The organism is Paenibacillus tepidiphilus, from assembly GCF_008635795.1.
Classification (GTDB): Bacteria; Bacillota; Bacilli; order Paenibacillales; family Paenibacillaceae; genus Paenibacillus_AQ; species Paenibacillus_AQ tepidiphilus.
The window spans coordinates 173,014-230,684 of record NZ_VWRQ01000006.1; the positions used below are offsets into that span (position 1 = coordinate 173,014).

The following is a 57,671-nucleotide window of genomic DNA, read 5'->3' on the forward strand; positions in this document are numbered from 1 at the left end:
TTCCAGCCCATAGATGAAATCATCGGTATCGTTGCCGCTCAGCGTGTCGTTATCCGCACTGCCGGTTACGGTCAGCACAGCATTTCTCACATACTCATAATCCCATACGGTTCCATCCGCAAAGCGGATCTCTTCAATCCGGTACTGGCCGCCCTCTTTAAAATAATCGGTGACCTTAAGCGTATCTCCGGTCTGATTGATTCGAACCTCCAACTGGGTTCCGCTGCGCCGGAGCCGGATATCCTCAGGGGAGATATTGTCCGCAAGCAGAATCGTGTCTTTATTCCCTTCCGTGCCGTCGTAATCGACAACCGTATCCTGGCCGGAACCATGCCCAAAGAGATACGTGTCGTTGCCGTTGGTCCGGTTGTAAGAAGTATCGTTGGTATCACCGCCATACAGCGTATCGGTGCCTGCGCCGCCGTCCAGCACATCATTGCCCGTACCGCCGTAAAGCTTGTCTTCCCCGTCCTCTCCTTTCAGCAGATCAGCGCCTTCATTGCCGTACAGGTTATCGTTGCCGACGCCCCCTTCCAGCAGATCCACCCCTGCGCCGCCGTACAAAATATCGCCGCCGCCTTCTCCTGCCAGGCGGTCGTCGCCGTCATTGCCGTACAGGGTATCGCCGCCGTCGCCGCCGTAAAGACTGTCATTGCCGGCCGCACCGGTCAGGGTATCGTTCCCTTCGTAACCGTACAGGGTATCATCGCCTTCATAACCGGTAAGGCTCTCGCCCGCTTCGCCGCCGCTTATGATACGGACGGCCCCGGACAGATATGCGGCATCCCAGACCGTGCCGTCGGCAAATTGCACCGACTCCACCACGTATTTGCCGCTTGCATCGAAGAAGCTCGATACCGTCAGCTTGTCGGTTGTGCCGTTAATGCTCAGCTCCAGGCTGCTGCCGCTGCGCCGCACCGTCACTTCGTCCGGCAGCACATCCGCCGCGAGCTTGATGGTATCGGCATTGCCTGCCGTACCGTCATAGTCGATGATGATATCCTGGCCGTACCCGCGTCCGAACAAATACGTGTCGTTGCCGTTGGCGCGGGTGTAAGACGTATCGTTCGATTCCCCGCCGTACAGCGTGTCATTCCCCTTTCCGCCGTCGAGCACATCGTCGTCCGCGCCGCCCTGGAGAATATCGCCGCCGGTCCCGCCCGACAGCCGGTCCTTGCCCGCGTTGCCGTACAGCGTATCGGCACCTGCGCCGCCGTCTATCAGATCATCCCCGGCATTGCCGGTAAGCTGATCATCGCCGCCGTAGCCGCGCAGCACATCGTTCAGCTCGTAGCCGGTCAAGGTCTCGCTCGCTTCCGTGCCGTTCACATTCAGTACCGCTGTCCGCAGCGCCGCTGCATCCCAGACCGTGCCATCCGCAAACTGCACGGATTCCACCACATATTTGCCGCTGGTCTCGAAGAAGCTGGATACCGTCAGCTTGTCGCCGGTGCCGTTAATGCTCAGCTCCAGGCTGCTGCCGCTCCGCCGGACCGTAATATCCTCCGGCATTATACCAGCCGCGAACTTGATAAGGTCGGCGTTGCCCTCCGTACCGTCATAATCGACAATGATATCCTGGCCGTAACCCCGGCCGAACAGGTAAGTGTCGTTGCCGTTCGCACGGGTATAAGAGCCGTCATACCGGTCTCCGCCGTATAAGGTATCGTTGCCTGCGCCGCCGTCCAATACATCATTCCCGGCGCTGCCGCTCAAGGTATCGTCGCCGCCGTAGCCGCGCAGCACATCGTTTGTCTCATAGCCGTCCAGCGTATTGGCCGCCTCAGTGCCGTTCACATTCAGCACCGCCGCCCGCAGCGCGGCTTCGTTCCAGACCGTGCCTTCCGCGAACTGCACCGATTCTACCGCATACTTCCCTCCAGCTTCGAAGAAGCTTAACACCGTCAGCTTGTCGCTGGTGCCGTTAATGCCCAGTTCCAGATTGCTGCCGCTCCGCCGCACCGTTACTTCCTCCGGCAACACATCTGCCGCGAACTTGATTGCATCCGCGTTGCCTGCTGTGCCGTCGTAATCGACAATCGTATCCTGGCCGTAGCCCCGCCCGAACAGATAAGTATCGTTGCCGTTCGCCCGGGTGTACGAGGTATCATACTGGTCACCGCCGTACAGCGTATCGTTTCCTGCACTGCCGTCAAGCACGTCATCCTCCGAGCCGCCGTACAGTGTGTCATTGCCGCTGCCGCCAAGCAGCCGGTCGCTGCCCGCATTGCCGTAGAGCGTGTCGCTGCCTGCGCCGCCGTCCAACAGATCATCTCCGGCATTGCCGGTAAGCTGATCGTCGCCGCCGTAGCCGTTCAGTACATCGTTCAGCTCGTAGCCGGTTAATGTGTCGCCCGCTTCCGTGCCGTTCACATTCAAGACCGCCGCCCGCAGCGCTGCCGCGTTCCACACCGTGCCGTCCGCGAACTGGACAGACTCCACCACGTACTTGCCGCTGGTGTCGAAGAAGCTCGACACCGTCAGCTTGTCGCTGGTGCCGTTAATGCCCAGCTCCAGGCTACTGCCGCTGCGCCGGACGGTAATATCACCGGGCTTCACATCCGCCGCGAACTTGATAATGTCGGCGTTCCCCTCCGTGCCGTCATAATCCACAATCGTATCCTGGCCGTAGCCCCGGCCGAACAGGTACGTGTCGTTGCCGTTCGCACGCGTATAGGAGCTGTCATACCGGTCGCCGCCGTACAGCGTGTCGTTCCCTGCTCCACCGTCCAGCACATCGTCCCCTGAGCTGCCGCTCAGCTTGTCGTCACCGGCAAAGCCGCGCAGGAAATCACCCGTTTCATAGCCATCCAGCGTATCGCTTGCGTCGCTGCCGTTCACCTGCAGTGCCGCAGCCCGCAGTGCGGCTTCATTCCAGACTGTACCGTCCGCAAACTGTACCGACTCAACAACGTATTTGCCGCTCGTATCGAAGAAGCTTGACACCGTTAATTTGTCGCTGGTGCCGTTAATGCTGAATTCCAGGCTGCTGCCGCTGCGCCGTACCGTTACTTCACCCGGCAGCACATCCGCTGCGAACCGGATCGTATCGGCATTGCCGGCCGTACCGTCATAATCCACGATGATGTCCTGCCCATAGCCACGCCCGAATATATACGTGTCGCTGCCGTTCGCACGGGTGTATGAGGTATCATTGCTATCTCCGCCGTACAGCGTGTCATTGCCGGCGCCGCCGTCCAGAACGTCGTCGTCCGAGCCGCCATAGAGCGTATCGCCGCCGATTCCGCCGGAGAGCCGGTCGCTGCCTGCATTGCCGTACAGCGTGTCGATGCCTGCACCGCCGTCCAGGTCGTCATCCCCGGCATTACCGGTGAGCTGATCATCTCCGCCATAGCCGCGCAGCACGTCATTTTTCTCATAGCCGGTCAACGTCTCGCTCGCTTCCGTGCCATTCACATTCAGTACTGCTGCCCGCAGCACCTCCGCATCCCAGAGCGTGCCGTCCGCGAACTGCACGGATTCCACCACGTATTTGCCGCTGCTTTCGAAGAAGCTTGACACCGTCAGCTTATCGCTTGTGCCGTTAATGCTCAGCTCCAGGCTGCTGCCGCTCCGCCGGACCTTCACTTCGCTGGGCAGCACATCTGCTGCGAACTTGATGATGTCGGCATTGCCTACCGTACCGTCATAATCAGTAATCGTATCCTGGCCGTAGCCCCGGCCGAACAGGTAGGTATCGTTGCCGTTCGCACGGGTATAAGAGCTGTCGTAACGGTCGCCGCCGTACAATGTATCGTTGCCGGCGCCGCCGTCCAGCACATCGTCCCCGGAGCTGCCGCTGAGGCTATCATCGCCGCCGTAGCCGCGCAGGCTGTCATTCGTCTCATAACCGCTTAATGATTCGCTGAGTTCACTGCCGTTCACGTTCAGTGCAGCTGCCCGCAGGGCTGCCGCATCCCAGAGCGTCCCGTCGGCGAATTGCACGGACTCCACCACGTACTTGCCGCCGGTCTCGAAGAAGCTTGACACCGTCAATATATCGCTGGTGCCCTCAATGCTCAGCTCCAGGCTGCTGCCGTTGCGCCGGACCGTTACCTCGCTTGGCAGCACATCTGCCGCGAACCGGATTGTATCTGTATTGCCTGAGGTGCCGTCGTAATCCACAATGGTGTCTTGCCCATAGCCGCGCCCGAAAATATACGTATCGCTGCCATTGGCACGGGTATACGAGGTATCGTTGCTGTCGCCGCCGTACAGTGTGTCATTGCCCGTACCGCCGTCAAGCACATCATCCTCCGAGCCGCCGTAGAGGATATCGCCGCCGATTCCGCCGGTGAGCCGGTCGCTGCCCGCATTGCCGTAGAGCGTGTCGCTGCCTGCGCCCCCGTCCAGATCATCGTCACCGGCATTGCCGGTCAAAGTATCGTCACCGCCATAACCGCGCAGGACATCGCCTGTCTCATAGCCGGTTAAGCTCTCGCCCGCTTCGCTGCCGTTCACGTTCAGAACCGCCTTCCGCAGCGCTGCCGCATCCCAGACCGTTCCGTCCGCGAACTGCACGGACTCTACCACATACTTGCCGCTGGTCTCGAAGAAGCTCGATACCTTCAGCTTGTCGTTTGTGCCATTAATGCTCAGCTCGAGACTGCTGCCGCTCCGCCGCACCGTAACCTCGCCGGGCAGCACATCCACAGCGAACTTGATCATGTCGGCATTTCCTTCTGTGCCGTCATAATCGATCACCGTATCCTGGCCGTAGCCCCGGCCGAACAGGTACGTATCGTTGCCATTGGCGCGGGTATAGGAGGTGTCGTATTGGTCGCCCCCGTACAGTGTATCGTTCCCTGCCCCGCCGTCCAGCACATCATCCCCGGAGCTGCCGCTGAGCCGGTCATCCCCGCTGTAGCCGCGCAGCACATCATTCGTCTCATAACCGTCCAGCGTATCGCTTGCGTCACTGCCGTTCACGTTCAGTGCCGCTGTCCGCAGCGCCGCCGCATCCCAGACTGTGCCATCGGCGAACTGGACCGACTCCACGACATATTTACCGCTGGTCTCGAAGAAGCTCGATACCGTTAATTTGTCGCTTGTGCCGTTAATGCTCAGCTCCAGGCTGCTGCCGCTGCGCCGCACCGTCACTTCACCTGGCAGCACATCCGCCGCAAACCGGATCGTGTCGGCATTGCCTGCGGTGCCGTCATAGTCCACAATGTTATCCTGGCCGTAGCCCCGGCCGAACAGATAGGTGTCGCTTCCGTTCGCACGTGTGTAAGACGTATCGTTGCTTTCACCGCCATACAATGTATCGTTGCCCGCTCCGCCGTCCAGCACATCATCCTCTGATCCGCCATAGAGCGTATCATTGCCGCTGCCGCCGGCCAGCCGGTCGCTGCCTGCATTGCCGTACAGCGTATCGCTGCCTGCGCCGCCGTCAAGAAGGTCATCCCCGGCATTGCCGCTCAGCGTGTCATCCCCGCCGTAGCCGCGCAGCATATCGTTCATTTCATAGCCGGTCAGGGATTCGCCCGCTTCGCTGCCGTTCACATTCAGAACCGCTGCCCGCAGCGCGGCTATATCCCATACCGTGCCATCTGCGAACTGTACCGTTTCCACGGTGTACTTCCCGCTCGCCTCGAAGAAGCTTGACACCGTCAGCTTGTCGCCCGTGCCGTTAATGCTCAGCTCCAGACTGCTGCCGCTGCGGCGCACCGTCACATCTGCCGGCAGTACATCCGCCGCGAACATGATCGTGTCGCTGTTGCCCTCCGTGCCGTCATAATCAGTAATCGTGTCCTGGCCATAACCCCGGCCGAACAGGTACGTGTCGTTGCCGTTCGCGCGGGTATAGGAGCTGTCATAACGATCGCCGCCATACAGTGTGTCGTTGCCCGCTCCCCCGTCCAGCACATCATCCCCGGCACCGCCGCTGAGGGTATCCTGACCGGCACCGCCCGTCAATTGGTCGTTGTTGGCCGTACCTGTCAGCGTAATGTTGACCGTAGTCGGAGCGGTTGTCAGATGCGACCCGACATAACCGCTATCCCAGCTTGTACCGTCAGCGAACCGGATCTCTTCCACCACATATTTGCCGCTGGCATCAAAATAATTGGCCACCGTCAGCTTGTCGCTTGTACCGTTGATGCTAAGCTCCAGGTTGCTGCCGCTCCGCCGGAGCGTCACTTGGTCCGGCAACAGATCTGCTGCCAGCTTAATGATGTCGGTGTTACCCTCTGTGCCGTCATAATCGATAATCGTATCCTGACCGTAACCCCGGCCGAACAAATAGGTATCGTTGCCGTTGGCGCGCGTATAGGACGTATCATACCGGTCGCCGCCGTATAACGTGTCGTTTCCGGCCCCGCCGTCCAGTACATCGTTCCCGGAGCTGCCGCTGATGGTATCGTCGCCGCCATAGCCGCGCAAGACATCATGGGTCTCGTAGCCGCCCAGGGATTCGCCCGCTTCGCTGCCGTTCACATTCAGCGCCGCCGCCCGCAGCGCGGCCTCGTTCCAGACCGTGCCATCCGCGAATTGCACCGATTCCACCACATATTTGCCGCCCGTTTCGAAGAAGCCCGACACGGTCAGCTTGTCGCCCGTGCCGTTAATGCTCAGCTCCAGATTGCTGCCGCTGCGCCGCACCGTCACTTCGCCTGGCAGCACATCCGCCGCGAACTTAATGATGTCCGCATTGCCCGCTGTGCCGTCATAATCGACAATCGTATCCTGGCCGTAGCCCCGGCCGAACAGGTACGTGTCGTTGCCGTTCGCACGGGTGTACGAGGTATCGTTGCTGTCGCCGCCGTACAGCGTGTCGTTCCCTGCACTGCCGTCCAGTACATCGTCGCCAAGTCCGCCGTAGAGCGCATCTGTGCCGCTGCCCCCGGACAGCCGGTCGCTGCCCGCATTGCCGTACAGGATGTCGCTGCCGGCCCCGCCGTCCAGCACATCCTCCCCGGCATTGCCGCTGAGGGTATCATCGCCGCCATAGCCGCGCAGCACATCGTTCAGCTCGTAGCCGGTCAGTGTCTCGCTCGCTTCCGTGCCGTTCACATTCAGGACCGCTGCCCGCAGCACTGCCGCATCCCAGACCGTGCCGTCCGCGAACTGCACAGACTCCACAACGTATTTGCCGCTGGTCTCGAAGAAGTTCGATACCGTCAGCTTGTCACTTGTACCGTTAATGCTCAGCTCCAGGCTGCTGCTGCTCCGCCGGACGGTGATATCACCCGGCTTTACGTCAGCCGCGAATTGAATAAGGTCGGCGTTGCCCTCCGTACCGTCATAATCGATAATCGTATCCTGGCCGTAACCCCGGCCGAAGAGATAGGTATCGTTACCATTCGCGCGCGTATAGGAGCTGTCGTACCGGTCTCCGCCGTACAGCGTGTCGTTCCCGGCCCCGCCGTCCAGCACATCGTCTCCGGCGCTGCCGCTCAAGGTATCGTCATTGCCATAGCCGCGCAAGAGATCATTCGTCTCATAGCCGTCCAGCGTATTGGCTGCCTCACCGCCGTTTACATTCAGCGCCGCCGCCCGCAACGCGGCCTCGTTCCAGACCGTGCCGTCGGCAAACTGCACCGACTCCACCACATACTTCCCGCTGGTGTCGAAGAAGCTCGATACCGTCAGCTTGTCACTGGTGCCGTTAATGCTCAGCTCCAGGCTGCTGCCGCTCCGCCGCACCGTCACTTCACTTGGCAGCACATCCGCAGCGAACTTAATGCTATCCGCGTTGCCTGCGGTGCCGTCATAATCAATGACCGTATCCTGACCGTAGCCCCGTCCGAACAGGAACGTGTCGTTGCCGTTCGCACGGGTGTAAGAGGTATCGTTGCTGTCGCCTCCGTAGAGCGTGTCGTTGCCTGCGCCGCCGTCCAGCACATCGTCGCCGAGGCCGCCGTAGAGCGTATCCGTGCCGCTGCCCCCGGATAACCGGTCGGTGCCCGAATTGCCGTACAGCGTATCACTGCCTGCTCCGCCGTCCAGGTCGTCAGCTCCGGCATTGCCGCTGAGGGTATCATCGCCGCCGTAGCCGCGCAGCACGTCGTTCATCTCATAGCCGGTCAGTGACTCGTTCGCTTCCGTGCCGTTCACATTCAGGACCGCTGCCCGCAGCGCCGCTGCATCCCAGACCGTGCCATCCGCGAACTGCACGGATTCCACGACATATTTGCCGCTGGCATCGAAGAAGTTCGATACCGTCAGCTTGTCGCTGGTGCCGTTAATGCTCAGCTCCAGGCTGCTGCTGCTCCGGCGGATAGTAATATCACCGGGCGTTATATCAGCCGCGAACTTAATAAGGTCCGCGTTACCCTCCGTACCGTCATAATCGGTGATCGTGTCCTGCCCGTAACCCCGTCCGAACAGATACGTGTCGTTGCCGTTCGTGCGCGTATAGGAGCTGTCGTACCGGTCCCCGCCGTACAGCGTGTCGTTCCCGGCCCCGCCGTCCAGCACATCGTCTCCGGCGCTGCCGCTCAAGGTATCGTCATTGCCGTACCCGCGCAGGACATCATTCGTCTCATAGCCGTCCAGTGTATTGGCCGCCTCGCCGCCGTTCACATTCAGCGCCGCCGCCCGCAGCGCGGCCTCGTTCCATACCGTGCCGTCGGCGAACTGCACCGACTCCACCACATACTTCCCGCTGGTGTCGAAGAAGCTTGATACCGTCAGCTTGTCGCTCGTGCCGTTAATGCTCAGCTCCAGATTGCTGCCGCTCCGCCGCACTGTCACTTCACCTGGCAGCACATCCGCCGCGAACTTAATGCTATCCGCGTTGCCTGCGGTGCCGTCATAATCAATAACCGTATCCTGACCGTAGCCCCGTCCGAACAGGTACGTGTCGTTGCCGTTCGCGCGGGTGTACGAGGTATCGTTGCTGTCGCCGCCGTAGAGCGTGTCGTTGCCTGCGCCGCCGTCCAGCACATCGTCGCCGAGGCCGCCGTAGAGCGTATCCGTGCCGCTGCCCCCGGATAACCGGTCAGTGCCCGAATTGCCGTACAGCGTATCGCTGCCCGCTCCGCCGTCCAGATCGTCAGCACCGGCGTTGCCGCTCATGATATCGTCGCCCCCGTAGCCCCGCAGCGCGTCGTTCATCTCATAGCCGGTCAAGGTCTCGCTCGCTTCCGTACCGTTCACATTCAGGACCGCTGTCCGCAGCGCCGCTGCATCCCAGACCGTGCCATCCGCGAACTGCACGGCTTCCACGACATATTTGCCGCTGGTCTCGAAGAAGCTAGATACCGTCAGCTTGTCGCTGGTACCATTAATGCTCAGCTCCAGGCTGCTGCCGCTCCGCCGGACGCTAATATCACCGGGCGTTATATCGGCCGCGAATTTAATCAGGTCGGCATTGCCCTCCGTACCGTCATAATCCGTGATGGTATCCTGGCCGTAACCCCGGCCAAACAGATAAGTGTCGTTACCGTTCGCGCGCGTATAAGAGCTGTCGTACCGGTCCCCGCCGTACAGCGTGTCATTGCCTGCGCCGCCGTTCAGCACATCGTCTCCGGCGCTGCCGCTCAAGGTATCGTCGCCGCCGTAGCCGCGCAAGAGATCATTCGTCTCATAGCCGTCCAGCGTATTGGCCGCCTCACCGCCGTTCACATTCAGCGCCGCCGCCCGCAGCGCGGCTTCGTTCCAGACCGTGCCGTCGGCGAACTGCACCGACTCCACCACATACTTCCCGCTGGTGTCGAAGAAGCTCGATACCGTCAGCTTGTCACTGGTACCGTTAATGCTCAGCTCCAGGCTGCTGCCGCTCCGCCGCACCGTCACTTCACTTGGCAGCACATCCGCCGCGAACTTAATGCTATCCGCGTTGCCTGCGGTGCCGTCATAATCAATAACCGTATCCTGACCGTAGCCCCGGCCGAACAGGTACGTGTCGTTGCCGTTCGCGCGGGTGTACGAGGTATCGTTGCTGTCGCCGCCGTAGAGCGTGTCGTTGCCTGCGCCGCCGTCCAGCACATCGCCGCCGAGGCCGCCGTAGATCGTGTCGCTGCCGCCATAGCCCCGCAGCACATCGTTCGTTTCATATCCGGCCACGGTTTCGCCGGACTCAGTGCCGTGAATATCTAGCGCCGCCGTCCGCAGCGCGGCTGCATCCCATACCGTACCGTCGGCGAACTGTACCGACTCCACGACATACTTGCCGCTGGTGTCGAAGAAGCTCGACACCGTCAGCTTGTCGCTGGTGCCGTTTATGCTCAGCTCCAGACTGCTGCCGCTCCGCCGGACGGTGATATCACCGGGCAACACATCCGCAGTGAGCTTAATGATGTCGGCATTTCCTTCCGTGCCGTCATAGTCCACAATCGTATCCTGGCCGTAGCCGCGGCCGAACAGATACGTGTCGTTGCCGTTCGCACGGGTGTATGAAGTGTCGCTGCTGTCGCCGCCGTACAGCGTATCGTTGCCTTCCCCGCCATCCAGCACATCATTCCCGGCACCGCCGTAGAGCTTATCGCCGCCGCTCTCGCCGACCAGACGGTCCTCCCCGTCATTGCCGTACAGACGGTCGTCGCCATAGCCGCCGGCCAGATAGTCATTGCCCGCAGCGGCCGTCAATGTGTCGTCTCCGCCATACCCGTACATTTGGTCGTCGCCTTCATAACCGCTCAGGCTTTCGCTCGCTTCGCCCCCGTTGATCCGGAGAACCGTCTGCCGGACCACTTCGGGGCCCCAGACCGTACCGTCGGCGAACTGGATAGCTTCAATGACATACTTGCCGCTTGCTTCAAAATAATTCGTTACCACCAGCTTGTCACCTGATCCGCTGATGGCCAGCTCCAGATTGTTGCCGCTTCGCCGCAGGCTTACCTCGCCGGGCAGCACATGTTCGCCCAGCTTAATCCGGTCCGCATTGCCTTCCGTACCGTCGTAATCTATGATGATATCCTGGCCGGAGCCGCGGCCGAACATATAAATATCATCGCCGTTGCCGCGCTGGTATGAAGTGTCGCTGCTGTCGCCGCCGTACAGCGTGTCGTTGCCTGCGCCGCCGTCCAGCACATCGCTGCCGGAGCCGCCGTACAAGCGGTCGTCGCCTGTACCCCCGACCAGCTTGTCCCCGAGTTCTCCGCCGTAAAGGGTATCGTTGCCGCCATCTCCGAACAGAATGTCCGCCCCGCCGTTGCCGCTAATTGTGTCGTCTCCAGCCATTCCCCAGAAGACTTCGGCGGCGTTGCTGCCGCTAAACGAATCATTCTCGCGTGTACCCAGCACCTCCGATTTACCCGCCGTATCAATGATCAGCGCATATTCTTCTCCCTTGGCGGCAAACGTCTTCCGGAAGGTTTCGATATTGACCAGATTTGTCAGCTCCAGCTGATGCAGATTGGCCGAAACCTCGCTCAGCCGTTCCCTGCCGGCAACCTCATCGGTTGATAACAGGCTCATGATATCAGAGGCCAGGCCGGAGAGGTCGAACCTCACACTTCCCGTCGTGGGATCCCAGGCCAAAGTAAGCGTACTGTAAATGGCCTTGAGCTGGGTCTGTGCGGTTAATTGGGAATACACCGTCCCTGCCAGCTGGTCAAAGGCGTTCTTCAGCAAAGCCGAAGCGTTCGAGCCCGGGCTGGTATCCTGGCCGCTCCAGGATTCCGTATATTTCTCGCCGAACAATTTCTCAAGAGCGCATAATTGCCGGGCATCAATGATGCCTCCCCGCGCATCCGGACTAATGCCCTCCACTCCCGTCCAGGCAAAAATAATGTCGATTGTTAGTTGTTTGCGGACGTTTACATCCGTTTCAGCGGCAAACTTTACCACCAGCGCCTTGAGATAGCCTGTGCTGTCTCTAAGCATAGCCTGGTGCAGGCTGTTGACGGTGCCGAAGCCCTTAAGATCGGGCAGTGCAGCAATTTCCGCTGTTTCTTTCAGCGGATCGGTGGAGGTGGAGTTCACCTTGTCCGCCTTGAACCACACATCATTGACTGCGGCTGTCGTCCCGTCGCTTTTGGTATAGGTACCAACCTGTTTGTGTTCGTTGCCGTTAACATCGACCAGGGTGCTGGAGCTGTAACCGGTAGAGATGGAGGCGACCCCGGCTTCCTCAAGCGAGAGCAGCTCACCGCTGTCGGTGATGCCGTCGCCGTCAAGATCCTTCCATATTTGCAGCTCGGCAAACGCGGTATCATTCGCATCGACCTTGCCGTCATGATTGCCGTCAAGCTCGGCCAGAGCGGCGAACCCGTTGGCCGCCTTGGAGCCGTCAGCCAGCAGCGTGTTATTGCCGAACAACTCTGCTCCGCCGTCGATCCGGCCGTTGCCGTTCAGATCGCGCACCAGCAGACCGTCATCCGCTCCGGCCCAGGCCGATTTCTCGGCAAAGCTGTTGTTGTCGTGGTCAAAGGCAATGCCGTCCTTGATCGAGGTTGTCTCGACCCCGTCGCCGTCCAAATCAAGCACCAGCGGGGAAATCGTCTCTTCGGCCGTATTGAACAGATCGAAGAGGCCATCCACCAGATCGCTTAAGCCTTTTCCCAGCTCACTGCCGATCGTCCAGCCGATGATACCCGCGCCAACCTCCAGCAGCAGACCTGCGGCAATGCCGAGCGGCCCGCCCGCGGTGCCCAGCGCCAGGGCGAACGGTGCAACGGCCTCCATGAACAGTTGGGACGTGGCCAGCCCGCCCGCCGTCTCAAAGGTCCAGTCGCGGATAATATCATTGCAGAGATCCGTATCACCAGCGGCGTAAGCGGCGCTGGCCTGGGAGATCATGTTGACGGCATCGACGGCCATCATCACGCCTCCTACTACCCCCAGCCCCTTCAAGACTCCCGTCCGTACACGTGAATACCGGGAAGCTTCGGAGAGGACCGGATAAGCCTCCTGCAGACCCTTCCCCGGGGTCTGGGTCAGCGTCTTGTCCATCGTCTGCACAAGCGCCGTCGTCTCTCGGACGAGAGAGGAGCCGGAGCCTCCGACCTTGTCGAGCGCTTCGGTAAGCGTCGGGAATTTGCTCCTGAATTCCGCTTTCGACAGGTCTCCCCCGACTTCGCCCAATGACTGCACACTGGCGGTTCCTTCCGGGATCCGGCGGTTGCCGCCGGTTAAATCGGAGACATCGACACCCAGAATTTGACCCGGTTTGACCGTAGCCACACCTTCCGGGGTCACTTCAATGATCTGGGGCCCCCGATATACCACAATCTCCGCCATATTTGCCTTGGATTTATAGGCGATAAGCTCACGCACGCCATCGAGTGCCTTGGCTTCGGAGAAGCCATACTCACGCATGAACTGGTTCTTGGCCCTTAACAGATCCTCTCTCGGGATGCCGTCAATGCTGAGCACCTCGGGCATCTCCAGCAAAGTAGGCAATTCTGTCTGCGACCATACTTTAAAGGGCAGCGATCCCCCCGTTAAGGTAATGACGTTTCCGTGGGCATTCGTCAGCATTACGTTCTTGGACACATAATCGTTGAGCGCCAGTACCTCGCCCGTGCCATAGGGGGTACGGACATCGTTAACATACTTTCCGTTCATCAAGGCGTCAGAGACTGCCGAATCTCCGGCTGCCAATTCGAGGGCATCCATGAAGCCACGGTTGTTCAGCAGAGCGCCCGCCTGAGTGTCATTAATGAAATACAGCTTACCGTCGCTGCCTTTTGCCGCCCATTCGGCGATTTTATAGGCAGGGATATCGCCAATTGTGCCGCTGTAGGGGATGATGTTGCCGCCTTCTGTCGGCACCTTGAATGAGAGCTTGCCCACCTCACCCTGAACATCCATAGCCAGTTTACGCGTCTGATCGGCTGTCAGTACGGCATTCTCGGGAATGCCGTTGCGGGAGCGCCAGGTTTCGACAAAATCAATAATATCCGAGAAATCCCATGAATTCATGGGTTACACCTCCCCGATAATGAAGACGGGCTCGGCGATGTATTCAAAGTTGACCTTGGTGACGCAATCCCTTCTGCCCGCGTATCCTTCCGCGTCCAGTGCTTCCCGGATGACGTCCACCAGTTCCTCATGATTCCGGTGCAGTTCCCCCGGCGCTTCAATCTTCGTAACCTTCCAGAACATCTCGATTCCCGTACTTAAGTTGCCTTCCCCCGCTTTGAAGGTATCCAGATAAATAAAATGATGATTCCAGACGAGCACATAGAGGAGCGGAGTTTCACCGCCATAGATTCCCTGGCCGCCCAGTCCGACGAGAATTGCGTTGCGCTCCCGGTCAATCGTCCATCTGCGCGGCTGCAAGGGCTGGTTCGTAAAGGGGTCTTTAAGCTGTAAAGAATGGAGTTGTTCGCGGTCCGCCTCCGCTATTCTTTCACTTATAAATGCCACTGCTCATCTCTCCTTAGAATTGGTATTTGGACAAGCGGCACCGCCATCCCTTAAGGGGATACCGGCAACGACGCGGCTTGTGTGCCGATCAGTCTAAGTTCGCCTTTGTAGCTCAAGTATACCTTGACTTGAACATAGGAGCTGGTAAGATTCGTTGAAATCCCGTCCAGTTGGACTTTCCGTTCAATCAGAGTGAAGCTGTTCGTATCATCCGTATTGAGACCGTACTCTCTCTGCGTAATCACCTCCCCGCCGTTCTCCAGACGGATTACAATCTTATGCTCCTCGTCAAAATGATCAAAAGCGATGCTCCGCTTCAGCACGGCGTTGAACGAGAGAGATCCGCTGTAAGTTGAGGTGAAATACGCCGAAAGATTGGTGATGGTCAAGGTGTAAGGGCCGGCGTTCATTCCGTAAAGCGAGCCGCTTGCCGGCTTAGCCTCCTCCATAAGGGTAAACAAAGCCGGCTTCACATAGGCTTCGGCGCTCCCTGCGGAATCGGCAACTCCGTTGCCGTTCACGGCGAGACCCAGCAGCAGCTTCAAGCTTTCCGGCTTTGTACCCTTGGGCACCTTGCCCGACAAGCTCTGAACAGACACTCCGCCGTATTTCGCGGCTGTTCCGGAACTGCTACCGTACTCCAGCGGATAATATACACCGTCCGGAGTCTGCAAATATCCCGTAAAGGGATTGCTGGCAGTACTCCGGGAATTGCTGCCCCGCTGGATCAGCTCAATCTCCAGGAGATCCTCGGTGGCCCCCGGATATACCAGCACCTGGTACAGTTGAAGCTGTGATTCCCTGCCGGCAATATTCAGGGAGTAGGTCTCTGCGGCAGCGTAAGCTCCCACGCTGTCAAAGCGGGGAACGGCGAACACGGCTATGCTTTGGGCGGTATTGTCTTCGCTCTGCTGCAGAAGCAGGGTGGCTTCGCCGCCGTTCATGGTATACGGCACCTTGCCCACAACCTGCAAGGAGACCGGACGGTCAGGAGACACACTGATGACTTTGTCCAGAATGAACGCCTCGGCTTCCACTTGCGTCCGGTTCACGGAATAACTCGCCTTGAACTTCGGTACCGGTGCGCTCTCATAGCCGCTGCTGTACAGCTCGAATTCGGTAACCAGCGCATCCTCGCCGTTGACGGGCAGCCGCCACGTCGACTTTCTCCTCAGCTTGTAATCCCCGGAGCCGGTGGAGAAATACGCCCAATCCGTACCGGACAACCGGCTTCCCGACACATCCGGCAACGTAAATGTGGCCACGGGACGGTACAGCTTGTCATTGTCCTGTACCGGCTCTTCCACCAGTACCTTGAATGACGTCAGCGGGGCTGTCTTTGGCAGTTCGATTCTAAACACCTGGTTCAGCCGGGTCTTGGGGGCAAGGTCCAGCGTTCCTGCAGCCTCTGTCAGCTCCCCTTCATATTTATAGCTCTGGGCTGTGATCCCGCTGATCTTGAACGCCGGAAGCTCAATACGCTGGTTCCCCGTATTGGTAAGGATGAGCGTTCCCTGGACCACCTGCTTGTTGCCCTCAGCATAGCCGAGAACATTGCCCAGATCCAGGGTGTAAGGCGTCCCGTCCTTGACTGCGCTCTTCGTAATCTCATCGGCCTTCGCCTGACCCTGTTCATAAGGCTTGGATAACGGGAGCTTCAGAAGCGGTTTGTACGCCGGTTCATCCGCCGTTCCCAGCACCTTGGCTATAATCAGATTCATGCCATAGCCTTTAAGGGAGCTGGGGATGTCTGCAGAGGCCAATACTGTGGATTGCTCCAGAGCGCCCAGTGTTTCCGCCTCACCCGTTCCTGCGGCATTCAGCAGATATGTCATCCGGTTCGCTTCCAGAAAATAAGCCAGCTTGGGCTTGTCCACAGTATGCTTGCCTATGTTCTTCAGGGTAATTTCCGTACCCGCTGCCATTTGCGGGAGGTTCGTATCCGCCAGGAATACGGGATCGGCGGATACCGACAGCTGATCCTCATCTGGGCGGATATAGTAGGCCTTCTGCCGGGAAACCGCCAGCTTGTCCCAGGATTTCGCCGTTTGCAGCCCAAATGACTCAAAGACCAGATTCACTTCCTCTTCCTCGCTGCCGACAAGCAGCTTGAAGCTTGTGGAGCGGGAGCTCTTGGGTACGGCAGCACTCAGGTCATATACCGATTTGCCTTTGGGGTTCAATTGCGGCTTCTCCTGGCCGCCGTCTTCAAGCGGGTATAGCTCTCCGGTGTCCGACTGGAGCCAAAAGCTGTACTCCGGCAGCTTTACGGGCTGGGTACCCCAGCTTTCTGCCGTATACGTCAGGGTAAATATCTTCATATCGGCGGTGTCGTAGGAATAGAACTCGCCGGCCGACAAGCGGATTTGGTTGTTTTGCAGCAGGCTGATTTTGGCGGCGCCTGCAGGAATCGTGTCCGTATAGCCGGCAGAAATTTCGACAGAGCCGACAGCTCTGCTGAAATCCGCGTAGTCTATATTCCACTCTTTAACTCCAAGCTTGATGCCGGCAAGCTTGGTCTTGCCGGGAACGGCGGCATAGAAAGCGTAATCCTTGCTCATCTGCGGAAGCACCTTCGTTGTAGCCGCGTCGTTCTTCTGCCGCAGCGCATTGCTGAGCCCGCCCGGACCGGCTGTGACAGTGATGCCATAGCGCAGCAAATCCATCGCCGAAGAGCTGCCGTTATGCAGCCGGACTTTGAAGGACAGCACATTGCTCTGCCCCCAGCCCACCAGATGGGGGTCCAGAAACTCCACATAGCTGTTCTTGCCCACATAGACTTTACCGACGGATTTGGCCGTTATATTTGGCGATGAAGCCAAGGAATGCCGCGTGCCGCCCACCAGCACAGAGAGACTAAATAGAATCAGGCTCACAACCCATAACGTTCTTCTCATGACGTTTCCCCTTTTGTTGTCATCTCAGCGTGAAGCTTTCATCCGCCGCTTTCTTCAGCGGGGACAGGAAGAAATCAATAATCCGCCGTCGGCCGGTCTTGGCTTCGACCGTCACAGACATGCCGGGCGTCATCCGTATGGTGCTGCCGCTTGAGGTCTCGGCTGAGAGCACCTTGAGCTTGGCTTTGAAGACAAGCCCCAGCTTCTCATCCTCGAAGGCATCGGGACTGACATAGGTGATCTCTCCCTGCAAATATCCGTATTTCTGAAAGGGGAAGGTATCGACCTTGACGTTCGCCAGCTGCCCTTGCTTGATGAAGCCGATGTCCTGATTGGAAATTGTCGCCTCGACAATGAGCGGTGTATCATCCGGTACAATGGATATCACATCCTGCGCACTGGTCACCACGCCGCCGATGGTATAGGAGGACAGGCCGTGCACGGTCCCGTCCACCGGGGAAGCCAGCTGCTGCAGCTGGTATCTCTTCTGCGCCTTGGTCAGCTCGGACTCCAGGCTGTACAGCGTCTTCTCCGTTTCAACCAGCTCATCCAGTATAGTGCGCTCATGCTGCTCCTCCAGGGAGACCACCTGCTCCTTGGCTTCCGCCAATGCGTCCTCCGCCTTCTTCACGTTCTTCTCCCCGGAAGCTACCTCCAGCTTCGCTTTATTGAGGTCGTTGTCGGCCTGCAGAAGGCTTGCGCTGTCGGAGAAGCCCTCTTCGAGACTGCCCTCCGCTTTCATCGCCGCCAGGTCATAATCCTTCTCTGCAAGCTCCAGGCTTGATTTCTCCAGCTCCAGCTCCTGCTTGGTCTGGGATACCTGCAGCCTCGCGGCACGCATGCCGCTGTCGAATTCCTGATCACGGGCTTCCCGCAGCTGCATCTGCACCTGGAGGATTTCGGCGCTGTCGACGGCAGGGTCCTGCGGCTTCTCCGCCAGCCCAGTGAACGGCAGTCCCTTCAGCTCGGCTTCAAGCATCGCCTTCTGCAGCTCCGCTACATAGATCTGCTTGTCCAGCTCCTCGATGTCCGCCGTCGAAGTGGTCGAGTCGAGTTCGACCAGCAGCTGGCCTTCTTGAACCCGCTCCCCTTCCGTGACCAGCACGGCTTTGACTGTGCCGCCCTCCAGCGGCTGCAGCACCTTGGTTCTTCCATCGGGAATCACCTTGCCCCGCGCCACGGCGACTTCATCCACTTTACCCAGATAGGACCAAGTAATGATAATTATAAAGAGAACCACTATCAGCCAGATCAGCCAGCGCCCCAGCGGCGAGGGCGGTGTCTCCTCAATTTCCAGTGCGGCGGGCAGAAACTCATACTCCAAACGGTCTGATTTTAATCTGAACATGTTATTCCCTCTCCTGCTGATGATAGAGATAATGATACAGTCCTTTTTGGGCGAGCAGGGCCTGGTGGCTTCCCGCTTCGACCAGATTGCCTTTGTCCATAACCATAATCCGGCTTGCGGTGCGCAAGGTTGAGAGCCGGTGGGCAATGATAATGACGGTGCGCCCCTCGCATATTTGGCGCAAATTATTCTGGATGATGCGTTCCGACTCGTAATCCAAAGCGGAGGTAGCCTCGTCAAAGATCAGGATGCGCGGATTGCCAAGCAGCGCCCGGGCGATGGCGATCCGCTGCCGCTGGCCGCCCGACAGGCCTTCCCCGCGTTCGCCGAGCAGGGTGTCGTAACCTTCGGCCAGCTCGATAATGAAATCATGCGCCCCTGCCAGGCGGGCGACATGAACGATCTCCTGAATGCTGGCCGAAGGATTGTTCAGTGCAATATTTTCGCGGATCGTGCCGCTGAACAGATAATTTTCCTGCAGCACAACGCCGATCTGCCGCCGCAGCCAGGAAGGCTCGGCCAGGGAGATATCGACGCCGTCGATCAGAATTTTGCCCGATTCGGGAACGTACAGCCGCTGAATCAGCTTGGAGACGGTACTCTTACCGGAGCCGCTGCGTCCTACCACACCCACTACTGTTCCCGGCGGAATAGCGAAGCTGAGGCTGCGCACGATTTCCGGCCCGTCCACTTTGTAACGGAAGGTGACTGATTCGAACTTGATCTGCCCGCGGATCTGCGGCATCCGGGTCTTGGAAGCCGAGATCGCAGGTTCTGGCGTGACGGAGAAAATATCCTTCAGCTTGTCTATCGAAATTCCGGTCTGCTGGAAGTCCTGCCACATCTGCACCAGGCGCAGCACCGGATCACTGACCCGTCCGGCCAGCATTTGAAAGGCGATCAGCTGTCCCACGGTGATCGTGCCCTTCAGCACCAGATGCGTGCCGTAGAACAGAATAGCGAGATTGGAAACCTTTTGAATGAATTGTGCGAGCGAACCTGCCGTGCCCGACAGGAGAAGAAGCTTAAAGCTTGAGCGTGTGTAGTTGGCGAGGAGTCCTTCCCACTTCTTCTGGGAAATAGGCTCCAGCGCGAAGGATTTGATGGTCTGAATTCCCGACACGGCTTCAACCAGATAGGATTGGGATTCCGATCCGCGCTGGAATTTCTCTTCCAGCCTGTTGCGCAGCAGCGGGGTGAAGATAATGGAAAGGAGGGCAAAGCAGGGCAGCGTGCCCAATACAATAAAAGTCAGATGATTGCTATAGGCAAACATTACAGCTATATAGACCACAATGAACAGAATATCCAGCACCGCTGTGAACGGCGAGCCGGTCAGAAATTGGCGGATGTTCTCAAGCTCCCTGACTCTGGCAATGGTTGCGCCCGTCCGGCGGTTCTCGAAATAAGCGAGCGGGAGTCGGAACAGGTGGCTGAACAGCTTCGTGCTGAGTGTGATGTCCACGCGGCTCGTCGTATGGGTAAATACGTACGTCCGGCTGATGCTTAGAATCAGCTCGAACACAAGGATGATCAGCAGTCCTACGGTCAGCACATTGAGCGTCGTAAGCCCGTGATGGGCCAGCACCTTATCGATAATGACCTGGGTAATGAGGGGTGAGACCAGACCGAAGAGCTGGAGAAATAGTGATGCGATAAGAACCTCGGCCAGAATTTTCTTGTGGTTCCAGAGCACAGGCAGGAACCACTTGATCCCGAATTCCTCGCGATGCTCCGATTTGAACTGGGGCGAGAACAGAATAATCTCCCGGTTCCAAATGGCGTCCAGTTCTTCCCCGGATAGCGTAGATGGCTTGCCGATTAAAGGGTCAAGGATGAGAAATCGTTCTTCCACAACCTTGGCCAGGACGAAGAATCCTCCCTCCTGCTTGGCCAGCACAGCCGGCAAGGGCAGCTTGCGCAGACGTTCAGGCGTGACCGCCGCCTTCTTCGCCTTCATTCCCAGCTCCTTGGCCGCCTTCAGCATTTGAAGAGTATCCATCCCCTTGTCGTCGATGGCCAGGGAATGCCGGATCTGCTCGTAGTCCGCCGAGATATTATGGAAATTGGCCACAAGAATCAAGGACTGCAGTCCGGTGTCTATGCTTTGCTTGCTTCCCCTTCCTTCCTCTTGCTTGTTGTCCTCCGTGTGAAGCTCTGCCGTTGTCCCCATCATTTAACATCCCTTATCTTTTGGTGTAATTTATAAAATATGGATTTCTCAAGTTCAGACAAATAGTACCATATTGAATTTGCAATAAGCTGTCGAATTGTGTCTCCCGAACTCGTTTTTGTAAAACTATTTCTTTTTAATCATAAATAAGATTTTGTTTATAGAAATTCTTTTTAAAGAGGAATTTTTCCAGATTAGAACAGTATGCGAACAAAAGCCAAATAAAGCCCGGATGATGGTAATGTATTTTAATAAAATTATTTATGACGTACTATATATTGCAATAAGCATATTTATTGCGTATTATATAATCAAGTTAGGTGCATTATTCCAATAAAAAGATAACAGAGAGGGGGATTCTGGCCTTGCGCCGCTCCTGCTTCTGGAGGGCAACCTGCAAGTATTCGTGAAAGTGGAGGAATTCCGTGATTGAACTGACATCGCGTCAACTGCTAATTATCGACATCGTCAAGAAGCACGCCCCTATCACCGGGGAGCAAATTGCCGAACAGCTGAATCTGACACGCCCCACAATCCGCTCCGACCTGTCGGTGCTGGTCATGCTGGAGTATATCGACGCCAAGCCGAAGGTCGGCTATTTTCCCGGTAAGAAGGCCTCGCAGCGGCTGGGAAGCGGGTATCTGCTGCAGGAGACGAAGGTCGGGTCCATTCAGAGCACACCGATTATCGTCCGTGAGACGGCGACGATTCAGGATGCAGTCGTTACCCTGTTTCTGCAGGATGTCGGGACGCTGATTATTTGCGATGAGACCGGCCGGCTGGCCGGCGTCGCGTCCCGCAAGGACTTTCTGAAGGTGACGCTCGGCAACCCCGCTGCGGTCACGATGCCGGTAAGCATGGTGATGACCCGCAGATCCAAGGTGGTCACGGTATCGCCTGAGGACACGGTGCTGGATGCCGCGCACAAAATGATTTTTCATGAGGTCGACAGCCTGCCCGTCATTGCTCCGGATGCCGAAGAAGAGAACGGCTTCCGGCAGGAAGTGACCGGGCGGCTGACCAAGACCGCGATTATCAAGCTGCTGCTTGAACTCGAAGCCAAAGGCTAACAGGGAGGAACCTGAAGAGCATGGAGCCATCTTCTCACTTCATAACAATCTGCTCGGATTCCATCGGAGATACGGCCGAGGCCGTCGTACAGGCCGTCATCCATCAATTCCAGAACCGTCCCGTAACCATCCGCAGGTATGGAAATGTCAGGCAGGAGGACGAACTGCGCAGGCTGATGGAGGAAACCGCCAAGCTGCACGGCTTCGTAGCCTACACGCTGGTGCAGCCGGAGCTGCGGGAAGTCATCCGCGAGGAGGCCGTGCGGCTGGATCTGCGGATCGTCGATCTGATGGGCCCGATGATGCAGGCCTTCATCGATACCTTTGACGGGGCGCCGACAGCGCGGCCCGGTCTCCTGCATCAGCTCGACGAGAGTTATTTCCGCCGCATCGAGGCGATTGAATTCACCGTCGCCTGCGACGACGGCCGCGATCTTGGGGCGCTGCCCAAGGCGGATATCGTGCTGCTCGGCATGTCGCGCACGTCCAAGACACCGCTCGGCATCTTCCTCGCCCACCGCGGCAAGAAGGTGGTCAACGTGCCGGTCGTCCCGGAGATGGCTCCGCCCGCGCAGCTGTTCAGCCTGCCGACAAGCCGGCTGATCGGCCTGACAATGAAGCCGGAGACCATGCTGAAGATCCGCTCCGAACGGCTGCGGATGCTGGGGCTGCCGGAAGGCTCCCAATACGCCTCGCTGGAGCGGATTCGCGAGGAGATCGACTATGCCTCCGCGCTTTACAGCAAGCTGGGCTGTCCGGTGATAGACATTACGAACAAAGCCATTGAGGAAACCGCCGGAATCATTATGGGCTATATTGCGGATTCGCAGGAAAGCTAGATCACGAATATTCATTCAAATTACAGACACATGGAGGGAAAACATATGGAACGTGAGTTGGCACTGGAAATCGTACGGGTAACGGAACTGGGCGCATTGTCTGCGGCACGCTGGATCGGCCGCGGCGACAAGATGGCGGCGGATGATGCGGCGACAACGGCCATCCGTTCCATGTTTGATTCCGTCTCCATCGACGGAACTGTCGTCATCGGCGAAGGCGAGATGGATGAGGCGCCGATGCTCTATATCGGCGAGCGGGTCGGCAACAAGAACGGCCCCGCCGTGGATGTGGCCGTCGACCCGCTGGAAGGCACGGAGGTGGTCGCACTCGGGCTGCATAACGCCCAGTCCGTCATCGCCATCGCTGACCGCGGCAGCCTGCTGCATGCGCCGGATATCTATATGGAGAAGCTGGCCTGCGGGCCGGAGCTGGCCGGCAAGCTGCGTCTCGAGGATGATCCCGAGACGACAGTGCGCAAGGCGGCCATGATCACCGGCAAGGCGCTCTCCGAGCTGACCGTCCTCGTGCTGGACCGCAGCCGCCACGAGAAGCTGATCGCCACCCTGCGGCGGCTCGGCGTGCGCATCCGGCTGCTCGGCCACGGCGATGTGGCCGGCGCCATCGCCGCTGCCCTGCCGGACAGCGACGTCGATCTGTACATGGGCTCCGGCGGTGCGCCGGAGGGCGTGCTGGCCGCCGCCGCCCTGCGCTGCCTCGGCGGCGAGCTGCAGGGCCGGCTGCTGCCGGAGGGTCCGTTCGAGATGCAGCGCTGCCTGATGATGGGACTTGACCATCCGATGCGCATCCTCTCGATGGACGACATGGTCGGCACCGGCGACGTCATCTTCGCCGCCACCGGCGTCACGTCCGGCGAATTCCTGAGCGGCGTACGCAAGCTCTCCAAGGACCGCGCCGAGACCCAATCCGTCATCATGCGGGCCAGCAGCCGCACGATCCGCTATATCCGCAGCATCCACTACCTGCCCGGCAAGGAGATCCCGGAAGGCACAGCGCAGCGGATGAATGCGGCGTCGCAGTAAGCTCCGCCCGCTCTGGAGCTGCCGCATTTGCCAAGGACCGGTCCGGCTAAGCCGGACCGGTCCTTTCGTCTTGTATTACAGCAATTCGAATGACTCTCCCGGTTCTGCAGCCTGGTCCAATCTCCGTTATAATCGCAAACTTTCATCCTTGTAATCTCCCGGTTCTTGTATATCCGAGACTGCCGAAGTTTGATTTTTCAGCCGCTGCCCGCCTGCAAGCTCTGATATGACTCAGCTTCTCTCACTCCTCCATCACCCTCAATCTCGCTCTCACTCCAGCACAAAAAACCGTTCCCGCACAGCTTCAATCTGCGCAGAAACGGTTCACAGCCGCCTTAGTGGCAACTCACACGATCTTCAATTACCTGCTGAGGATAGGCTTAACACTGTCTGGATACCGGAGTATGGACACCCGGCATTAACTTTTGGCAGCCAATCCGAAATAACGCTCCGCGTTATGATGGCAAATATCCTGCACGATCCCGCCGAGCAGCGGGAGATCGCGCGGCGCTTCGCCATCCTCCACCCAGCCGCCGATCAGATTGCACAGAATCCGCCGGAAATACTCATGCCGCGTGTAGGACAGGAACGACCGCGAATCGGTCAGCATGCCGACGAAGCAGCTCAGGAGTCCGAGATTGGACAGCGAGGTCAGCTGCTTCAGCATGCCGTCCTTCTGGTCGTTGTACCACCAGCCGGAGCCGAACTGCACCTTGCCCTTGATGCCGCCTTCCTGGAAGGAGCCGGCCATAGCGGCCAGCACATCATTGTGCACGGCGTTGAGGTTGTACAGGATCGTCTTCGGCAGCTCGCCGCTCCGCTCCAGGCCGTCCAGCAGCCGGGACAGCGGCTCGGCAAAATTGCCGTCGCCGATAATGTCGTAACCGGTATCCGGACCAAGCTGACGGAACCGCCGCGAATTCGGGTTGCGCAGCGCCCCGATATGCAGCTGCATCGCCCAACCGAGGGACGCATACTTGCGGCCCAGCGCCAGGAACAGCGCGGTGGTGTACTGGTCGGCTTCGTGCCGGGTCAGGCTGCCGCCGCCCAGCCGCTTGGCGAAGATCGCCTCCAGCTCAGCCCCGTTCGCTTCAGCATAAGGCACATGGGTAAAGGCATGGTCGGAGATCATGCAGCCATGGGAGGCGAAATAGTCAACCCGCATCAGCAGCGCGCGTTCCATCGCCGCATACGAATCAATGCGGCTGCCCGCCGCCTGCTCCAGCACGGCGACATAGTCCGTGAAGGCTGGCGCTTCAATCTGCAGCGCCTTGTCCGGCCGGAAGGTCGGTGTCACTCCGGTGCCGAAATCCTCCAGCGCGGCAATCTGCTGATGGTAGCGCAGATCGTCCGCCGGATCGTCCGTGGTGCAGATCCACTGGACGTTCGAGCGCCTGATCAGGCCGCGCACCGTGTAGCCGTCACCGGCAAGCAGCCGGTTGCAGTGCTCATAAATGTCGCGCCAGTTGCCCGGATGAAGCGGCTCCTCTACCCCGAAATACGTCTTCAGCTCCAGCGCCGACCAATGATAAAGCGGATTGCCGATGGTATACGGCAGCACCTCGCTCCACTTGGCGAACTTCTCTTCATCCGTCGCGTCGCCGGTGATATACCGCTCTTCCACGCCGAAGGTCCGCATCGCGCGCCATTTATAATGGTCGCCGCCCAGCCAGATTTCAGTAATGCTGCGGAACCGCCGGTCCTCAGCGATGGCCTGCGGGTCGAGGTGACAATGATAGTCGATAATCGGCAGCGCCTTGGCATAGTCGTGATACAAGCTGCGGGCCGTCTCCGACTGCAGCAGGAAATTATCGTGAATCAAAGGCTTCATTTCGGTTGTCCCCTTCTAATTCAGGTACTTCGTAAGCGTCCGGCGCACCGCGCCCGGGCCGGCCAGCATCTCATGGAACATACCCTCGATCTTCCCGCCGAGGCCGATGTCGTAGAGCTTCACGCCGAACAACTGCTCGTCGCTTAGAATAGCCCTTACATCGGACGAGGTGTCGCCCAGAGCTACGCCCGAGAGACGGCTCTGCAGCGATTCCAGCATGGGGTCCGGGCTGAGCGCGAAGGTCTCTCCTTCATCGTTCACACCCAGCAGATACCGGCACCAGGCGGCAATCGCCAGCGGAATCGCCGTCAGCTGCGCCGGATCAAGGTCCTCGCGGCGGATATAAGATTTAATCGTCTCCCCGAAGCGGATGCCCACCTTCTGCGAGGTGTCGGTTGCGATCCGCTGCGGCGTATCGGGAATGAACGGATTGGCGAAGCGCTCCTGCAGCACCTCGTCCAGGAACTGCTTCGGACTGAGAATGCCCGGGTCCACGACCACCGGCAGCCCTTCCTTGTAGCCGATCACCTCCACCATACGGCGCAGTGTGTCGTCCTTCATCTCGTCGGCAATCAGGGTATAGCCGAGCAGACAGCCGGTAACGGCCAGCGCTGTGTGCAGGGGGTTGAGACAGGTGGTCACTTTCATCGTCTCCACCTTGTTGACCGTATCGCGGTCTGTGAAGATAATGCCCGCTTCCTCCAGCGCCGGACGGCCGTTCGTGAACTTGTCTTCGATGACCAGGTATTCGCTGATCTCCGCGTTGACGAACGGCGCGGTGTACGTATTCTTCGAGGTGACGATGACGCCCATCTCGCCGATGCCCTGCTTCAATAATTCCGCCTGCACCGTCTCTGACGGGCGGGGTGTGATTTTGTCGATCATCGACAGCGGGAAGGTAATCTTGCTCTCATCCTCCAGATATTCCACGAAACCCGCTTCCACATGGCCTTGGCCCACCCACTCCTTGGCAATGGTAACGACACCGTTCTTCAGCTTGTCGCCATTGTGGGAGCAATTGTCCATGCTGACAAAGGTCATCGGATACTGCCCCTTGAGATATCTGCGGTAAGCAAGCGAAGCCACCACGCCCATGGCATGCACGGCCTGCTCCGGCCCTCCGGCAATATCCTTCTCGACGATGCCGAGATAGGAGCCGTCCGGTCCGGTCAGCGCGTAGCCTTTTTCCGTAATCGTGAAGCTCGCCATCTGCAGACTCGGATTCTCGAAGACTTCGATCAGCCGCTTGTAATCCTCTTCCCGGCCTTTATCGGCTGTGATGCCCTCCACAATGCTGCTGACGACCGTCTTCTGGAACTCGCCGCGCGCGTTCATCAGCACCAGCAGGGTCAGATTGTCATACGGCTTGTAAACCTTGTCGATCATCTCGAAGTCGAACGTCTCTGCCGCAATAATCCCCGTCTCCGCCTTGCCGCTGTCCAGCAGCTGCTGATGGGCCTTGGCCACGAATCCGCGAAAAATATTCCCCGCCCCAAAGTGAATCCACTCCGGCTTCGCCAGCGTATTCTGTGCCACCCTGGCATGGTCGAACTGCGGAAGCTCTACGCCCGCCGCCTTCCATGCCGCCGCCTCGTTCCCGATACTGCTTCTTGTCAGGCGCAGCATTTATTTCGCCTCCTTGGCATTTTCCAGGCTGTCCCATACACCCAGCAGATACATAATGCCCATGGCGCGGTCATACAGACCGTAGCCCGGACGGCAGTTCTTCTCCTCGCCCCACAGATGACGGCCATGGTCCGGACGGACATAACCGGTGAAGCCGTTCTCATGATAGGCTTTTACAACCTCGGCAACATCGACGCTGCCGTCGCGGCCGCGGTGCGATACCTCAATAAAGTCGCCGTTCTCGAACACCTTCACATTGCGGATATGGGCAAAATGAATCCGGTCATGGAACTCTCGGATCATCGCCGGCAGATCGTTCTCCGGATTCGAGCCGAGTGAGCCAGTACAGAAGGTCAGACCGTTATATGGGCTCGGTACGCTGTCCAGCATGCGGCGGATCGTGTCGCGGCTGCGGATAATGCGCGGCAGGCCGAAGATCGGCCAGGCGGGGTCGTCGGGATGGATCGCCATTTTGATATCCACTTCTTCACAGACCGGAATGATCCGCTCCAGAAAATATTTCAGATTCTCGAACAGCTTATCTTCCGTCACGTCGGCGTATGCCGCGAACAGTTCGTCCAGCTTGGCGAGCCGCTCCGGCTCCCAGCCCGGCATCGTGAATTCCCCGGCCCCCTGCAGAATACGGTCGACCATCTCACGCGGGTTATCGGTAATGGCAGCCTTTTCATAAAAGAGGGCGTTTGACCCGTCCGGCAGCGGATGGTACAGATCGGTCCGTGTCCAGTCGAACACCGGCATGAAGTTGTAGCAGATCACCTTTACGCCAACCTTAGCCAGCTTGCGGATCGTGTCGATATAGATGTCGATATATTTATCACGGGTCGGCAGGCCAATCTTGATATCATCATGAACATTGACGCTCTCCACCACGGCAGTGCTGAAGCCCTTGGCAGTGATTTGATCCGCGACCTCCTGAATCCGTTCCATCTCCCACACTTCGCCGGCCACCTTGTCATGCAGCGACCAGACGATGCCCATTACGCCCGGCACCTGCCGGATATGATCCAGCGTGATGTTGTCGTTCCCTTCGCCATACCATCTCCACGTCATGTTCATTTGATTTAACCCTCCCATGTATTGTCCTCACCAATCTTGTATACAAGATTTCCTTGATCATAATTTAGGTCTGCCTTTCTTGTCAACAACCTTTATATTACGTGAAAATATTCCTTTGATCGCTTATAGTCCGGGCCTCGTAGGATACGGGTTGCTTCCATTCATTATTTCATTCATGTATACTAGGTAGACATACACGACCCGGTTCACCTGTATCCGTTAACGGACCTTACCGTTCTATCCATCCTAACGAATTGGAGCAAGCGTACATGTCGATCAAAGAACAAATTATGACCTCGCTGAAGCATGAAATCCGCAATCTGACGCTGAAGCCCGGCACCATCCTGAGCGAGACGGTCTTGTCCGAACGCTTTCAGCTCTCGCGGACACCGCTGCGCGATGTGCTGAAGCAGCTGGCGCTGGAATCCTATATCGACGTCTATCCCAAGAAGGGCAACCTCGTCTCCTACATCGACCTGGAATCGGTGGAGCAGATTATATACTTGCGCAGTGTGCTGGAGAAGGAAATTATCAAGAGTCTGGCGGGCAAGCTGGCCCTTAAGGGGACACTTGAACTGAAGGAGATTCTGGAGAAGCAACAAGGCGCCATCGGCCGGGAGGATGCGCTGGAGCATTTTCTCACCTGGGATGACGCCTTTCATCAGACGATCTTCAAACTGGCGGGCCGCGAATTCCTGTGGAATCTGATCCAGCAGTCGAACGTGCATTATGAACGCTACCGCCGTCTGCACATGCTGAAGCAGGAGAAGCTGGAGGAGATCGTGCAGGAGCACCGCTATATCCTTGATTATCTGCTGAACCAGGAAAGCGGAAGAATCGAGGAGCTGATCCACCACCATCTGCGTGAGGATATTAACTCGCTGTACCTGCAGGAGAATTTTGCGGAGTATATTAAGGGTTAAGTTACCTCGATGCTAGTCGCTGACCGCATACTAATATGCTAATACATTCTATTTCAGCCCTCATCTTGGACACAGGGTGTGGGCTGATTGGCGTTTACCTATAGGGGGTTAGGAACAGCAATTGCAAGCCCCTGTTCGCACACTGTAGTTGGAAAATCGCCACTTAATTTGTCCATTATAGGGGTGATTGCAGACTTAGTTGGATAATCGCCACTTAATATGGCCGATAATCAATGATTGCACCCATATCGTCCAGATTAAGTGGCGATTATCTAATTAGATTACTGAAATCCGCAAAAAAGGCAGAATTAGTGTGCGAAAATCGAACTATTTTCAAGGAACGGCTGCGTTGGACCGGAAAGTTGGACCGGAGCCTGGGCCCTGACTCTACTTATAAGCACAAGCTGGCCTTCCGGAGCATTGGAGGCCAGCTTGTTTGCTGTGATCATATGAATGGAATCTGCTGCGTATACTCAGAATCCCGTCTTCGGAATCTCAACCGGCTCGCGGCTGTGAGGCTTACGTGTTCCGGTTCTGACTTCATACATAGCGCCGTGCGCCTCGCGCATCGCCTCTGCCAGTTCCGGATAGAGCCGGTTACAGACATCCACGGCTCCGATCTGGTAGTTCTCCCCGTCGAACCGGCCCAGCAGCGGCTGGTCGTTCCACTGGAAGTAATGCGTGCCGATCAGCTCCGGGATCGCTGCCGCCTGCTCTACATAATAGCGGTAAGCGCCTCCCCGTTCGGCGCCCGTGGCCACGGCCTTGATGCCATAGGCCGGCAGGCCGGCGTCGGCCGAGCCAAAGTGGAACTCGCCGATCATCACCGGCCGCCCCAGTCTGGCGGATATTTCGGCAATGTGCCGGCGGTCCGGCTTCCACTGGTAGCTGTTCAGGGAGAATACATCAAACCATTCGCAGCCCTCCAGCACGGCATCGCTTGCCACCCAGGCATACCGCATGCCGAGATTGAGGTGATGCGGGTCGGTCTCCTTGCAGCAGCGGGCGGGAACTTCCACATACCGGCGGATCATCATCCGGTTGAACTGTTCGCAATCCTCTGCCCTCGCGGGAGATGCGCCATCAGCCTGGAACTTCTGCGGCTGATACAGCTCCTCCCAATCGGCGTACCGGCTGTTCCAGGCCGCATTCAGCGCTGCCACCCCGCCGTACTTCTCCTGCAGCCAGGCGACCAGCTGCTCCTTCGAAGCGTAACGCGCAGGCCGCTTCAGCATCTCCTCCGTCAGATTGAGGCTGTCGACGAACGCCCACTGCGGCTCATTGCGCATGAAGTAGCCGACCATCCGCCGGTCTTCGCGCAGCGGCTCCAGCTGCTTCGCGAAGTGCTCCGCCGCTTCTGGATATTCCGGATGGAACACATCCGGGAAGTCGCGGAAGATCGTCTGCGTGGTCTCCGGAAACCCCTGCAGCGGAAGCACGTAGGGAAGACTCGATGCCGCAATAAACTGCGGATCGGACCAGTTGCCGATCGTGTTGATCCCGAGCGACCGCAGCCGCCGCTCGGTTAAGACCTGCCAATCCTCCCGCCAGGAAGCCCCGAAGGCGGTAATCAGATTGGCGGTCGCCGGGCAGAACTCCGCACCGTCCCGCCTCCAGGCATCGCCATACCCATCTTCCGGTGCGGGGAGGGCGGGCAGCAGATGCTTCATGCCCGTGATATGCATCGGCGAGGAGGGGCCGACGCAATCCATCCCGGCGCTAAACAGCGCGTACCCGTCCGGGTCGGCGAACCACCAGCGCCCATCCGCCTGCTCCGTCCGGAAATATCCGGTCGCCGGAAACTGCAGCCCCTTCCAGCCGCCGTAGCGGCCATATTTCCCAGTCCCGGGTCCGGGACCGGTTTCAACATGCGGCGCCCCAGCCGCCGCCCGCTCTTCCCGCGGCATCTCGGCTATAGTCCTGGCCCCGGACTCCGGGCCAGCTGCGGCTTCACCATACGGCTCCACCGTTTCCGCCTGCTCTTGATGCCCCGCGGCCATAGCCCCAGCTTCACTCCCAGCCCCGGCCCCAGCTCCACTCGGCTCCACCGTATCCGCCTGCTCTTGATGCCCCGCGGCCATAATCTCAATCCCGGCTGCGCCTCCACCACACAGTGCCGCCGCCCGCTCCTCCCGCAGCCGCGCAATCATCTCCGCACGGCTGCGCGTCTTCCCTCCCCACTCCCGCCCTGTCCATTGCCCAAGGCTGTCGATGAGCGGCCGATTCGCGCACTTTTCCCACACCGGCTCCTCCGTCCCTAGCATCCACTCCGTCAGCCGGAATTCGCGCTCCGCCGTAGACGGCGGCGTACTGATCAGGACCTCGCCCAGCCGGGTCCGGTCAATCGAGGCATCGCCGCGCATCACCGTCTGGAGGACGCCCGGATAGCGGTCCAGAAACAGCCGCCCGCCTTCCAGCGCCTGCAGCGGCAGGCAGAGCCGGGTCGGAACCTCCGGCAGAATTCCGAAGTGAACGGACACCTCGCGGCCGCGCGCATCGCGGAAGGTAAAGATCAGCACAAGCACATCATGCGAAGTGTGCGAGACCATGGCGGACATATACCGGGCGTTCCCCCAGGCAGAGGAAGCGGCGGCATCCAGCGGCAGAGCGGCACTTCCTCCTTGTGCAGGCGTCTTCATCCACAGGGAGCCTGCGTCTTCTTTTTCTATAGACAACACCACTCCGGGGCCCGCATCCAATTCCCTCAGACTAATCATCATCCGCTTCCTTCCCGCTTATTTCAAGCCCATCTGCGACATGAAATCCACTTTATTGGCGTTCGCATACCATTCATTGACTTCCTTGGTGATCTGCTCGCCGCCTTTGTCATGCCATTGCTTGACGAAATCATCATAGGCCTCCAGCGGCTCGTCGCTGTAGATGATCTTCGTAAAGACTTCTTTCTCCATTGTCGTCAATTGGGCCCAGGAATTCTGCATCGTCTTGGTCGGCGGGCCATTAAAGGCGCTCGGCAGCAGCGCATCGCTGTTCTCATAGGAAATGACATAGCCTTCCTTCATTGTCTGATCGAGAGCGTTAGAGCGCATCAGCACGCCGTTGTCCGGAGAAGCGCCGTTTGCGAGATCATAGTACGATTTGCCCGCACCGTCTACGCTTGGCGTATTCTTGGTAAATGCCATCTTACCGACGCCCTGGACCTCCGTAAGCGGCTTATTGAACTGGGTCGGATCAAAGGTCACTTCTTCGTTCACAATGTCGTAGTCGTAGCCTTGCGCGTAGCCGTATTTGAAATCGCCGGTGCCGAACGCAGCATCATAGAGCTTGTCATAGTAGAGGAAGAAGGCCTCCATGTTGCTGAAATCCTTGTTGAACATGAACACGCCGTCGTTAAGCTGGCCGCTCTGATATGTTTTGTCGCCGCTGACGCCATTGATCGTCGGATACACCTTGATGACCGCGCCGTCCACGTTCTTCTCTACATCCTTGACGCTGCCGTACAGCCATGGCCGGCCGACGATGATGCCCGCTTTGCCCTCAGTGAAGTCCGCCAGCGCATCCCATGCGCCCTGGGTCGCCAGCTCCTTGTTCAGATAGCCCTTCGTATACCAGTCACGCAGCTTCGCCAGCGCCTCCTTGTTGCCCTCGGCCACTGAGCCGTACGACAAGGTGCCGTTCTCTTCAAGCCATGAACCCGGCAGATGCTTGCCCGTGTATGCGCTGAAGATCATGACCGGATCACTGACCCAGCCGGTGTTGTAGGAGTCCTTGCCCGAGAATGTAAAGCCGTATGTGTCCGGCTTACCGTTACCGTCAGGGTCCTGCTCCGTAAAGGCGGCAATAACCTGCTCGAATTCTTCGATCGTGGTCGGCGCCTTCAGGCTCAGCTTGTCGAGCCAGTCCTGGCGGATCAGCATCACTTCGCCCTCTGTCAGGTTGGGGGCAATGGCCATCCCGTATACTTTGCCGTCGTTTACCACCGGATTGAAGGTCGTCGGAAACTGCTTGTAAATCTCCTTCAGGCGCTCAGGCATGTATTTATTGATATCTTCGCCGATTTCCTTCACCTGGCCGGACTGAATCAGGTCGCTCGCCAGCGCAGTATCATAGACCGGCACGACATCGGGCAGCTTCTCGGAGCCGGTCAGTGCCAGACGCAGCTTGGTATTATATTGGCTGGCATCGCCGCCGAGCAGAGTGGTCTGGATATCAATGCCCAAATTCTCCTTGCCCCAGCGGGTCAGCACGTTGTCGTTCAGGCTTTCGCCTTCCATATATTTGCCCGCGTTCTCATCCTGTTGCTTGGCAATAGTGATAGTAATTGGGGGATCATATTTCCCATCCTTCAGGGTAGCCTGCGCTGCGGAGCTTCCCTCCGTCTTTGCGTCATTCCCGCCGCAGCCGGCCAGCAGTCCGGATAACAGGATCATAGCGGATATAGCGATGCTTGCTCTTTTCATGATAGTCTCCCCTTTGCTATTGTGGTTTGAATTTATTCCTTAACGGCACCCAGCACAATCCCCTTCACAAAATACCGCTGCAGAAAAGGATATACGAGAATGATCGGCAGGGTGGAGATAAATATCTGTGCAGCCTTGAGACTTTTTTCGGATAATGCGGCCGCTTCCGAGGCGCTCAGTGCCATACTTTGCGCATTGCTCTGGACGACCACCGTCTGCAGGAATGAAGCCAGCGGATATTGATTGGTATCGGACATGTATAGAATACCATCAAACCAGGAGTTCCAATGACCGACCATAATGAAGAGCCCGACCGTCGCCAGCCCCGGAAGCGAGAGCGGCAGGTAGATTTTACGGAAAATCCCGAAAAAGCTCGCCCCGTCGATAAACGCAGCCTCCTCCAGCGCCTTGGGAATCGTCTTGAAGAAATTCATGATCAGGATCAGGTTATATGCCCCGAAGGCGCCGGGCAGGACGAGCGACCAGAGCGTATCCTTAAGCCCAAGGGTAGTGACCAGGATATAAGAGGGAATCAATCCGCCTGAAAAAAGCATCGTGAACACGAAAATCCACATCAGCGCATTGCGCCCGCGAAAATCCTTCGAAAGCGCATAGCCTGCCGTCGTAATGACAAACATGCTGATGGCTGTTCCGAGTACGGTCCGTGTGACAGAAATCAGCATGGAGCCGGTGAAATTGGAGTTACTGAATGTTTTGCGGTACGAATCGGTGTTGAATTCGACCGGCCAGAAGGTGACCAGATTACCGTTGACCGCCGATTTGCTGCTGAAGGACTGGGCGAGCAGATGGAGCAGGGGCAGAAAGCAGGACAAGGCGACCAGAATCAGAAAGATATAGTTGAATACGGCGAATACTTTGTAGCCTCCGGTTTTGTGGTACATGTTCCTCCCCCTTCTAGAAGATTTTATAATTGGCCAGCTTGTAGGCGATGCGGTAAGAGATCACGATCAGAACCAGGCTGATCCCTGATTTGAACAGGCCGACTGCCGTCCCGAAGCCGTATTGGCCGTTCAGCAGTGAGGAACGGTACACATACGTGTCGATAATATCTCCGGTGCTGTACACCAGCGGGTTATACAGGTTGAAGATTTGATCGAACCCGGCGTCGAGAATACTGCCGAGACTCAGTGTGGCGATGACAATAATCATGGGCAGCATGCTGGGCAATGTCACGTGGCGAATTTGCTGCCGCCGGGTAGCACCGTCGATTTCAGCCGCCTCGTAGTAGGATGGATCGATTCCCGTAATCGTGGCCAGGTAGACGATCATGCTGAAGCCGAAGTTCTTCCACAGATCACTGATAATAACCGTAGGCCTGAACAATTCCGGGTCCCCCAGGAAGAAGATCGGCTTCGTTCCGAACACGCTGCCGAGAAAATGATTGATGCCCCCGTCCAGTCCCAGAATGTCGATCATCATACCGGCCACCGTGACCCAGGACAGGAAGTGCGGCAGATAGACCAGCGTCTGAATACTCTTCTTCACGCCGACGTTACGGATCTCGCTAAGGAGAATCGCCATAAAGATCGGGACAATGATACCGATTACAATTTTACAGACCGCAATGATAAGGGTGTTAATGATGGCCTGCGTCGACTCTTCATACTGGAAGATCCGTGCGAAATTATCCATTCCGATCCACGCTGAACCCGTCATCCCCAGCCACGGCTTATAATCCTGAAAGGCCATGACCAGCCCGGCCATCGGACCGTAAGCAAAGATCAGCACGAAGACAAGCGCGGGCAGACACATCAGGTACAGCGGCCAGCTTTTGCGGATTTCCTTGCCCCATGGATTGCGGAGCGGCTTCTCCAGCTTCTCCGGTTTCTCCTTCTTCTCCGGTTTCTCCCGGGCGGCGGGGTTCCCAAGTAGTTGCGCCATATTTCTTTCCCCCTTTTCTCCAAGAAGCGATTTCCTCTTTCACAAATAATCGTAGCAAAAGCGTTTCCACGCCGAAATGTCAATTTCTCAACATCATGGCCATAACCTTAACCATTTTAGATAACGCTTTCATTTTTCGTTGCGGAGCGCTTTTTCTTTTTACCTTGATGACTTATGATAAGACTACAGGATGGGAGGGAACCGGCAGCATGATTCGAAAAATGAATATGAAGCGCTTTATCTATTTCTTCGTCTTTTTCCTGCTGCTTACGCTCAGCCTCTTCTTCGTCATGAACATGTTAAGCTCGCAAACACTGCAAAAAAGCCTGATCAGCGCCTCGCGCAATCAGATTTCCTATGCTGAAGGCATTCTGCAGGATGCCGTGGCCGAAGCCGCCATGTACGGCATTCAGTTCACCGCCGATGATTCCATCCGGCTCTATCAGAACCGGATTCTCGATATGAACAATTATGACGCGCAAATGAGCAAGAACGCCATCCGCGATAAACTGGGAAGCACGCTGATCTCCAGCCGGACCGTGGACGCTCTCGCGATTTATTGGCTGACCGATGAAACCTTGATCACGACCAACTCCGGTCTTCTGTCCGAGGAGCATTTCCAGGATGTAACCGCGCGGGGCTGGAAGGTGATCGGCAGCAATTTATATTATTTCTCGGTCTACCCCTACATTCATCCGCCTATGAACCCGGCTAATTTCCAGTATGTCGTCGGAGTGCGGCTGAAGCCCGATTATATGGTCAGTCTGCTGCAAAAAGCGGTGAACGGCGACAATTCTGACGCCTTCTTCCTTGTCGGCGGAGAGCAGGTCATCCGCAACCGGGCCGTGGATGGACGAATTGTGGCCAAAGCGCGCGAAACGCTCGTTCGCGATCCCGCTCAAGTGAAGCAGTTCAATTACCGGGCCGGCCGGGATGAGTATTATATCCTGTCCAAGTACATCGAACCTGTCGACACTTATCTGATCACCTACACGCGGATGAATGACTTCCTGACTCCGCTTGAACAGAGCCGTCAGGTGTTCTTCGTCAGCATCCTGGCCGTCCTGTTGATCGGTCTGGTAGTGATCGGGGTGTTCTACCGTAATTTCTACCGGAACGTTCAGCTGCTCGGCAAGAAATTCCGCCAGGTCGAGGAAGGCAATCATAACACCCGGATCAGCGAGAATACCGGTAACGAATTTCAGAGCCTGTTCATCAGCTTCAACCACATGGTCACCAACATTCAGACGCTGTTCACCTCGCTGAAGACGGAGACCGAGCTGCGGCGGGATGCTGAGTTCAAGCAGCTGCAGGCTCAGATTAACCCGCATTTTCTGTACAACAACCTGTTCTTTATTATGACCGTAGCGCAGAGCTCGCCCGACGCCGTCATGCGAATGAGCAAGCATATGGCTGAATACTACCGCTATATCACCCGGCTGGACCGTGCGGAAATTACGCTGTCGTCCGAGCTTGAACTGGCCGACCACTATCTCAATATTATGGCCCTGACCAAGCAGATTACGTACAGCATCGACCTGGCTCCGGAGCTTGCCGCAAGGCCGATCATGCCGCTAATTATCCAGCCGCTGGTCGAGAATGCGATCCAGCACGGGATTGAAGAGCAGCAGGGCGCCCACCGGATCTCTATAGAGGTTAAGGCGCTGGAGACCGGAGCGCTGCTGACTGTAGCCGACGACGGCAAGGGGCTGACTCCCGAAGAGCTGCACCGCCTCAGCGTAAAGATCGAAAGCCCGCAGCCGCCCGGGGGCAGCCGGGGCGTCGGGCTCTGGAATGTGAACCGGCGCCTCAGGAATGCCTATGGCCCGCTCAGCGGTCTCCGGCTGTTCACCAACCATTGGGGCGGCTTGTCCGTCATGGCCTATATCGAATTTGCGGAACCCGAAGGAGGACATCATGAAGCTGCTGATCGTTGACGATGGACATTATATCGTAGAGTATCTGAAGCATCTGCTCGACTGGAGCAAATACGGCGTGACCCATCTGGAGACGATGATCAATTCGGTCCAGGCGAGACAGCGGCTCGCAGCGGGCGATGTCGATCTCCTGATCACGGACATCCGCATGCCCGAGGTGTCGGGCATTGACCTGCTCCGGTATATCAGCGAACAGGAGCTCAAGACGAAGACCATCATCCTCTCCGGCTATTCGCAGTTCGACTACGCGCAGAACGCCATCCGGCTGGGAGCGCTCGATTACCTGCTGAAGCCCGTGGATAAGGATGACATGGAGAAGGCGATGAAGCAGGCTTTTATGTGTATCGGGAAGGAACAGCGGCTGACGGGCGGGGAAGAAGGCTCAGGTTCGGGGGAGGCTGTTGCTGCCGGGCAAGGAGAGCCGGAGCCGCCGGGCAATCAGGCGGACGGGGCAGCTGCAGGCCAGGCCAAAATATGTAATGCGGAGCTCGTCCGCAGCATTCATACCTATATCTCCGAGCATCTGGGCGACACGCTGTCCCTGGACGATCTCGGCAAAGCGGTTCACCTGCATCCCGTCTACCTCTCCAGGCTGTATAAGCAGGAGACAGGCGAGAATCTGTCGGGCTATATTACGCTGAAACGGCTCGAACGGGCCGCCAAACTGCTTACCGACTCGCGGCTGCATGTGCTGGACATCGCCCAGATGGTCGGCTACCGCAAGCCGCAGTATTTCATCAAGCTGTTCAAGGAGCAGTACGGCACCACTCCTTATCAATACCGGCGGCAAAGCGTCCGGTAGCTCTGTTCCGCTGCCGTTCAGGCCGGGCGTGCGCCCGATGGGCCATAGCCCGCCGTGCGGGCTGCTCCAGCGGGCGGTGGACCGCAGCCCTTCCCTAAGCATCTATTGTATTTCATACAACGGATGAACCGAAACCAAAGTGGCACAGGTGATCTGCTGCATCTCGCGCAGCAGAATTCCATGAACAAGACGTAAATTCACTATTCGCCCGAAGTCTGTTGAACATCATACAATCAAGCGCCCGGTTTAAGTCACAATCGCCTCAGCCCTTCCCGGTCCACTTCGCAAAGAGAGCGTCCACCTTGCTTGAAATGGTCCTCTCCGCCACCCGTACCAGGCGCCCGTCCTTCACAGCGGACCTGCCGCCGACTATCACATCCGCGATCGCTCCCGGCTGCATCGCATAGACCATATTGGCAAGCAGCTCGCTCTTCGGCGCGAGCGACAGATCGCCGAGGTCCAGCGCTGCGAAATCGGCATAGGCCCCGGCCTCCAGCATGCCGGCCGGCAGCCGCAGCAGCTCCCCGCCCCGCCGGGTGCCCATCTCGTAGACCTGCGGCGCCGTAATGCAGGTGCCGTCCAGACGGGCTACCTTCTGCAGCAGCGAGCACATCCGCATCTCCTCATACACGCTGATCCGGTTATTGCTGCAGGCTCCGTCTGTCCCGAGCGCAATCTGCACGCCCGCCTGCAGCAGGTCGGGGATACGCGTGATGCCGTCGGCCAGCATCATATTACTGGAGGGGCAATAAGCCAGCTTACAGCCCCGCTGGCCCAGCAGCGCAATTTCGGAGTCGTCCAGCCAGACCAGATGGATCGCGATCACCCGTTCATCCAGCACCCCGAGTGAATCCAGGTAATGCACCGGACGCAGACCGTAATCCCGCAGCGTCTCCTCCACCTCAAACGGCTCCTCCGCGACGTGGATATGGAAAGGGGTATCCAGCTCCTGCGCCAGCCGGTGGCCCGCCTGAATCATGGCCGGCGAGGCGGCATGCGGGCTGTGCGGGGCCGGATGCACGCTGACCAGCGGGTGGCCCTGATATTTGACCGCGAGTCTCCGGGTCCGGTCCACCGCCTCCGGCACGCTCTCGCGGTAAGCCGCCGGAGCACCGGCCCAGTCATACATCGTGCTGGCGAACACCAGACGGATGCCGACCTCACCGGCGGCGCGGATAACTGCTTCATCGTTCTCCGTGCTTCCGTTATGGATATAGAAGAAATCGCAGACCGTCGTTACGCCGTATTTAAGCATTTCGCCAAAAGCCAGCAGCGCACCGGTATAGACGGCTTCGGCATCCATCCGCGCGGTATAGCGGTACAGCGCCTCGCTGCGCCATTCCAGAAACGGCCGGTCAACGGCGATGCCCCGCAGCAGGCTTTGAAAAGAATGGTTGTGGGCGTTCACCGTGCCGGGCACGATGGCTTTGCCGGACCAGTCCACGATTTCCGCTCCCGGGGATTCCCGCAGCAGCTCAGCGCCCAGTCCGGTCCTGACGATCCTGTCTCCCCGCACGAGCACTGCGCCGCCCGGCAGGAAGCGGCCCCCGGTGTACAGCAGGTCCGCCGTATAGATTTGCTCCATTGTCGTCCTCCTCTCAATGCCCCCTTCCGCCAGAGCCTATAGGGGTCAAGCGATATACAATGCACCGTTTCGCAATGCGGAGAAAACCCGGCCCCCGCACACTGCCAGGAAGCAGCGGCCCAGCCTGTCTTCTGTGCGGCAGGCTGGGCCGCAACCTGCTAGCTGCAGGGCGGGCGCTTCCAGTCCCCGCTCACGGCAAGCAGAACCATGACGCCGCCGCTTGCTGTAAGCGGCGGGCCTTAGGAGGGCTATCCGGTGCCCGTTCCCGCCTGCCGGTCCAGCTCACGGTCCAGCGCCAGCACTCCGCGCAGCAGCACATTTGCAGCCTGGACGATATCCCCGTCCCGGCTTTGCTCCTCCGGACAGTGGCTTTTGCCGCCGAGACTCGGCACGAACAGCATGCCCGAGCGGGTTACCGCAGCCATATGGGCCGCATCATGTCCGGCCATACTGCCGAGCAGGAAGGATCGGATGCCCAGCCCATCAGCCGCATCCAGCAGGCAGCCGGTCAGCTCGCGGTCCAGCGGGACCGGGTGCTGGTCCAGCAGCAGCCTGCGTCCCAGCTTGCAATGTCTGCGCTGCACAATATGGGAAGCCTGGTTCTTCCAGTCGTCCAGCACCTCCTGAATCTCCGCCCGCGTCTTGCCTCGGATCTCCAGATGAAAAACAACCCTGCCCGGGACGATATTGGCTGCATTCGGGCTGTTCGCGATCATACCGACCGTTCCCACCGTCTCTGCCGCCGGATGGCTGCGGCAGGCGGTCTCCAGGGCCAGCATCAGTTCCGCAGCGGCAGCCAGTGCATCCCGGCGGTCCTCCATCAGCGTTGTTCCGGCATGATTGGCTTCGCCGTATACGGCAACCTCCTCACGGTAGATCCCCGTCACAGCCGTAACAATGCCCACCGGGATATCCCGCCTCAAGAGGCGCAGCCCCTGCTCGATATGAACCTCCAGGTAAGCGGAAAGGGTCCCCGGGGCGAGAACCGCTTCTGTAAGCCGCGCAAGGTCACCGCCGGAGCGCCGCAGGGCTTCGCCTAGCGTCAGCCCGTTTCCGTCGCTTGCGCCGGCGAGATCCTCCGGCTTCAGCTTCCCGGCCGCAGCCCGGCTGCCGAAGGTGGACAGCCCGAACGGGTTCGGCTCCTCGGCGCTGAAGGAAACAACCTGCAGCGGATGGCGCACCGGCACACCCTGCTCAGCAAGCGTCCGCACCACTTCCAGTGCGGTCAGCACGCCGAGGGCACCGTCGTACCTGCCGCCACTCGGCACCGTGTCGAGATGGGAGCCCATGGCGATGGCCGGCAGCTCCGGCTCCGTGCCGGCCAGGGTGCCCCAAATATTTGCCGCTGCATCCACTCTGATATCCAGGCCAATGGCCCGCAGGCGTTCCTTTAGCCATTCCCGGGCCGCAAGCTCGGCGGGCGTAAAGGCCGTCCGGTCCAGCCCTCCGCCGGGTCCGCGGCCGATCTTGCCCAGCTCCTCCAGCTCCAGCAGCAGCCGCTCCGGCTTGATGCGGTAATCCTTCATTCTGAACCCTCCATTTCATATAGGTTCCTGCCGCGCTCGAGAAGCCCGCCGGAGAAGCACTGCTATCCACTTCCCACCGGGTCTGCTTCCTAGCGGAACGCTGCTATGCCATCGCCTGCTGCTTTGCCCACTGTCGCCCTAGCCTATCGTCAAATACTCCAGGGCCATGCAACATCTTTCCAGAACCGGAGCGTTCTCACTCCCCCTGGACCAGCACCCCTCCGCTTACCACGACCCTGCCCTTTTTGATGACGGTATGGACGAGGTTCATCCCGTAGTGGTACTGCAGCTTGCGGTAATTATCCGCCGCGAACAGGGTCAGGTCAGCCTGCTTTCCCGGACGCAGGCTGCCGATCTGCTTCTCCCTGCCGATAGCGCAGGCAGCATTGAACGTGCTTGCCGTCAGCGCCTCAGCCGGTGTCATCCGCATGGTCAGGCAGGCGGCGTTCATAATGAACGGCATGGAGACCGTTGGCGAGGAGCCCGGATTGCAGTCGGTGGACAGCGCCACGGCCACGCCTTCGGCAATCATCGCCCGGGCATCGGCGGCCTGCTCCATCAGGAACAGCGCGGTGCCCGGCAGCAGCACGGCAACCGTCCCGCTCTGCGCAAGCCGGGCCCGGTCCTCCGGCGACGTCTTCAGCAGATGCTCTGCCGATACGGCGCCGACCCGCGCCGCCAGCCCGGCGCCGCCGAAGCCGGCGGCGATTTCATCGGCATGCACCTTCAGCCGGAAGCCGAGCGCTGCCGCAGCCCGCAGAATGCGCTCACTCTGCGCCAGGTCGAAGACGCCGCGTTCGCAGAACACATCGCAATATTCCGCCAGTCCGGCGGCGGCTACGGCGGGCAGCATCTCTTCAACAACCTGCCGGACATAGCCGTCCGTATTGCCATGAAAGCTTGGCGGAACAGCATGCGCCCCCATGAAGGTGGAGACAACATCGATGGCATGGCGTTCATCCAGCCGCCGCGCTACCCGCAGCTGCTTCAGCTCTGCCTCCGGCGTGAGGCCGTATCCGCTCTTGGCCTCCAGCGTAGTAACGCCGTGCAGCAGGAACTGGTTCAGCCGGGCGTAAGCCTCAGCGAACAGCTCATCCTCCGCAGCCTCCGCTGTGCGGCGGGCCGTGCTCAGGATACCGCCGCCCCGCTGCAGAATCTGGAGATACGTATCCCCCTGCAGCCGCTGCTCCAGCTCTTCTTCCCGGCTTCCGGCATAGACCAGATGCGTATGCGGGTCCACCAGACCGGGTGTCACCACCATCCCGCGCGCATCCACCGTCTCCGTCTCCCCGCTGCAGCCGCCAAGGAACTCAAGGGCCTCCTCATCGGCTCCGGCGAAGACAATCTCCCCGTCGCGGGCGATTATACTGCCGCCCCTGATAATCCCGAGCTGCGACATCGCCTCACCGGTGCGCGGCCCGTTATCTCCGGTGCGCAGCCGCTCCTCTCCCTCCAATGTGACCAGTTCCCCGGCCGCTTTTACGTAGAGCAGCTTTCCCATGGTCTCAAGCCTCCCTGTTTCAGAACAGTCCGGGAATACGGATTCCCTTTTCCTTCGCCGTGCGCACCGCCGCTTCATAACCGGCGTCCGCATGCCGGACCACGCCCATGCCGGGATCGGTCGTCAGCACCCGGGCAAGCCGCTTGGCCGCAGCAGGGGTTCCGTCGGCAACCACGACCATTCCCGCGTGCAGCGAATAACCCATGCCTACGCCGCCGCCATGGTGGAGCGACACCCAGCTCGCTCCGGCGGCCGTGTTCAGCAGCGCATTCAGAATCGGCCAATCCGCAACGGCGTCGCTCCCGTCCTGCATGGCCTCCGTCTCGCGGTTGGGCGAAGCGACCGAGCCCGCATCGAGATGGTCGCGCCCGATGACGACGGGCGCACTCAGCTCGCCCGAAGCGACCATCTCATTGATGATCGCACCGAATCTGGCCCGCTCGCCGTAGCCGAGCCAGCATATCCTTGCGGGGAGGCCCTGGAAAGCAATTTTGGCCCGGGCCAGCCGAATCCAGTTGCAGAGCCGCTCATTGTCTGCGAATTCGCGCAGAATAACCTCATCCGTCTTGTAGATATCCTGCGGATCGCCGGAGAGCGCCACCCAGCGGAACGGCCCCCGGCCTTCGCAGAACTGCGGCCGGATATACGCCGGTACGAATCCGGGGAAGTCAAAGGCCGCCTTCACCCCTTCGTCATAGGCTGCCTGGCGGATATTGTTGCCGTAGTCGAAGACGACCGCCCCGCGGCGGCGCAGCTCCAGCATCGCTTCCACATGCGCCGCGATGGAGCGGCGGGCCTGCCGGATATATTCCTCCGGCCGGCCCGCCCGCAGCGCAGCCCCTTCCTCCAGCGTCAGTCCCGCCGGCAGATAGCCGTGCAGCGGATCATGCGCCGAGGTCTGGTCGGTCACGATGTCCGGCAGCACGCCGAGCCGGACCAGTTCGGGCAGCAGCTCCGCCGCATTGCCCGCCAGCCCGACCGAGAGCGCCCGGCCCTCTGCCTTCGCCGCACCGGCCAAGGCCAGCGCCTCCGGCAGGCTTTCGGCCAGCCGGTCGCAGTACCCGGTCGCGAGCCGCTTCTCAATGCGCGAGCGGTCCACATCGATGGCGATGACGGCTCCGCCCGCCATTGTTACAGCCAGCGGCTGTGCGCCGCCCATGCCGCCCAGCCCGGCGGTCACCGTAAACGTGCCCCGCAGCGAGCCGCCGAAATGACGGCGGGCGATTTCGGCGAAGGTCTCGTACGTGCCCTGCACAATGCCCTGGCTGCCGATGTAAATCCAGCTCCCGGCTGTCATCTGGCCGTACATCATGAGCCCCTTGCGGTCAAGCTCACGGAAGGTGTCCCAATTCGCCCAGGCCGGTACCAGATTGGAGTTGGCCAGCAGCACACGCGGCGCGTCCGGTGTCGTACGGAAGACGGCGACCGCCTTGCCGGACTGGATCAGCAGCGTCTCATCCTCTTCCAGTTCCTTCAGCGCGGCAACAATATGATCGTAAGCGTCCCAGTTGCGGGCCGCTTTGCCGGTGCCGCCGTAGACGATCAGTTGTCCGGGATGCTCCGCCACCCCGGGATCAAGATTGTTCATCAGCATCCGCAGCGCCGCCTCCTGGACCCAGCCCTTGGTGTGCAGCTGTGTTCCCCGCGGAGCGCGGATGTCCGTATGTCTGTCCGTCAAGGCTACCTCCTCCTTCTGGCTACGTTTCATTCATAAAGCTATACTTCCTCCATAAACAAACCGGACGGACCCTTCCGGAACGCCTCCGCCAGCCGTCCGATGTCCCCGCTTAAAGAACGGTCCCGGTCCAGCGGCGGGACCAGTGAACGTATGGCCGTGTACAGACGGTGTGTACGCGGAGCGAGCAGCTCTGTCCCCCTGTATTCCGCCGCCTGCGCCGCACAGATCGCTTCAATCGCCAGCACCTTGCAGGCGTTGCCGACAATCGCTGCCGCATGGCGGGCGGCAGTGGTACCCATGCTGACATGATCCTCCTGATTCCCGGAGGAAGGAATGGAGTCGACGCTCGCCGGATGAGCCAGCGTCTTGTTCTCCGACACCAGCGAAGCGGCCACATACTGCGGAATCATCATCCCCGATTCCAGTCCGGGCCGGGGACTGAGGAATGGCGGCAGATCGTTCAGCTGCGGGTTAACGAGCCGCTCGATCCGCCGCTCCGAGATGCCGGCCAGCTCGGCGGCAGCGATGCCGAGGAAATCCATGGCGAAAGCGATGGGCTCGCCATGGAAATTCCCTCCCGAGAGGATGCTGCCGGAATCCGCGAACACCAGCGGATTGTCGGTGGCGGCATTCATCTCGATCAGCAGCTTCTCGCGCACGTAGCCGAGCACCTGCCGCACCGCGCCGTGCACCTGCGGGATGCAGCGCAGCGAGTACGCGTCCTGGATGCGCAGCTCGCCCGGCGCGGTCACCAGGCGGCTGCCGGCCAGCAGCTCCAGCAGCCCGGCCGCGACCAGCCGCTGCTCGGGATAAGGCCGGACAGCATGCGTTTCCGGCCGGAAGGCAGCGGCTACGCCGCGCAGCGCTTCAAACGTCAGCGCGGCGACGCCGTCCGCGAGCTGTGCCAGCCGCGACGCCTCCAGATAAGCCTGCACTCCGATGGCTGTCATCGCCTGCGTGCCGTTGATCAGGGCCAGCCCCTCCTTGGCCCGCAGCGTGACGGGCTTAAGCCCGGCCCGGCGCAGCGCGCGCAGCCCCGGCAATACCCTCCCTTTATACGATGCTTCGCCCTCGCCGATCAGAAACAGCGCGAGATGGGACAACGGAGCCAAATCGCCGCTTGCCCCAAGCGAGCCCTGGGAAGGAATGACCGGGGTAACGCCCGCATTCAGCATATCAACAAGCAGCTGCAGCAGCTCCGGGGTCACCCCGGAGAAGCCCTTGGCGAGTGCATTGGCCCGCAGCAGCAGCATCGTGCGGGCGACCGGCTCGGCAAGCGGCTCGCCTACGCCGCAGGCATGGCTGCGGATCAGGTGCAGCTGCAGCTCCTCCACCTCCCCGGAGGGGATAAATGTGTCGCTGAATTTGCCGAACCCGGTAGTTATCCCGTACACCGGCTGTTCCTGGGCTACGATGGCATCGACCACGTTCCGCGAGGCGGCGGCGCGCGTCCAGACCTCGGGAGCCAGCTCCACCCGTTCACTGCCGCCAATCACCCGCGCGATCTGCTCGGGCGTCAGCGAATTTCCATCCAGTTGAAGCATAGAAGCAACCCCTCCCTGATTCTTCTCACGTTCTTCATCTTCTTCACGCGCTTCACGCTCTTCTAGTCCTTGACCAATTCAAATTTCAGGGTATAAGTCTTTAATTCTCCCCTAGCTTGCTCGGATATAAAGTGCCATTGCACCGATTTCTGAGCCTGGTTTCGTTTCACTTCCCGCGCAGTCACTTCTTGCTGGAGCCGTTCTATGCAAGTGGCGATTATGAAAACTTTAAGATACTGTCCTCCTTTTCGTTAGGTTAGCTTGGTTTGTGAATTATGGTCGATTTTTCAACTACGTTTGTCCTGTCTACCTTCACTGCAGCCCATTGTGGTCGATTTTTCGACTACAATAGGATTAATTAGCCTGACTGTGCTGTTTGTCGGCCTGTTAACGGGATAGGGATGTAGGTGCGGGCGTATCAAGCCTTACTCGCAAATAGATGGTGTATAGCTACAATTTGATGCGGTCAAGGTACTAGTCCTTCACCCATCAAAAGCATCCTCCGGCCACCGTAAGGCTCTTCGCGTGCCCCTCCCGGTTCAACACAAAAAGGAGCCGCGCCGAAACAAGCATCCGCCTGTTTCCGGTCGCAGCCCCCTGATCGACTAATAACTATGGGCTATACGGGTCCGGGTATCCTGTTCATCCTCCACTGCATTTACACATGGTTATAGCCGAAGCCGATTGCCTCGTGCTCGAAGCCTTTTTTGGGCGCTCCAATGGTCCCGTAAATACACACTGCCATCCAATCGCTTAGATAGCCGGCCACGTTTACCGCCCCTCTGGCGACGCAGAAGGTGAGCCCCACCGTGCGCAGGATCTCGCCGAACTGCAGCGTACCCCGCCCGACACCCTGCACCGCTTCGAGTGTGGCATGATACAGTGCATGGACTTCCCGGTAATCGTCCGGGTTGATGACGCCGCCCGCCTTGGCCGCCGTCTCAATTGCCGCAATCACCTTAACCAGCTCCATGGAGCCCACTCTTCCGGTGATATACCGGTAATTTCGGCGGTCCATTTCCGCGCGGATAACCGCTTCCTCGCTATGCTGCTGCATCAAGGCCAGCAGAGCGGCCAGCTTTCCGAGCGGATACCGCGTTTCATTAGCATATTCCGTTCCGCCCGAAGCGTTCACCGGCTGTACCTTCCTTCACTGGAGTCGCAAGCAGGACTGCCTCATAATCCATCCTTTTTGATAACAATTTATGACTGCCCGCCGGCAATAATACCGCAGACCTGCACCTTTCAGCCGCCCGCCGGCAGAATACTTTTTCCCATTGACAGAATATCCTTATCAAAGTAAATTATAGAATAATTAAATAAGATAACCACTAGGGGAGCCTGAATGGGCTGAGACGGGAAAATTGCATTTCCGGACCCTTGAACCTGATCTGGGTTATACCAGCGTAGGAAAGTGGAGAGGAACTTCTGTTTGTGTATGGCTCCTGCCAATCATGGATGAAGCCGCTCCATTTGGGGCGGCTTTTTTAGCGCAATCTTGTTTATGAATCCACTGATTGGAGGAATTGAGATGACAGATGAATTACAGGCTGGCAAGGTCAATGTTTCCGCTTTTCCGGGGAGCCGCAAGGTGTATGTTCAAGGCCAGCGTCCGGATATCCGGGTCCCCATGCGGGAAATCCGCTTCAGCGGGACAGACGGCGGAGAACGGCAGGAATCCCTGCGGGTGTATGATACAAGCGGGGTCTATACCGACAGCGGTCAGCTCCCGGATATCCGCCTTGGCCTGTCTCCCCAGCGCTTGCCCTGGATCTGCGAGCGGGCGGACACCGAGACCTGTGCAAGAGCCGCAGACGCCGAAGACAACGGCGATTCGGAAAATGATAGTTCGGATGCGGATGCGCCAGTATTTTCCGGGGAACGCCGTCTTCCGCTGCGGGCCAAAGCAGGCCGGAACGTAAGCCAACTGCATTATGCCCGCAAGGGAATCATTACACCCGAGATGGAATATATCGCGATCCGCGAGAATGTCACTGCCGAATTTGTAAGAAACGAGGTCGCTCTGGGGAGGGCAATCATACCGGCCAACATCAATCATCCGGAGAGTGAGCCCATGATTATCGGCCGCCAATTCTTGGTCAAAATCAATGCCAACATCGGGAATTCGGCTATCTTTTCTTCCATAGAGGAAGAGGTGGAGAAAATGCGCTGGGCGACTCGCTGGGGCGCGGACACCCTTATGGACCTGTCGACAGGACGGAATATTCACGCCACCCGTGAATGGATTCTTCGCAACTCCCCCGTTCCCGTGGGAACCGTGCCGATCTATCAGGCTTTGGAGAAGGTAAATGGCCGGGCCGAGAATCTGAGCTGGGAGATTTACCGGGATACCTTGATTGAGCAGGCGGAGCAAGGGGTGGACTATTTTACAATCCACGCTGGCGTAAGGCTGGCATACATTCCGCTGACTGCGCAGCGTTTGACCGGGATTGTATCGAGGGGAGGAGCAATTATGGCCTCCTGGTGCCTGGCCCATCATGCCGAGAACTTTCTCTATACGCATTTTGAGGACATCTGCGAGATTATGAAGACGTATGATATCGCCATTTCGCTCGGCGACGGTCTGCGGCCCGGCTCCATCGCCGACGCCAACGACGAAGCCCAGTTCGCAGAGCTAAGGACCCTCGGGGAGCTGACCGAAATCGCCTGGAAGCATGATGTCCAGGTCATGGTGGAAGGACCGGGGCATATTCCCATGCATCTGATCAAGGAGAATATGGACAAGCAGCTGGAGTGGTGCAAGGAAGCCCCCTTCTACACGCTGGGTCCGCTCACCACCGATATTGCCCCGGGCTACGACCATATTACCTCGGCTATCGGCGCAGCCATGATCGGCTGGTTCGGCACCGCCATGCTGTGCTATGTGACTCCGAAGGAGCATCTGGGCTTACCCGGCAAGGAGGATGTGCGCGAGGGGGTCATCACCTACAAAATAGCCGCCCACGCCGCCGATCTGGCCAAGGGCCATCCCGGCGCCCAGGCACGCGACGACGCGCTGTCCAAAGCCCGTTTTGAATTCCGCTGGCAGGATCAATTCAATCTGTCGCTCGACCCGGAGCGGGCCAGAGCATTCCACGACGAAACCCTGCCAGCAGAAGCGGCCAAGACTGCCCACTTCTGCTCCATGTGCGGCCCGAAATTCTGCAGCATGCGTATCTCACAGGATATCCGCGCTATGGCCCGGCAGCAGGATCAGGCCGAGGAAGAAGCCGCTATCGCTGCCGGGATGAAGGAGAAAGCCCAGGCCTTTCAGAAGGGTGGCTATTCGCTTTACAGCTAAAGCGGCTTCTATACAAAGCTGTGCCACAAAAGAGCCTTCCATACGGGAGGCTCTTTTGTGGCACAGCAATCGTTACACCAGTATATCCCAGTCCTTGAACACGGGCTGCAGCCCGTTTCGGTACAGCATCTCCCTGATCTCTTCGACACTTCGCCCGTCCGATATCTCGAACTGCGGCGTCCCGTCTGCAGCCGTGTGCCCGCCCACCGCCGTCGACACGCCGGCGGACATCTTGGTGATGCCCAGATGCACCAGCCTGTCCCTTAGCGAAGCGGGCTCTCTGCTGGACAGGGTAATGCCCGCCCGGGGCAGGAAGAGACGATAGGCCAGAACCGTCTGCACCAGCGCGCTGTCCGTCACCTCCGATTCCGGGCTATAGTCCCCCAGAAACGGACGGAACCGCGGAATGGACAGGCTGATCTCGCAGCCCGGGTACTTATTCTGCAGATAGTCGGCGTGCATTGCCGCCATGAAAGCCTCTTCCCTCCAGTCATAGAGGCCGAGCAGGGCGCCGATGTTAACCGAGCGGAAGCCTGCCGCGCAGCCCCGTTCCGGAGCATCCAGACGGCTGCGGTAATTGCGCTTGGGTCCTTTTATGTGCAGCCTGCGGTACGTTTCCTGGTCGTAGACCTCCTGAAACAGAGTGAGGCTGTCCACACCGGCCTGCGCCAGCTCCATATATTCGGATACGGACAACGGATTCACTTCAATGCCGACTGAAGCGAAATGCCCGCGTAGCACCTCCGTGCACGCCTTCAAATAGCTGACCGGAGACGCCTGGCGCGATTCTCCTGTCAGCAGCAGGACATGGCGCATGCCGGTTGAAGCGATTGCGGCCGCCTCCAATTCGACCTCCCGCATATCCAGCTTCCTGCGCGGAAAATCGTAGATGGAGCTGAAGCTGCAATATTCGCAGTGATTCACACAGAAATCCGACACATACATCGGAGTAAACAGCTGCACGGCGTGACCGAACTGGCTGCGGGTCACTTGCTGCGCCTTCTGCGCCATGGCCTCCAGATGTCTTCCGGCAGCCGGGGACAAGAGGGCCAGCAGGTCTTCCTCACCCAGCCTCGGTTTGCCCAGAATCCGCAGAATATGCGAATCCGTATACTCCTGCTGCTTGCTGTGAATGGATCGCTCCTTCAGCCCCGCTAACCTGTTATAAAAGCTCATGCCGTCCCCCCTTATTCATGCAGAAAGCCGGTTAACGGCGAAGATGCCGCAGCTTCCTGCTGCACCGGACCCAGACCCGACAGATAGGCCAGTCTTCCCGCCGCTACCGCCGCGCGGAACGCTTCCGCCATGCCAAGCGGATCACGCGCAGTGGCAATGGCCGTGTTCAGCAGCACCGCCGCTGCCCCCATTTCCATCGCTTCCGCCGCCTCCGAGGGCCTGCCGATGCCGGCATCCACGATGACAGGCATTCCGGTCTCCTCGATCATCATCCCGATCAGCTCCTTGGTGCGCAGGCCCCGGTTGCTTCCGATGGGAGAGCCAAGCGGCATGACCGCCGCCGCACCTGCGTCGCGCAGCCGGATGGCAGCCGCAAGATCCGGGCTCATATAGGGAAGCACCACAAAGCCTTCGGCAGCCAGCACCTCCGTTGCCCGGAGTGTCTCCAGGTTATCGGGCAGGAGGTACCGCTGGTCATTGATGACTTCGATTTTGACCCAATTCCCCATATCTGCCGCTCTGGCCAGCCGGGCGATCCGGATCGCCTCCTCCGCCGTGCGGGCACCGGAGGTATTCGGCAGCAGGGTCATGCTCCCGGGAATGTGGTGCAGCAGATTCTCCTCCTCCCAATCGGGATTCACCCTTCTTAACGCTACGGTAATTACCTCCGCTCCCGATCTGGCAATGACCTCGGGAATCAGCGTGTTACGGCTGTATTTGCCGGTACCGATAAACAGCCGGCTGGACAGCGCCTTGCCGCCGAGATGGAATACATCGTTCAATATGGCCACCCTCTCTATTCTAAATTTGCCTTAAGCCTTCAGCCGAAATAGCGGTGATACAAGGAACGGGCTTCCCCGGGATCAGCCGTACCGTGAACCAGTACACGCCCATCCGGGAAAAGCGCCATCCGGTACTTCTCTACCGTAAAAGACAGCATATAGGGGTTATGGTTGACCTGACCGTAAGCAGCCAGGCGCTGTCCCCATTCCGTCAAATCCAGCTTCCGGGGCTTGGGCGGGCGGATCTGCACGGTATCCCTTCCGCACAGTACGGCCGTTCTGGAATGATTGGCCGCCGACAGAAAGGGGAAGCTGGGCTGTTCCCCGCAGGTCGGACAATCCGCACGCTTCAGCCGGGCGGTGTCTACCGATACCTGCCGGTTCTCCCACAGATCAAATGAAACCATGGCCCCCCGCAGCGAATCCCGGCTGCCCGCCAGCCATTTGAGCGCCTCCGCCGTCTGATAGGCGGCGGTCATCTGTACCGCAGGCTGGATAATGCCTGCGGTATCGCAGGAGTCTCCCTCTGCATAAAGCTCCTCCAGCAGGCAATGCAGACAGGCGCTTGTTCCCGGAACCACGGTCAAGGACATTCCCCGGCTCCCGGCACAGGCGCCGTAAATCCAGGGAATTCCCCGTTTCACCGCGATATCGTTCAGAATCATCCGCGTCTCGAAATTGTCCGAGCCGTCAAGAATCAGATCGACGCCTGCGGTGTATTCGCCAATCTCATCGACGGTAACATCGGCGACAATGCCTTCCACCACCACTGATGAGTTAATGCTGCGCAGTCTGCGGGCAGCCGCCGCCGCTTTGGGCATCTGGTCTTCCGCATCCTGCTCGCTGTACAGATTCTGGCGCTGCAGATTGCTCCACTCCACCACATCCCGGTCGATCAGGGTGACATGGCCCACACCGGCGCGGACCATCGTCTCGGCAAGGGCGGACCCCAGCGCTCCGGCTCCCAGAATCAGTACTCTCGCAAGGCCCAGCTTCTTCTGGCCTTCACTTCCGATTCCATAGAAACGCTCCTGTCTGCTGTATCGGTCTTTGGTCTCCGGCATCAGGGCGGTCAGCCTCCTCCAACAAAATGTACCAGCTCAATCCGGTCGCCCGGAGACAGCCGGGTAAGTCCATATTCCTCCTTCCTGACAGCCGTACCGTTCAATTCAACAAGTACCCGTTTACCGCTCCAGGGACTTACAGACAGCAGATCGCCGACAGTCTCACATCCGGCATCCAGCACCGTGTCCTTGCCGTTTACATACACCTCCACAAGCTTCACCTCCTCTCCTGCCAGGCTTCATTAATCGCACGCCGGTAGGCTTGCGCCTGCTCCGCCGGGTCCGGCGAGCCGCTTATCCCCGACAGCACCGCAATGCCTTGCGCGCCGCTGCGGATGATATCCCCGGCATTGTCCGGCCGTATCCCGCCGATGGCAATCACCGGCACAGGACAGCTGTGTACCGTCTCTCTCAGCATTCCAAGCCCCCGGCCGGGCAGACCGGCTTTGCTGGAAGTGGCAAATACATGGCCGAACAGGCAGTAGTCCGCCCCCGCTTCCGCTGCCAAGGCAGCCTCGGCGGGAGAATGCACGGAACACCCTATTCGCAGGCTGGGGGCTGCCCGGCGCGCGGCGGAAGCCGGAAGGCTGTGCCCCGCCAGCTGGACGCCTCCCGCCCCGGCCGCCAGCGCCACGTCCAGCCGGTCATTGACCATGATCGAGGCAAGGGGAATACCCGCCCGGTGCAGCTCCATTACCGTCTCATATTGCGCACCCGCGGGCAGCTGCTTGTCCCGCAGATGAATATAATCCACATAGGGCAGCACCGCTGCTGCGACCTTCAGCAGCGCCGGAACCGGAAGTCCGCCGCCGGAAATGAAGTGAAGCTCGGGTGCCGTACCTCCGCCCGCAAATCCCAACATAAGCAATCCCCCAAATAGTCATCTATACTTCTGAATGCCGAAAGAATGCAACAAGCCGCCCTCCAGAAGGAGGGCGGCTAAGAAAAGCAACCATAAATAAGAAATAAGCCAAAGCAGGCAAATATTCATTACGTTCACTCTTAACTCGCCACTTCCCTACGCAGGCATTAACCAGATCAGGTTCAAAGGGTCCGAATAGTACATTCGTCTCAGCCTTGCGGCCCCCCTAGTGTCGAACAGTATGCAATTACCAATGAATATACACGATTACCCATGAAACCACAATCATTTCTTGTTGCAAGCCAGTGTTGCGCGAGCCGGTTATATCACTACCGGAATGATTCTGCCGTCTTCGTCATAGGACAGCTCGGCGAATTTCACTGACCGTTTGTGATCCACACCGCCCGACAGGGACGCATCGTGGTAGAACAGATACCATTTGCCGCCGAATTCCACGATGGAATGATGCGTTGTCCAGCCAAGCACCGGGTTCAGGATGGTTCCCTGGAAGACAAACGGTCCGCACGGCTTGTCGCTGGTGGCATAGACAATTTTATGGGTCGTGCCCGTGGAGTACGACAAGTAGTATTTTCCGTTATACTTGTGCATCCATGGACCTTCAAAGTATCTCCGGTCCTCATCCCCGGCAAGAATAGGGGTTCCTGCTTCATCGGTGATAACGATCTCCTGCGGCGCCGACCGGAAGGACAGCAGGTCTTCGCTAAGCTCGGCCACCCGTGCCCCGTAGGCCGGTTCTTCCGGACCTTTCTCCGGCGCATCCGGCCGGAACTCTCCGGTCTGCCATTTTTCCAATTGTCCGCCCCATAGTCCGCCGAAATACATATAGGCCCGCTCATCCTCGTCAATGAACACCGCCGGGTCGATGCTGAAGCTGCCTTCAATATATTGCTCCTGGGCCGCAAAAGGGCCTGCCGGAGACTCCGACGTCGCCACTCCGATGCGGAAGATTCCTTCCTTATCCCGGGCCGGGAAGAAGAGATAATAAGTGCCTTTCCGGTATGTGGCGTCGGGGGCCCACATTTGCTGCGAGGCCCACGGCACATCCTTCAGGTGCAGCGCCAGCCCATGGTCCACACACGGTGAATCCGGACTGTCCATGGACAATACATGATAATCTTCCATCGCATATTGATCGCCGTTGTCGTTCGTTGGACCGTCGTGGTCGATGTCATGGGACGGGTAAATATACAGCTTGCCCTCAAAGACATGAGCGGAGGGGTCGGCTGTATAGAGATGGGTTACTAACGGCTTATGTTGCTCTGCCATAACAGGCTTCTCCTCCTTGGGTAGTGGTATTAAAATGAACTATTCCTTGACGCCACCCAGCGCCACGCCTGCGATAATGTAACGGGACAGCAGGAAATACACCACGAACAGCGGCAATGCCGTCAGTGCAAGGCCCATATAAATGGAGCCGAACTCCGTCTTGTAAATGTCGCCGCGCAGCAGGCTGACCATGATCGGCATCGTATATTTTTCCTTCTGGGTCAAGAGAATCAGCGGCATGAACAGGTTGTTCCAGTTAGCGACAAAAGCAAAGATCGCCTGTGTCGCCACCGCCGGCATCATCAGCGGCAGAATAATCCGGTTGAACGTCTTGAACTCGCCCGATCCGTCCACGCGCGCCGCCTCCACAATCTCCAGCGAGAGCGTCGCGAGCAGATACTGGCGCATGAAGAAGACGACCGCCGGCGCCGCTATGGCCGGCAGGATCAGCGGCAGGAAGCTGTTCGTCCAGTGCAGCTTATACATGAACTGATAGAAGCCGATGGCGCTCGCCTGGGCCGGAATCATCATGACGCACAGGATGAAGGTGAAGAACGGTCCCCGCAGCTTCCAGTCGTAAGCCACAATGCCATAGGCCGTCAGGGACGAGAAATAAACCGTACAAAGCGTTGCCGCACTGGAGATAATGAATGAATTCATGAAGCCCTGAAGCGGATCGAAGCTCTTGTCCAGCAGCACCCGCAGATTGCTCATCATATGGCTGGAAGGCAACAGCGACAGGCCGCTTTGAATCTCAGGTGTGGAGCGTGTGGCATTGACGAACATGATCCAGAACGGCAGAATGCTGAGCAGCGCCAGCAGAATGCAGACGATATAGACAATCGTCTTGGTGAGTTTCCGGTTTACGTTTCCGGTGCTTTTAATTTTCTCCATATGATTACACCTCCCTTGCGGTTGTTGCTTGAGCGGACCGAGCGGCTCTGCGCTTCATTTTCTCCGCTTTCTTGAGCCTTGCTGCGTCGCGGTCTCGCATCAGGAAGAACAGCAGCGACGACAGTACCGCCGTGATCAGGAACATTATCATGCTCGCTGCCGCAGCGCGGTTATACATATAGCTGCCCTTGAAGGCTTGCCCGTAAATAAACATGGACGTGGTCATCGTTGAATCATCCGGTCCGCCGGCCAGGAACAGCTGCGGAATATCGAACATCGTCAAACCGCCGACCATCGAAGTAATCAGAGTGAACAGCAGGATTGTCCGCAGGCTCGGCAGCGTGATGCGGAAGAAGGTCTGCACCCCGTTCGCACCGTCGATTGCCGCAGATTCGAACAGTGCCGGATTAATGCCCATGACCCCGGCAATCAGGACGATCATCGTATTTCCGTACCACATCCAGAACTGGATGAAGGCCACGATACCGCGTGCAGTCGTCTTATCCTGCAGGAAAAAGATCGGAGCGTCGGACCACCCCAGCATCTCGAACAAACTGTTGATAGGACCCATCGGATAGGCAAACAAGCTGTTGAAGAGGATGGCAATCGTACTGGCAGTAATAATATTGGGCATATACAGCAGGACCTTGAAAGCCCCCTGCCCCTTAATGTTCATTCTCTTGTTCGTGAACCAGGCCGTAAGCAGCAGCGCCAGGAGCATTTGCGGAACGAAATTGAGGACCCACAGCAGTCCCGTGTTGGTCAGAGACTTGATGAAGGTAGGATTGTCAAAGAGCAAATCCTTGAAGTTTTGAAAAGGATTGTCCATGATGTGAATCGGCTTCGGGATCAATCCTTTCATGTCAGTAAAGCCGATCACCGCGGTGTACACAATCGGATAAAGCGAGAAGATCAGAAATGCCAGGACAAATGGCAGGGTAAAAATATAACCGTACTTCGAATAGCTGACACCCTTGCGGCGCATGCTCTCACCTCTTTTATTGATATGAAAGGGCGGGATTCCCCCGCCCCTTCCGGCCCTTCTTATTCGCTATCGATACCCAACTGGTCTTTGACCTGCTGCTTGAACGTCTTGATCGCATTGTCGCGGTCCTTGTTGCCGGCAGTGTATTCACGGACCTGATCGCGCCAGAGCTTGTTGATCGTTTCGTCATACTGGGTCAGGTTCTTACCCGAAGCATTGGCGTTGGCGGGAACGAATACGTCAAACATATTTTGACCGCCGAGCAATGGAACTTCGCCGTTGGACTTCGCCATAACAACGGAGGAGGCAACGCTGTCCTTCGTGCCCTGCTCGCCTTCCTTCATTGTGCCATTGGCCCAGTAATACTGCAGACCAGTTTCGGATGTATCAAGCGTTACCCACTTCACGAAATCGGCAACCGCCTGTTTCTTGGCATCATCCTTCGTAACATCTTTGTTAGCCAGCAGCCAGGTGCCGCCCCAGAAGAAGCCAGTGGTCGGTTCGGTAACGGCCCAGTCGCCGTTGGTGTCCTTCACTTGACCATTCATCGTGTAGTTGATGAGCCAAGCGGGACCGAAGAAGCCGAAGATTGGCTGTGCGCCGGTGCCGGACATATCCGCGTACCAGGCTTCCGTCCAGTCGGTCGTATCGTTATGATAGCCGTTGTCTTTCAGCTTTTTGGAGAGATCCAGGAACTCTTCACGCTTCGGATCGATGTGCAGCTTGCCGTCGACAATCCAACCCGTATCGGAGCTGTTCTCAATTGCGTGCCAGATATCGCCGTCGCCGGAAACAATACCGTAGCCCTTGGCTTTCAGCTTCTCGGCCGCCGAGAAGAATTTATCCCAGCCCGGACCGACCTCTGCCTTGATGGCAGCCGGATCATCCGTGCCAAATACCTCCTTCGCAATAGAGCGGCGATAGATAAAGGCACCGCCGGTCGCCTGATAGCCGAGGCCCTTCAACTGGCCGTCCGTGCTGCTGCCGATATCCACCGAGTATTGGGCGATGCCCGCATCCTTCACCAGTTGGTCATCAAGACCCAGGTCCGCATAATTAGCGGCATAGCTGGATGCGTCGCCTTGCGTATATTTGAGCACGAACGCCGCTTCGGCGGCATAAACATCAGGTGCGTCCTTGCCGCCGGCCGCCAGGGCCTGGTCAAGTGCAGGCTGATAAGCGCCGTCGGTCGTCGCAATTACCGTGGTTTTGAACTCCACGTTCGCGTCCGGATGAGTTTCAAGATATTTTTTCGTCATATTCGGAATTTCGTCGGTGAAGCTCCAAAGATTAATGGTAACCTTTTCACCGCTGCCTTTAGCCGGAGCTTCGGAAGCGTTTGC

At 58.5% G+C, this 57,671-nt stretch carries 34 protein-coding genes and 2 riboswitches (2 of these 36 only partly in view); of the genes, 7 read left to right on the forward strand and 27 right to left on the reverse strand.

Features of this window, described 5'->3' with window-relative positions; genetic code table 11:
• The 5 genes in view from F1379_RS30530 to F1379_RS10215 are tightly spaced (at most 50 nt apart) and all read right to left on the reverse strand, a layout consistent with a single transcriptional unit that may run on beyond the window.
• Positions 1-13,812: the 5' portion of a calcium-binding protein gene (locus F1379_RS30530; RefSeq protein WP_162551116.1), read on the reverse strand. Its footprint begins 2,901 nt before the window's first position; 13,812 of the gene's 16,713 nt are visible here — the first part of the coding sequence; it begins with the start codon at positions 13,810-13,812; the stop codon falls past the left edge of the window.
• 3 nt (positions 13,813-13,815) lie between these two features.
• A complete protein-coding gene (locus F1379_RS10200; RefSeq protein ID WP_150269086.1) occupies positions 13,816-14,259 on the reverse strand; it encodes a hypothetical protein in 444 nt (147 codons plus the stop codon).
• Positions 14,260-14,309: 50 nt separating this feature from the next.
• Positions 14,310-17,156, reverse strand: a complete 2,847-nt coding sequence (locus F1379_RS10205) for a hypothetical protein (RefSeq protein ID WP_150269088.1) — start codon at positions 17,154-17,156, stop codon at positions 14,310-14,312.
• 19 nt (positions 17,157-17,175) lie between these two features.
• Complete coding sequence (locus F1379_RS10210) at positions 17,176-18,504, reverse strand: HlyD family type I secretion periplasmic adaptor subunit (RefSeq protein ID WP_150269090.1); 1,329 nt, start codon at positions 18,502-18,504, stop codon at positions 17,176-17,178.
• A 1-nt stretch (position 18,505) separates the two neighbouring features.
• Positions 18,506-20,677, reverse strand: coding sequence for a type I secretion system permease/ATPase (locus tag F1379_RS10215; protein WP_150269092.1), 2,172 nt, complete (start codon positions 20,675-20,677; stop codon positions 18,506-18,508).
• Between the two features lie 425 nt (positions 20,678-21,102).
• Here F1379_RS10215 and F1379_RS10220 point away from each other — a divergent pair, with 425 nt between their 5' ends.
• Genes F1379_RS10220 through glpX form a run of 3 tightly spaced genes read left to right on the forward strand, consistent with a single transcriptional unit; the run spans position 21,103 to position 23,627 of the window.
• On the forward strand, positions 21,103-21,747 hold the full coding sequence (locus F1379_RS10220) for a helix-turn-helix transcriptional regulator (protein ID WP_239004618.1): 645 nt from the start codon (positions 21,103-21,105) through the stop codon (positions 21,745-21,747).
• 20 nt (positions 21,748-21,767) lie between these two features.
• The gene (locus F1379_RS10225; RefSeq protein WP_150269095.1) at positions 21,768-22,586 is read left to right on the forward strand and encodes a pyruvate, water dikinase regulatory protein; all 819 of its coding nucleotides are present in this window, start codon (positions 21,768-21,770) and stop codon (positions 22,584-22,586) included.
• Between the two features lie 45 nt (positions 22,587-22,631).
• Positions 22,632-23,627, forward strand: coding sequence for a class II fructose-bisphosphatase (glpX, locus tag F1379_RS10230; protein WP_150269097.1), 996 nt, complete (start codon positions 22,632-22,634; stop codon positions 23,625-23,627).
• A gap of 418 nt (positions 23,628-24,045) precedes the next feature.
• Here glpX and uxaC read toward each other — a convergent pair whose 3' ends face one another.
• Genes uxaC through uxuA form a run of 3 tightly spaced genes read right to left on the reverse strand, consistent with a single transcriptional unit; the run spans position 24,046 to position 28,161 of the window.
• Positions 24,046-25,458, reverse strand: a complete 1,413-nt coding sequence (gene uxaC / locus F1379_RS10235; RefSeq protein ID WP_150269099.1) for a glucuronate isomerase — start codon at positions 25,456-25,458, stop codon at positions 24,046-24,048.
• A 15-nt stretch (positions 25,459-25,473) separates the two neighbouring features.
• A complete protein-coding gene (locus F1379_RS10240; RefSeq protein WP_150269101.1) occupies positions 25,474-27,084 on the reverse strand; it encodes a mannitol dehydrogenase family protein in 1,611 nt (536 codons plus the stop codon).
• The gene (uxuA, locus tag F1379_RS10245; RefSeq protein ID WP_150269103.1) at positions 27,085-28,161 is read right to left on the reverse strand and encodes a mannonate dehydratase; all 1,077 of its coding nucleotides are present in this window, start codon (positions 28,159-28,161) and stop codon (positions 27,085-27,087) included.
• 269 nt (positions 28,162-28,430) lie between these two features.
• Between uxuA and F1379_RS10250 the strand changes: the two genes are divergently transcribed.
• Positions 28,431-29,084 (forward strand): GntR family transcriptional regulator, encoded by a 654-nt coding sequence (locus F1379_RS10250; RefSeq protein WP_150269105.1) that lies wholly within the window; start codon positions 28,431-28,433, stop codon positions 29,082-29,084.
• A 473-nt stretch (positions 29,085-29,557) separates the two neighbouring features.
• On the opposite strand, the gene F1379_RS10255 is transcribed toward F1379_RS10250, so the two are convergent.
• Genes F1379_RS10255 through F1379_RS10270 form a run of 4 tightly spaced genes read right to left on the reverse strand, consistent with a single transcriptional unit; the run spans position 29,558 to position 35,275 of the window.
• The gene (locus F1379_RS10255) at positions 29,558-31,804 is read right to left on the reverse strand and encodes a beta-galactosidase (protein ID WP_150269107.1); all 2,247 of its coding nucleotides are present in this window, start codon (positions 31,802-31,804) and stop codon (positions 29,558-29,560) included.
• 15 nt (positions 31,805-31,819) lie between these two features.
• Positions 31,820-33,502, reverse strand: coding sequence for an extracellular solute-binding protein (locus tag F1379_RS10260; RefSeq protein WP_150269109.1), 1,683 nt, complete (start codon positions 33,500-33,502; stop codon positions 31,820-31,822).
• A gap of 32 nt (positions 33,503-33,534) precedes the next feature.
• Positions 33,535-34,404: a carbohydrate ABC transporter permease gene (locus F1379_RS10265; RefSeq protein WP_150269112.1), complete on the reverse strand. Its 870-nt coding sequence runs from the start codon at positions 34,402-34,404 to the stop codon at positions 33,535-33,537.
• Positions 34,405-34,417: 13 nt separating this feature from the next.
• Positions 34,418-35,275, reverse strand: coding sequence for an ABC transporter permease (locus F1379_RS10270; RefSeq protein WP_239004629.1), 858 nt, complete (start codon positions 35,273-35,275; stop codon positions 34,418-34,420).
• Positions 35,276-35,613: 338 nt separating this feature from the next.
• Here F1379_RS10270 and F1379_RS10275 point away from each other — a divergent pair, with 338 nt between their 5' ends.
• Together F1379_RS10275 and F1379_RS10280 are read left to right on the forward strand one after the other, a co-directional pair.
• On the forward strand, positions 35,614-37,341 hold the full coding sequence (locus F1379_RS10275) for a sensor histidine kinase (protein ID WP_150269116.1): 1,728 nt from the start codon (positions 35,614-35,616) through the stop codon (positions 37,339-37,341).
• Entirely contained in the window at positions 37,322-38,143 is an 822-nt protein-coding gene (locus F1379_RS10280; RefSeq protein ID WP_162551117.1) for a response regulator transcription factor, read from the forward strand. The genes F1379_RS10275 and F1379_RS10280 overlap by 20 nt, the downstream gene beginning before the upstream one ends.
• A 262-nt stretch (positions 38,144-38,405) precedes the next feature.
• Here F1379_RS10280 and F1379_RS10285 read toward each other — a convergent pair whose 3' ends face one another.
• The 6 genes from F1379_RS10285 to F1379_RS10310 form a co-directional block, all read right to left on the reverse strand.
• Positions 38,406-39,728 carry an amidohydrolase family protein gene (locus tag F1379_RS10285; RefSeq protein WP_150269120.1) on the reverse strand — a complete coding sequence of 441 codons (1,323 nt, stop codon included), beginning with the start codon at positions 39,726-39,728 and terminating at the stop codon, positions 38,406-38,408.
• Between the two features lie 248 nt (positions 39,729-39,976).
• Positions 39,977-41,254, reverse strand: coding sequence for an allantoate amidohydrolase (locus F1379_RS10290; RefSeq protein ID WP_150269122.1), 1,278 nt, complete (start codon positions 41,252-41,254; stop codon positions 39,977-39,979).
• A gap of 196 nt (positions 41,255-41,450) precedes the next feature.
• On the reverse strand, positions 41,451-42,755 hold the full coding sequence (hutI, locus tag F1379_RS10295; RefSeq protein WP_150269124.1) for an imidazolonepropionase: 1,305 nt from the start codon (positions 42,753-42,755) through the stop codon (positions 41,451-41,453).
• Between the two features lie 19 nt (positions 42,756-42,774).
• A complete protein-coding gene (hutU, locus tag F1379_RS10300) occupies positions 42,775-44,433 on the reverse strand; it encodes a urocanate hydratase (RefSeq protein ID WP_239004619.1) in 1,659 nt (552 codons plus the stop codon).
• Between the two features lie 38 nt (positions 44,434-44,471).
• Positions 44,472-45,977, reverse strand: a complete 1,506-nt coding sequence (gene hutH / locus F1379_RS10305; protein ID WP_150269128.1) for a histidine ammonia-lyase — start codon at positions 45,975-45,977, stop codon at positions 44,472-44,474.
• A 658-nt stretch (positions 45,978-46,635) separates the two neighbouring features.
• Complete coding sequence (locus tag F1379_RS10310; RefSeq protein ID WP_275262310.1) at positions 46,636-47,112, reverse strand: HutP family protein; 477 nt, start codon at positions 47,110-47,112, stop codon at positions 46,636-46,638.
• Positions 47,113-47,300: 188 nt separating this feature from the next.
• A riboswitch (TPP riboswitch) is annotated at positions 47,301-47,407 on the forward strand.
• Positions 47,408-47,508: 101 nt separating this feature from the next.
• Here F1379_RS10310 and thiC point away from each other — a divergent pair.
• On the forward strand, positions 47,509-49,278 hold the full coding sequence (gene thiC / locus F1379_RS10315) for a phosphomethylpyrimidine synthase ThiC (protein WP_150269130.1): 1,770 nt from the start codon (positions 47,509-47,511) through the stop codon (positions 49,276-49,278).
• 72 nt (positions 49,279-49,350) lie between these two features.
• On the opposite strand, the gene thiH is transcribed toward thiC, so the two are convergent.
• From thiH to F1379_RS10360, 9 genes are all read right to left on the reverse strand, one after another.
• Positions 49,351-50,454, reverse strand: a complete 1,104-nt coding sequence (thiH, locus tag F1379_RS10320) for a 2-iminoacetate synthase ThiH (RefSeq protein ID WP_150269132.1) — start codon at positions 50,452-50,454, stop codon at positions 49,351-49,353.
• An 11-nt stretch (positions 50,455-50,465) separates the two neighbouring features.
• Complete coding sequence (locus F1379_RS10325) at positions 50,466-51,236, reverse strand: thiazole synthase (RefSeq protein ID WP_150269134.1); 771 nt, start codon at positions 51,234-51,236, stop codon at positions 50,466-50,468.
• A 38-nt stretch (positions 51,237-51,274) separates the two neighbouring features.
• Complete coding sequence (locus F1379_RS10330; protein ID WP_150269136.1) at positions 51,275-52,300, reverse strand: ThiF family adenylyltransferase; 1,026 nt, start codon at positions 52,298-52,300, stop codon at positions 51,275-51,277.
• 8 nt (positions 52,301-52,308) lie between these two features.
• A complete protein-coding gene (gene thiS / locus F1379_RS10335; protein WP_239004620.1) occupies positions 52,309-52,512 on the reverse strand; it encodes a sulfur carrier protein ThiS in 204 nt (67 codons plus the stop codon).
• 5 nt (positions 52,513-52,517) lie between these two features.
• Entirely contained in the window at positions 52,518-53,162 is a 645-nt protein-coding gene (locus tag F1379_RS10340) for a thiamine phosphate synthase (protein WP_150269141.1), read from the reverse strand.
• A gap of 136 nt (positions 53,163-53,298) precedes the next feature.
• A riboswitch (TPP riboswitch) is annotated at positions 53,299-53,400 on the reverse strand.
• An 83-nt stretch (positions 53,401-53,483) separates the two neighbouring features.
• On the reverse strand, positions 53,484-54,449 hold the full coding sequence (locus tag F1379_RS10345) for a glycoside hydrolase family 43 protein (protein ID WP_150269143.1): 966 nt from the start codon (positions 54,447-54,449) through the stop codon (positions 53,484-53,486).
• Between the two features lie 39 nt (positions 54,450-54,488).
• Complete coding sequence (locus tag F1379_RS10350) at positions 54,489-55,343, reverse strand: carbohydrate ABC transporter permease (protein ID WP_150269145.1); 855 nt, start codon at positions 55,341-55,343, stop codon at positions 54,489-54,491.
• A gap of 4 nt (positions 55,344-55,347) precedes the next feature.
• On the reverse strand, positions 55,348-56,328 hold the full coding sequence (locus F1379_RS10355) for a carbohydrate ABC transporter permease (protein ID WP_150269147.1): 981 nt from the start codon (positions 56,326-56,328) through the stop codon (positions 55,348-55,350).
• Positions 56,329-56,387: 59 nt separating this feature from the next.
• Positions 56,388-57,671, reverse strand: the 3' portion of a protein-coding gene (locus F1379_RS10360) for an ABC transporter substrate-binding protein (protein WP_150269149.1). 138 nt of this gene lie beyond the right edge of the window; only the last 1,284 of its 1,422 coding nucleotides appear in the window; its start codon lies beyond the right edge, outside the window — the gene reads right to left on this strand; the stop codon is at positions 56,388-56,390.

Excerpts from the sequence above, each read along its gene's own strand:
- F1379_RS10330 (WP_150269136.1), bottom strand. The coding sequence starts at position 52,300 with ATGCCGGAGACCAAAGACCGATACAGCAGACAGGAGCGTTTCTATGGA.
- thiC (WP_150269130.1), top strand. The coding sequence starts at position 47,509 with ATGACAGATGAATTACAGGCTGGCAAGGTCAATGTTTCCGCTTTTCCG.
- F1379_RS10270 (WP_239004629.1), bottom strand. The coding sequence starts at position 35,275 with ATGTGTCTGCCCGCGCTTGTCTTCGTGCTGATCTTTGCTTACGGTCCG.
- hutI (WP_150269124.1), bottom strand. The coding sequence starts at position 42,755 with ATGGGAAAGCTGCTCTACGTAAAAGCGGCCGGGGAACTGGTCACATTG.
- F1379_RS10350 (WP_150269145.1), bottom strand. The coding sequence starts at position 55,343 with ATGGAGAAAATTAAAAGCACCGGAAACGTAAACCGGAAACTCACCAAG.
- F1379_RS10265 (WP_150269112.1), bottom strand. The coding sequence starts at position 34,404 with ATGTACCACAAAACCGGAGGCTACAAAGTATTCGCCGTATTCAACTAT.
- glpX (WP_150269097.1), top strand. The coding sequence starts at position 22,632 with ATGGAACGTGAGTTGGCACTGGAAATCGTACGGGTAACGGAACTGGGC.
- F1379_RS10255 (WP_150269107.1), bottom strand. The coding sequence starts at position 31,804 with ATGATGATTAGTCTGAGGGAATTGGATGCGGGCCCCGGAGTGGTGTTG.
- F1379_RS10290 (WP_150269122.1), bottom strand. The coding sequence starts at position 41,254 with ATGAAGGATTACCGCATCAAGCCGGAGCGGCTGCTGCTGGAGCTGGAG.
- F1379_RS10205 (WP_150269088.1), bottom strand. The coding sequence starts at position 17,156 with ATGAGAAGAACGTTATGGGTTGTGAGCCTGATTCTATTTAGTCTCTCT.
- thiH (WP_150269132.1), bottom strand. The coding sequence starts at position 50,454 with ATGAGCTTTTATAACAGGTTAGCGGGGCTGAAGGAGCGATCCATTCAC.
- F1379_RS10240 (WP_150269101.1), bottom strand. The coding sequence starts at position 27,084 with ATGCTGCGCCTGACAAGAAGCAGTATCGGGAACGAGGCGGCGGCATGG.
- F1379_RS10225 (WP_150269095.1), top strand. The coding sequence starts at position 21,768 with ATGGAGCCATCTTCTCACTTCATAACAATCTGCTCGGATTCCATCGGA.
- F1379_RS10355 (WP_150269147.1), bottom strand. The coding sequence starts at position 56,328 with ATGCGCCGCAAGGGTGTCAGCTATTCGAAGTACGGTTATATTTTTACC.
- hutH (WP_150269128.1), bottom strand. The coding sequence starts at position 45,977 with ATGCTTCAACTGGATGGAAATTCGCTGACGCCCGAGCAGATCGCGCGG.
- F1379_RS10340 (WP_150269141.1), bottom strand. The coding sequence starts at position 53,162 with ATGTTGGGATTTGCGGGCGGAGGTACGGCACCCGAGCTTCACTTCATT.
- F1379_RS10285 (WP_150269120.1), bottom strand. The coding sequence starts at position 39,728 with ATGGAGCAAATCTATACGGCGGACCTGCTGTACACCGGGGGCCGCTTC.
- F1379_RS10275 (WP_150269116.1), top strand. The coding sequence starts at position 35,614 with ATGATTCGAAAAATGAATATGAAGCGCTTTATCTATTTCTTCGTCTTT.
- F1379_RS10345 (WP_150269143.1), bottom strand. The coding sequence starts at position 54,449 with ATGGCAGAGCAACATAAGCCGTTAGTAACCCATCTCTATACAGCCGAC.
- F1379_RS10280 (WP_162551117.1), top strand. The coding sequence starts at position 37,322 with ATGAAGCTGCTGATCGTTGACGATGGACATTATATCGTAGAGTATCTG.
- uxuA (WP_150269103.1), bottom strand. The coding sequence starts at position 28,161 with ATGAACATGACGTGGAGATGGTATGGCGAAGGGAACGACAACATCACG.
- F1379_RS10260 (WP_150269109.1), bottom strand. The coding sequence starts at position 33,502 with ATGAAAAGAGCAAGCATCGCTATATCCGCTATGATCCTGTTATCCGGA.
- F1379_RS10210 (WP_150269090.1), bottom strand. The coding sequence starts at position 18,504 with ATGTTCAGATTAAAATCAGACCGTTTGGAGTATGAGTTTCTGCCCGCC.
- F1379_RS10250 (WP_150269105.1), top strand. The coding sequence starts at position 28,431 with ATGTCGATCAAAGAACAAATTATGACCTCGCTGAAGCATGAAATCCGC.
- F1379_RS10215 (WP_150269092.1), bottom strand. The coding sequence starts at position 20,677 with ATGGGGACAACGGCAGAGCTTCACACGGAGGACAACAAGCAAGAGGAA.
- uxaC (WP_150269099.1), bottom strand. The coding sequence starts at position 25,458 with ATGAAGCCTTTGATTCACGATAATTTCCTGCTGCAGTCGGAGACGGCC.